The 57,671-nt window shown below is 32.2% G+C and carries 52 protein-coding genes and 2 pseudogenes (1 of these 54 running past the window's edge); 35 read left to right on the top strand and 19 right to left on the bottom strand.

Annotation, left to right across the window (positions count from 1 at the left end):
• The 9 genes and pseudogenes from RCH18_RS06150 to RCH18_RS06110 all read right to left on the bottom strand — a co-directional run.
• A protein-coding gene (locus RCH18_RS06150) for an Ig-like domain-containing protein (RefSeq protein WP_326935873.1) crosses the window boundary here: on the bottom strand, positions 1-3,468 show its 5' portion. 2,226 nt of this gene lie to the left of the window's left edge; the window shows 3,468 of its 5,694 coding nt (coding positions 1-3,468); its start codon is at positions 3,466-3,468; its stop codon lies off the left edge, out of view.
• 436 nt (positions 3,469-3,904) lie between these two features.
• A complete protein-coding gene (locus RCH18_RS06145) occupies positions 3,905-8,317 on the bottom strand; it encodes an Ig-like domain-containing protein (protein ID WP_326935872.1) in 4,413 nt (1,470 codons plus the stop codon).
• A 294-nt stretch (positions 8,318-8,611) separates the two neighbouring features.
• Complete coding sequence (locus RCH18_RS06140; protein ID WP_326935871.1) at positions 8,612-9,340, bottom strand: LytR/AlgR family response regulator transcription factor; 729 nt, start codon at positions 9,338-9,340, stop codon at positions 8,612-8,614.
• A gap of 59 nt (positions 9,341-9,399) precedes the next feature.
• Entirely contained in the window at positions 9,400-11,427 is a 2,028-nt protein-coding gene (locus RCH18_RS06135) for a histidine kinase dimerization/phosphoacceptor domain -containing protein (protein WP_326935870.1), read from the bottom strand.
• Between the two features lie 279 nt (positions 11,428-11,706).
• Positions 11,707-12,015, bottom strand: a complete 309-nt coding sequence (locus RCH18_RS06130; RefSeq protein WP_326935869.1) for a T9SS type A sorting domain-containing protein — start codon at positions 12,013-12,015, stop codon at positions 11,707-11,709.
• A 159-nt stretch (positions 12,016-12,174) separates the two neighbouring features.
• Complete coding sequence (locus RCH18_RS06125; RefSeq protein ID WP_326935868.1) at positions 12,175-12,558, bottom strand: leucine-rich repeat domain-containing protein; 384 nt, start codon at positions 12,556-12,558, stop codon at positions 12,175-12,177.
• Between the two features lie 280 nt (positions 12,559-12,838).
• Positions 12,839-13,048, bottom strand: coding sequence for a T9SS type A sorting domain-containing protein (locus RCH18_RS06120; RefSeq protein WP_326935939.1), 210 nt, complete (start codon positions 13,046-13,048; stop codon positions 12,839-12,841).
• A 189-nt stretch (positions 13,049-13,237) separates the two neighbouring features.
• Positions 13,238-13,504 (bottom strand): annotated as a pseudogene (locus tag RCH18_RS06115) (leucine-rich repeat domain-containing protein); the annotation flags it as partial.
• A gap of 12 nt (positions 13,505-13,516) precedes the next feature.
• The gene (locus RCH18_RS06110) at positions 13,517-14,317 is read right to left on the bottom strand and encodes a leucine-rich repeat domain-containing protein (RefSeq protein WP_326935867.1); all 801 of its coding nucleotides are present in this window, start codon (positions 14,315-14,317) and stop codon (positions 13,517-13,519) included.
• A 1,121-nt stretch (positions 14,318-15,438) separates the two neighbouring features.
• Between RCH18_RS06110 and RCH18_RS06105 the strand changes: the two genes are divergently transcribed.
• From RCH18_RS06105 to RCH18_RS06000, 22 genes are all read left to right on the top strand, one after another.
• Positions 15,439-15,828 carry a glyoxalase gene (locus tag RCH18_RS06105; protein ID WP_326935866.1) on the top strand — a complete coding sequence of 130 codons (390 nt, stop codon included), beginning with the start codon at positions 15,439-15,441 and terminating at the stop codon, positions 15,826-15,828.
• 308 nt (positions 15,829-16,136) lie between these two features.
• Positions 16,137-16,850: an esterase family protein gene (locus RCH18_RS06100; protein WP_326935865.1), complete on the top strand. Its 714-nt coding sequence runs from the start codon at positions 16,137-16,139 to the stop codon at positions 16,848-16,850.
• Between the two features lie 18 nt (positions 16,851-16,868).
• Positions 16,869-17,816 (top strand): ATP-grasp domain-containing protein, encoded by a 948-nt coding sequence (locus tag RCH18_RS06095; protein ID WP_326935864.1) that lies wholly within the window; start codon positions 16,869-16,871, stop codon positions 17,814-17,816.
• 158 nt (positions 17,817-17,974) lie between these two features.
• Entirely contained in the window at positions 17,975-19,081 is a 1,107-nt protein-coding gene (locus tag RCH18_RS06090) for a carboxylate-amine ligase (protein WP_326935863.1), read from the top strand.
• 43 nt (positions 19,082-19,124) lie between these two features.
• A complete protein-coding gene (locus RCH18_RS06085) occupies positions 19,125-19,955 on the top strand; it encodes a type 1 glutamine amidotransferase (RefSeq protein ID WP_326935862.1) in 831 nt (276 codons plus the stop codon).
• Positions 19,956-19,966: 11 nt separating this feature from the next.
• Positions 19,967-21,157 carry a hypothetical protein gene (locus RCH18_RS06080; RefSeq protein WP_326935861.1) on the top strand — a complete coding sequence of 397 codons (1,191 nt, stop codon included), beginning with the start codon at positions 19,967-19,969 and terminating at the stop codon, positions 21,155-21,157.
• Between the two features lie 1,112 nt (positions 21,158-22,269).
• Positions 22,270-22,881: a beta-class carbonic anhydrase gene (locus RCH18_RS06075; RefSeq protein WP_326935860.1), complete on the top strand. Its 612-nt coding sequence runs from the start codon at positions 22,270-22,272 to the stop codon at positions 22,879-22,881.
• 1,508 nt (positions 22,882-24,389) lie between these two features.
• Positions 24,390-24,950: a gluconate 2-dehydrogenase subunit 3 family protein gene (locus tag RCH18_RS06070; RefSeq protein ID WP_326935859.1), complete on the top strand. Its 561-nt coding sequence runs from the start codon at positions 24,390-24,392 to the stop codon at positions 24,948-24,950.
• 46 nt (positions 24,951-24,996) lie between these two features.
• Positions 24,997-26,700 (top strand): GMC family oxidoreductase, encoded by a 1,704-nt coding sequence (locus tag RCH18_RS06065; RefSeq protein ID WP_326935858.1) that lies wholly within the window; start codon positions 24,997-24,999, stop codon positions 26,698-26,700.
• Between the two features lie 10 nt (positions 26,701-26,710).
• Entirely contained in the window at positions 26,711-27,868 is a 1,158-nt protein-coding gene (locus tag RCH18_RS06060; protein ID WP_326935857.1) for a Gfo/Idh/MocA family protein, read from the top strand.
• A gap of 7 nt (positions 27,869-27,875) precedes the next feature.
• Positions 27,876-28,928, top strand: a complete 1,053-nt coding sequence (locus tag RCH18_RS06055; protein ID WP_326935856.1) for a sugar phosphate isomerase/epimerase family protein — start codon at positions 27,876-27,878, stop codon at positions 28,926-28,928.
• Between the two features lie 13 nt (positions 28,929-28,941).
• A complete protein-coding gene (locus RCH18_RS06050; protein WP_326935855.1) occupies positions 28,942-29,307 on the top strand; it encodes a c-type cytochrome in 366 nt (121 codons plus the stop codon).
• A gap of 49 nt (positions 29,308-29,356) precedes the next feature.
• Positions 29,357-30,814: a Gfo/Idh/MocA family protein gene (locus RCH18_RS06045; RefSeq protein WP_326935854.1), complete on the top strand. Its 1,458-nt coding sequence runs from the start codon at positions 29,357-29,359 to the stop codon at positions 30,812-30,814.
• A gap of 31 nt (positions 30,815-30,845) precedes the next feature.
• Entirely contained in the window at positions 30,846-31,577 is a 732-nt protein-coding gene (locus RCH18_RS06040; RefSeq protein ID WP_326935853.1) for a 3-keto-disaccharide hydrolase, read from the top strand.
• Positions 31,578-31,625: 48 nt separating this feature from the next.
• Positions 31,626-32,861, top strand: a complete 1,236-nt coding sequence (locus RCH18_RS06035) for a nucleoside permease (protein ID WP_326935852.1) — start codon at positions 31,626-31,628, stop codon at positions 32,859-32,861.
• A gap of 11 nt (positions 32,862-32,872) precedes the next feature.
• Entirely contained in the window at positions 32,873-33,763 is an 891-nt protein-coding gene (locus tag RCH18_RS06030) for a hydroxypyruvate isomerase family protein (RefSeq protein WP_326935851.1), read from the top strand.
• Between the two features lie 42 nt (positions 33,764-33,805).
• Positions 33,806-34,681 (top strand): sugar phosphate isomerase/epimerase family protein, encoded by an 876-nt coding sequence (locus tag RCH18_RS06025; RefSeq protein WP_326935850.1) that lies wholly within the window; start codon positions 33,806-33,808, stop codon positions 34,679-34,681.
• Positions 34,682-34,930: 249 nt separating this feature from the next.
• Positions 34,931-35,938, top strand: coding sequence for an NAD-dependent epimerase/dehydratase family protein (locus RCH18_RS06020; RefSeq protein WP_326935849.1), 1,008 nt, complete (start codon positions 34,931-34,933; stop codon positions 35,936-35,938).
• A gap of 12 nt (positions 35,939-35,950) precedes the next feature.
• Positions 35,951-36,367: a DUF2141 domain-containing protein gene (locus RCH18_RS06015; RefSeq protein ID WP_326935848.1), complete on the top strand. Its 417-nt coding sequence runs from the start codon at positions 35,951-35,953 to the stop codon at positions 36,365-36,367.
• Between the two features lie 431 nt (positions 36,368-36,798).
• A complete protein-coding gene (locus tag RCH18_RS06010) occupies positions 36,799-37,650 on the top strand; it encodes an aldose 1-epimerase family protein (RefSeq protein ID WP_326935847.1) in 852 nt (283 codons plus the stop codon).
• A 10-nt stretch (positions 37,651-37,660) separates the two neighbouring features.
• Positions 37,661-38,212: a GNAT family N-acetyltransferase gene (locus tag RCH18_RS06005; RefSeq protein WP_326935846.1), complete on the top strand. Its 552-nt coding sequence runs from the start codon at positions 37,661-37,663 to the stop codon at positions 38,210-38,212.
• Between the two features lie 98 nt (positions 38,213-38,310).
• Complete coding sequence (locus RCH18_RS06000) at positions 38,311-38,862, top strand: DUF3575 domain-containing protein (protein WP_326935845.1); 552 nt, start codon at positions 38,311-38,313, stop codon at positions 38,860-38,862.
• Positions 38,863-38,866: 4 nt separating this feature from the next.
• On the opposite strand, the gene RCH18_RS05995 is transcribed toward RCH18_RS06000, so the two are convergent.
• Entirely contained in the window at positions 38,867-39,097 is a 231-nt protein-coding gene (locus RCH18_RS05995) for a VF530 family protein (protein ID WP_326935844.1), read from the bottom strand.
• A gap of 47 nt (positions 39,098-39,144) precedes the next feature.
• Between RCH18_RS05995 and RCH18_RS05990 the strand changes: the two genes are divergently transcribed.
• Complete coding sequence (locus RCH18_RS05990; protein ID WP_326935843.1) at positions 39,145-39,624, top strand: SixA phosphatase family protein; 480 nt, start codon at positions 39,145-39,147, stop codon at positions 39,622-39,624.
• Between the two features lie 109 nt (positions 39,625-39,733).
• Complete coding sequence (smpB, locus tag RCH18_RS05985) at positions 39,734-40,186, top strand: SsrA-binding protein SmpB (protein WP_210646322.1); 453 nt, start codon at positions 39,734-39,736, stop codon at positions 40,184-40,186.
• A 93-nt stretch (positions 40,187-40,279) separates the two neighbouring features.
• Here the strand turns inward: smpB and RCH18_RS05980 are convergent, their stop codons facing one another.
• Entirely contained in the window at positions 40,280-40,921 is a 642-nt protein-coding gene (locus RCH18_RS05980; RefSeq protein ID WP_326935842.1) for a protein-L-isoaspartate(D-aspartate) O-methyltransferase, read from the bottom strand.
• A gap of 153 nt (positions 40,922-41,074) precedes the next feature.
• Here RCH18_RS05980 and RCH18_RS05975 point away from each other — a divergent pair, with 153 nt between their 5' ends.
• The 7 genes from RCH18_RS05975 (at position 41,075) to RCH18_RS05945 (ending at position 47,802) form a co-directional block, all read left to right on the top strand.
• On the top strand, positions 41,075-42,040 hold the full coding sequence (locus tag RCH18_RS05975; protein WP_326935841.1) for a Gfo/Idh/MocA family protein: 966 nt from the start codon (positions 41,075-41,077) through the stop codon (positions 42,038-42,040).
• Positions 42,041-42,116: 76 nt separating this feature from the next.
• Entirely contained in the window at positions 42,117-43,004 is an 888-nt protein-coding gene (locus tag RCH18_RS05970) for a 3-hydroxyacyl-CoA dehydrogenase family protein (protein WP_326935840.1), read from the top strand.
• 80 nt (positions 43,005-43,084) lie between these two features.
• Positions 43,085-43,765: a YggS family pyridoxal phosphate-dependent enzyme gene (locus RCH18_RS05965; RefSeq protein ID WP_326935839.1), complete on the top strand. Its 681-nt coding sequence runs from the start codon at positions 43,085-43,087 to the stop codon at positions 43,763-43,765.
• 60 nt (positions 43,766-43,825) lie between these two features.
• A complete protein-coding gene (locus tag RCH18_RS05960) occupies positions 43,826-45,187 on the top strand; it encodes an exonuclease domain-containing protein (RefSeq protein WP_326935838.1) in 1,362 nt (453 codons plus the stop codon).
• A gap of 25 nt (positions 45,188-45,212) precedes the next feature.
• Entirely contained in the window at positions 45,213-46,043 is an 831-nt protein-coding gene (locus RCH18_RS05955; protein ID WP_326935837.1) for an ion transporter, read from the top strand.
• A 58-nt stretch (positions 46,044-46,101) separates the two neighbouring features.
• On the top strand, positions 46,102-47,031 hold the full coding sequence (gene miaA, locus RCH18_RS05950; RefSeq protein WP_326935836.1) for a tRNA (adenosine(37)-N6)-dimethylallyltransferase MiaA: 930 nt from the start codon (positions 46,102-46,104) through the stop codon (positions 47,029-47,031).
• Positions 47,032-47,061: 30 nt separating this feature from the next.
• Positions 47,062-47,802, top strand: coding sequence for an acyl-[acyl-carrier-protein] thioesterase (locus RCH18_RS05945; RefSeq protein WP_326935835.1), 741 nt, complete (start codon positions 47,062-47,064; stop codon positions 47,800-47,802).
• A 272-nt stretch (positions 47,803-48,074) separates the two neighbouring features.
• Here RCH18_RS05945 and RCH18_RS05940 read toward each other — a convergent pair whose 3' ends face one another.
• From RCH18_RS05940 to RCH18_RS05920, 5 genes are all read right to left on the bottom strand, one after another.
• Positions 48,075-48,917 carry a DUF2911 domain-containing protein gene (locus RCH18_RS05940; RefSeq protein WP_326935834.1) on the bottom strand — a complete coding sequence of 281 codons (843 nt, stop codon included), beginning with the start codon at positions 48,915-48,917 and terminating at the stop codon, positions 48,075-48,077.
• Positions 48,918-48,972: 55 nt separating this feature from the next.
• Positions 48,973-49,647, bottom strand: coding sequence for an HAD family hydrolase (locus tag RCH18_RS05935; RefSeq protein WP_326935833.1), 675 nt, complete (start codon positions 49,645-49,647; stop codon positions 48,973-48,975).
• 449 nt (positions 49,648-50,096) lie between these two features.
• Positions 50,097-50,813, bottom strand: coding sequence for a tRNA threonylcarbamoyladenosine dehydratase (locus RCH18_RS05930; RefSeq protein WP_326935832.1), 717 nt, complete (start codon positions 50,811-50,813; stop codon positions 50,097-50,099).
• 43 nt (positions 50,814-50,856) lie between these two features.
• Positions 50,857-51,510 carry a TatD family hydrolase gene (locus tag RCH18_RS05925; protein ID WP_326935831.1) on the bottom strand — a complete coding sequence of 218 codons (654 nt, stop codon included), beginning with the start codon at positions 51,508-51,510 and terminating at the stop codon, positions 50,857-50,859.
• The gene (locus RCH18_RS05920) at positions 51,510-52,112 is read right to left on the bottom strand and encodes a DUF1684 domain-containing protein (protein ID WP_326935830.1); all 603 of its coding nucleotides are present in this window, start codon (positions 52,110-52,112) and stop codon (positions 51,510-51,512) included. The genes RCH18_RS05925 and RCH18_RS05920 overlap by 1 nt, the downstream gene beginning before the upstream one ends.
• 271 nt (positions 52,113-52,383) lie before the next feature.
• Here RCH18_RS05920 and RCH18_RS05915 point away from each other — a divergent pair, with 271 nt between their 5' ends.
• The 3 genes and pseudogenes from RCH18_RS05915 to RCH18_RS05905 all read left to right on the top strand — a co-directional run bounded on the left by RCH18_RS05915 (position 52,384) and on the right by RCH18_RS05905 (position 54,171).
• Positions 52,384-53,598: an MDR family MFS transporter gene (locus tag RCH18_RS05915; RefSeq protein ID WP_326935829.1), complete on the top strand. Its 1,215-nt coding sequence runs from the start codon at positions 52,384-52,386 to the stop codon at positions 53,596-53,598.
• A 308-nt stretch (positions 53,599-53,906) separates the two neighbouring features.
• Positions 53,907-54,060: pseudogene (locus tag RCH18_RS05910) on the top strand (BlaI/MecI/CopY family transcriptional regulator); the annotation flags it as partial.
• A 21-nt stretch (positions 54,061-54,081) separates the two neighbouring features.
• Positions 54,082-54,171 (top strand): ATP-binding protein, encoded by a 90-nt coding sequence (locus tag RCH18_RS05905; protein ID WP_326935938.1) that lies wholly within the window; start codon positions 54,082-54,084, stop codon positions 54,169-54,171.
• A 121-nt stretch (positions 54,172-54,292) separates the two neighbouring features.
• Here RCH18_RS05905 and RCH18_RS05900 read toward each other — a convergent pair whose 3' ends face one another.
• The 3 genes from RCH18_RS05900 to RCH18_RS16125 form a co-directional block, all read right to left on the bottom strand.
• Positions 54,293-55,624: a hypothetical protein gene (locus RCH18_RS05900; protein ID WP_326935828.1), complete on the bottom strand. Its 1,332-nt coding sequence runs from the start codon at positions 55,622-55,624 to the stop codon at positions 54,293-54,295.
• A gap of 159 nt (positions 55,625-55,783) precedes the next feature.
• Entirely contained in the window at positions 55,784-56,878 is a 1,095-nt protein-coding gene (locus RCH18_RS05895) for a carboxypeptidase-like regulatory domain-containing protein (RefSeq protein WP_326935827.1), read from the bottom strand.
• A gap of 53 nt (positions 56,879-56,931) precedes the next feature.
• Positions 56,932-57,327, bottom strand: a complete 396-nt coding sequence (locus RCH18_RS16125; protein WP_442788149.1) for a GLPGLI family protein — start codon at positions 57,325-57,327, stop codon at positions 56,932-56,934.
• A 56-nt stretch (positions 57,328-57,383) separates the two neighbouring features.
• Here RCH18_RS16125 and RCH18_RS05890 point away from each other — a divergent pair.
• Positions 57,384-57,671, top strand: a 288-nt coding sequence (locus tag RCH18_RS05890) for a transposase (RefSeq protein WP_326935826.1), incomplete at its 3' end; no start/stop codon positions are given.

The raw sequence follows: 57,671 nt of genomic DNA, 5'->3' as shown, positions 1-57,671 counted from the left end.
TGGCATTGTATTAACAATAACTGATACAGGTTTTCTAATACTTTCACAAGAGTTTATTGTTTGAGTAACATAATAGGTTTTTGTTGTTAATGGCGTAGTACTCGATAAGGCCATTCCATCAGTTAAATTCGAATACCATTTGATTGCAGTTCCAGTGGCTACTAAATTAGCTACGGTTGAACCACTACAAAGCGTTTGTACAGAAGAAGTTTGTGCATTTGCTGTATTAACTGTGACTTCTACAGCCTTTCTCGTGCTTTCACACCCATTTACCGTTTGAGAAACATAATAGGTCTTTGTTGTTAAACCAGTAACTGCCGTCAAGTGGGTTCCTCCTGTTGCTACATCATACCATTTTAAATTAGTTCCTGAAGCAGTTAAATTTTCAACAGTTGCGCTTCCGCAGAAAGTTTGATTAGATGCTGCGGTTGCTGATGGAGTTGCTATCACGTTTACTGTAGTAGTCCCCGAAGTACTACAAGTTGCACTTGTAGACGCTTTTACGGTATAGATATTGTTTCCAGCAGTTGTAGCTTTTACATACACAGTTGAGGCATGAGTGCCTAATGTATAAGCTGTCGTTGCTGCTGCATTTGTATATAAGTGAGTCGCTGGAGACCACCTTACCGCAGCTTTTCCAGAAATAGTCACTTCATCAATAACCCACCAAATACCATTACTAGCATTGTATTGAAATCTAATTTTTACATGGGGCTGGTTTATGGCTGAACTTGGTAAATTTACGTTATTAGTTGTGAATGTTTGGATGTGCTTATCAAATTTAATTATTGTCGTCCAATCAACGCCATTGTTTACTGAAAACTGAACTCTAGCTTCAGAATATTTAAGATATGGTTGTGCATATTGATGAGTTAAAGAAAGGTTTACACTCGATAAACCTAATGTGCTAAATTCAGTAGATATTAAGGCAACATCTGTTGAAGAGTCAGTTCCTTGTGAAGAGCTATGGGCCATATATATTTTAGTAGCACTAGGTGAATAGAAAAAAATATTTGCACCAAAATTGTATCCGTTGGGACGTAACGTCCAAGCAGCATTAGCTGGCGTTCCTCCCGTCGAATTATTTATAGCAGTCCAAGAATTATTTGCTTCATTAAAATTATCGTGAAAAACAATAAAATCAGAAGTGTTTAAAGTAGCTGTTAAAGGAATAATGTCATTTGCACAGACTTGAGAAGTTACAGAACTTAAAGTAATTATTGGATTGGGATTTATAGTAACAGTAACCATTTTTCGAACACTTTCACAACCATTAACGGTTTGAGAAACAAAGTAATTTCCAGAAGTTAAAATTGTGGGAGTCGCTAAAACCGTTCCGCCAGATATAGCCGTATACCACTTAATTGCAGTTCCACTTGCAGCTAAATCAGCTACAGTTGTACCGATACACAATGTTTGAGCTAATGCCACTGGTGTAGGTGTCTTAATAACTGTTACCGCTACAGCAGTTCTTTCACTTTCACATGCATTTACCGTTTGAGAAACATAATAGGTTCGTGTTGTTAATTCATTAGAAATTGCTAAAGCAGTGCCACCAGTTGAAGAATTATACCACTTTAAATTAGCTCCTAGAGCAATTAAGTTTTCAATTGTTTTAGTTCCACAAAATGTTTGATTATTAGCTATTGGTGCAATAGGAGGAAGGTTCACATTCATAGTTACAGATGCTGTAGTTGGAGTACAACCTAGATTTGTAAAAACACGTGCATTATATGTTTTATTGCCAGAAGTAGTAGGTTTGGCATATATTTGAGAAGTATAAGTGTTTGCCATATAGGGAATTGTTGCAGCAGCATCCTTGTATAGATCTGTTGTTGGTGACCATGCAACCTGCGCTTTAGCAGTAAGTTTTATATTATCTACAATCCAAAAACATTTATTTTCCACAATAAAATGTAACTTTATTTTAACATTGGACTGATTGAGCGCTTCAGTAGGTAAACTAATAGTAAGTTCTTTAAGTGTGTTAATGGACTCAAAGATAAAAGATTTATTTAGAGTTTGCATCACTGTCCAACTGTTGCCGTTGTCAATAGAATATGATACGTAACCTGTTTCATTATCGAGATGATGCCAGAACGACAATGATGCCTCACCCAGACCCGTAGTGCTAAAACTTGGAGATATCAGTGCACTATCTGTCAACAACTGTATGACACCTCTTACAATATACATTTGCGAATTATCATTAGAATAGACTGTTTTATTAAAAGCAGTAGTATACGATTGAGGACTAGCTCCTAATTGCCACGTTCTATCTAGATAATTAGTTCCAATAGAATTGTTAATTACAGTCCAATTATTAGTTGGATTATTGAAATTTTCATCTAATAACACAGAAGTTTTAGGCTTTAATAGTATGATATCATTGGTACAAACAGGCGATGATATGGGTTCCATACTAATTGCAGGAGGAGGACTTGCAACCGTAACACTTACCGCCACCCTACTTAATTTTTTAGCCTCGGTGATACGAATTATTTTATTAGTACTAAAATTAGCCACTACAATTTTTCCATCCGGTTGTATGGCAATTCCGGTAGGACTACTAATCGGTGCACCTACGGTTACTACATTGGAACCATCGGTGTTCATGCGTTTTATTAAATTGTTATTGGTATCTGTAAAATAAATAGTCCCGTCCGATTTAACGGCAACGCCTCTGGGCTGATTCAGCCCACTCGCTAAAGTGGTAACGCCAGTACCGTCAGCATTCATCCGCTTGATGGCATTATTTCCTGTATCGGCCACTAAAATTTTTCCATCCGGCTGTATCGCAATACTGAATGGTGAACTGAAATTAGTTCCGCCCAATTGTGTAGTACCATTCCCGTTCGAATCAATCGACATCACTTTACTACTGCCCGTTTCTGCATATATTATGTGACCATTTGGTTTTACGGCTACGCCACGGGGTTGATTCGCGCTTTTTAAAATGCCTAATCCAGTTCCATTCCAATTCATCCGCTTGATGGCGTTGTTTCCAAAATCAGCAATTAAAATATTCCCATCCGGTTGTACCGCCACTCCCGTAGGATTTGTAAACGAGAAGTTTACGTTGGCGACACCGGTCCCATCGGCATTCATACGTCTGATAACATTATTTTCCGTATCGGCAATCAGTATTTTTCCGTTGGATTCTATAGCAACTCCAAAAGGATTTGAAAAACCAGATCCTAAATTCTCCACACTTAATGGCATTGTTTCTTCCACATAATACGTACCTGTCGTGAGAACTGTGCTACTGGACAATGCCGTCCCTCCTGAAGCACTACTAAACCATTGTACACTTCCAGAAGCTTGTAAGTCTGCTACAGTTGCGCTGCCACAAAATGTTTGCGAGGTAGTTTGTGCATTTGTTGCCCTTACATACTGTCCGCCTTGGGCTAAAACGACAAAACTTGTAAAAAAGCTCAATACAACTGTGAATAAATAATGTTGTTTCATAATGGATGGATTTGGGCAATGAAAGTTGTTACACTTTATAAAAAAAAATAGATACTTACAAAAATAACACGCCAACCCATGCGCTGTATATTATTTGTTACGAACGCTGGTTTTTGTGGTACGAATGATATTTGAGACCCAAGCAAGGAGGTCTAATATGGGGAGGATAAGTTGTTATAAAAACTGGACATGCATGCACAGCTCCTTTTATGCATTAATTTTTAAAAACTATAATTAAGGAAAGTAGTTCAGAACAACTTTTTTGAGATTATTTCTAAAATTTTTATCTACAGAATACGAAACTTCTTCAACAAAATGTCGATATATTTTTTACTAATGAGAATTTTCGTTTTTTTAACGATTACAAATGGTATTTATAGTGCAAAAAGGGACAGTCAATTACGATTGTCCCTATTTTAATAAAAAACTAAAGTTGTTATTTCTTAATCACCTTGAATTCAGTTATAGTGTCATCTGTCAATACTTTTACGATGTAAACAGAAGCTGCCAAATCAGACATGTCTATGGTTGCTTTGCTAGAATTTACTTTATTGTTTATAACTAATCTTCCACTACTATCATAAACGTGAATAGTTGAGATAGTTTTAAGATAAGTTACTGTAAGTAAATTAGTGACAGGATTTGGATAGTAGTTTAATTGTATTAAATCAAAAGACCTACTTGATAATGTTGCTATCGCGAAACAATCACTTCTTACCGTACAACCATTTTTAGTGACAATAACTGCATAATCACCTGCAGCAGTTGCAACATAAGATTGACTATTTGCTCCAGCAATCGGAGTAAATAAACCATCACATAAAACCCATTGATAAGCAGCTCCAACTTCTGTTGTGGTTAAGGTATCACCTAAATGGGTAATAGTTGTATTAGGAGTTGTATTAACAGTCACCATTACAGTAGTTCTTGGACTTTCGCAACCATTAATGGTTTGAGAAACATAATAATTTCCAGTTGCTAATGCCGTAGAAGTTGCTAAAACCGTTCCGCCAGTTAAAGCCGAATACCATTTGATTGCAGTTCCAGTTGCTACTAAATTCGCTACTATTGAACCATTACAAAATGTTTGAGCCGATGCAATGGGTGCATTTGGCTTAGTGCCAACAACGGTTTTTGAATGCGTTGCCCCACATCCCAATACATCTGCATAAGTCAAGGTATATGTTCCGTCATTTAATCCCGTTCTGTTGAGTGTTGTAGCACCGTCCGTCCAAGCAACATCAAGTACATTGTAGGTAATACTAGATGAGGCAGGAGCGGATATATCGATTTTTTTTGAATGGATTTCAATGCCTGCCTCATTTTTAAAGATTAATTGTAAATCTCTATGACGCTCAAAGTTAGAATCGTTACGCCTAAAAATTCTGATAAAATTTAAATTATAAGCAGCACCTAAATCCACTTCTATCCATTCTGTATCGCCTGGAAGTGCGCTATGATAATAAGACAAACTCCTTCCGTCTGTAATATGAGATGGTTGGTAAGCAGGACTATTAAGCAAAGGCTTTCCAGATGCTGTTGCCGTTTTACCTTGTGCAACTTCAGCACCTGTAAAAATTTCAAATGCTTGTACTTCTGCGAGGTGCAAAAAACCATCTTGTGCCGCTGTTAAATTTTGTTTGATTCTAATATAGCGCACACCAGACAAACCACCTGAAATAGTAACAGCAGAGATAGAAGAATCGCATGTTTGGGTTTGACCTACCGTTGAAGTGATAGTTGGGATTGCATTAACAATAATTAACACAGGAGTTCTAACACTTTCACAAGAGTTTACTGTTTGCGTTACATAATAGGTTCTTGTTGTTAAACTGGTAACTGTCGCTAAGGGAGTCCCTGCTGTTGCTACATCATACCATTTTATATTAGTTCCAGTTGCAACTAAATTTGCAACGGTTGCACTTGTGCAGAAATTTTGATCAGAAGATATGGGAATTGGAGTTGAATTAACTACTACTACAACCGATTTTCGAGGACTCTCACATCCATCAAGCGTTTGAGAAGCATAATATGTTCCTGATGCTAATGCCGTTGAAAGTGCTAAAGCCGTTCCACCAGTTAAAGCCGAATACCATTTTAAGCCAGTTCCTGTTGCAGCTAAATTCGCTACTGTTGAACCACTACAAAATGTTTGAGCAGTTGCCGTTGGTGAACTTGTCGTATTAACCGTTACCGTTACAGCAGTTCTAATACTTTCACAAGAGTTTAATGTTTGCGACACATAATATGTACCTGTTGTTAAAGCCGCTGAAGTTGCTAAAGCCGTTTCGCCAGTTAAAGCCGAATACCATTTGATTGCAGTTCCTGTTGCAACTAAATTCGCTACTGTTGAACCACTACAAAATGTTTGAGCAGTTGCCGTTGGTGCAGTTGTTGTATTAACAGTTACTGTTACAGCAGTTCTTGGACTTTCACAAGAATTTATTGTTTGAGAAACATAATAGGTACCTGTCGCTAATGCCGTTGAATTTGCTAAAGCCGTTCCGCCTGTTAAAGCCGAATACCATTTAATTGCAGTTCCTGTTGCAACTAAATTTGCTACAGTTGCAATGCCACAGAAAGTTTGAGCCGATGCCACTGGTGCATTAGTGGTATTAACTGTGACTGTTATAGCTTTTCTCGCGCTTTCACATCCATTTACCGTTTGAGAAACATAAAAGGTCCCTGTTGTCAAAGCCAGATTTTCATCTAATGGAACTCCACTAGTTGCTGCATCATACCATTTTAAATTATTTCCTGTGGCGTTCAAATTAGAAACCAATGCACTTCCACAAAAAGTTTGATTAGAAGCTGTAGGTGCTGCTGGAATTGGAATAACTGTTATTGTTGTATTAGCAGTTGTAAAACAAGAAGTTGCAGTTGTTATTTTTGCTGTATAGGTGGTGGTATTTACCATAGAAGACTTGAAGTAAACTGTAGAAACTGATGCACCACTGACATAGGGCATTGTTGCAGCAGCGTCACTATACAAGTTAGTAGTAGGCGACCATTGAATCATTGGTTCCCCCGTAACTTTAAGGTTATCAATAGCCCAAAATTTATAATAACCATATACAGAGGAATTGTGATCAAATTTGATTTTGACATTAGATTTATTTAACGCAGCTGGGGGTAAATTATAACTCACATAATGTAATGTAGTGCTTTGAGGTGTATCTTCAGGTGTAGCAAAATGAATCCAATTCGCTCCATCATCAATTGTGTAAAAAAGTTTTGCAGACGCTTCATGTAAGAGTAAGCTTTGCCAAAAAGTAAGAGAGGCGTTTAATAATCCTACGGTACTAAATGCAGGGGAAACGACACTCATATTCGCATACATCCTATATGGTTCGTATTTCAGTGCAAGCATTTGAGTGTTGTCTTTTGAATTTACTCGTGAGAAACCAGAAACATAAGGACTTTGCTGTAAGTTCCATGTATAACCTCCATAAGGTCCTGAACTAGACGTCCAGGCGGTATATGGACTATTAAAATCATCTGACAAGACAGTAATTTTTGCCGGATTTGCAATAGTAGATATCGGTAGTATTTCATCGGAACATATAGAAGTAACACCTGAACTTAGCGATAAAGCTGGTGGAACAATATGAACTACGATAGGTACTGCTTTTCTTAAACTTTCACATCCATTTATCGTTTGCGAAACATAATAAGTTCTATTTTGCAGTACAAAATCTGGATTTAAATTCGTGCCACCCGTTTCATTATAGTACCATTTTAAATTAGTCCCAGTCGCGTTTAGATTAGCTACTGTAGCGCTTCCGCAAAAAGTCTGATTAGAAGCTGTCGGTAATGGAGCGACGTAAATCGTCACGGCAACCGCCACCCTACTTAATTTTTTAGCGTCGGTTATCCGAATTATTTTATTGCTACTAAAATTAGCCACTACAATTTTACCATCGGCTTGTATGGCAATTCCGGTAGGACTATTAATAGGTGCACCTACGGTTACTACATTGGAACCATCGGCGTTCATGCGTTTGATTAAATTGTTATTAGTGTCCGTAAAATAAATAGTACCATCCGATTTTACAGCAACGCCTCTCGGCTCATTTAGTCCACTTACTAATGTGGTAACGCCAGTACCGTCAGCATTCATCCGTTTTATGGCATTATTTCCTGTATCGGCAACTAAAATTTTTCCATCCGGCTGTATGGCAATACTGAATGGCGAACTAAAATTATTGGCACCTAATTCCGTAGCTCCATATCCTGTAGCACTCATTCGCATCACTTTACTGCTTCCAATTTCTGTATATATAATTTCACCATCTGGTTTAACGGCTACGCCACGAGGCTGATTCGCCCCATTTAAACGGATTAAATAAGATCCATCTGGCCTCATAAACTTAATGGCGTTGTTTCCAAAATCGGCAATATATATGAAATTGTTGCTTCGTACTGCAACGCCAGTTGGATTTGAAAATGAATTATTAACTGTACTAATGTTTGTCCCATCGGCATTCATGCGTTTAATTGCATTGTTTCCCGTATCGGCAATTAAAATTTTTCCATTGGATTCAATAGCAACTCCAAAAGGATTCGAAAAACCAGAGCCTAAATTTTCCACACTTAACGGCATTGTTTCTTCCACATAGTACGTACCTGTCGAAAGCGCCGTGCTATTCGACAAAGCAGTACCTCCAGTAGCACTAGTGAACCATTGGACGCTTTCAGAAGATTGTAAGTCTGCTACAGTTGCACTTCCACAAAATGTTTGCGAGGTAGTTTGTGTATTTGTTGCTTTTGAATACTGTCCGCCTTGTGCTAAAACTACAAAATTTGTAAAAAAGCTCACTACGAGAATGAATAAATAATGTTGTTTCATAATGGTTTGATTTGGAAATTGAAAGTTGCTAAACTTTTACCTTAAAAATAAAATAAATATTTACAAAAATAACACGTCAACCCATGCGCTGTATATTATTTGGTACGAACGCTGGGATTTTTGTTACGAATGACATTTGAGGCCCTAGTAAGGAGGTCTAATTTGGAGGATAAGCTGTTATATAAAAACGGGACAGGAATGTGCAGTGGCTTTTCTGCATTCATTTTTAAAAACTAAAATTAATGACAGTAGCTCAGAACAATACGTTTAAATTTATTTCGAAGATTTTTTAAACTATAGAATACGGAACTTCTTTAACAAGACGTCCATATATTTTCTACTAATGGGAATTTTCGTTTTTTTAACGGTAACAAATGGCATTTCTAAGTCCGTTAAATGGTCGAAATTAATGACATACGAGCGGTGGGTTTGAATAAACTGACTCTGATTAATTTTCTCGCAAAACGACTGAATCGAAGAACGAACTACGATTGGTTTTTCATTTTCCGTATAAAGTTCTAAATAATTCCTTTCCGATTTTATGTATAAAACCTCATCCAGATTGATTCGGGTATATTTTAATTTATCCTTAATAAAAATATCGTTTTTAATAAAAAATACTTGATCTTCGCCTTCATTATTTGCCTCGTCTTCATTTTGGATTTTGAAATCGGCAATTTTTATGGCGGTAAGGAGTTGTTCCTTTTGAAAAGGTTTCACCAAATAATTTGTCGGCTTCAGCTTTTTTGCTTCATTAATGGTATCGGAATCGGTGTAAGATGTTATAAAAATAAAAGGAATGGCATAGTCTTCATTAATGGTTCGCGCTAAATCTAAACCACTTTTTACCCCTTTTAAATTAATGTCTAACAAAATTAAATCTATCTTATTATTTTTGATTGCTTCGATGCCTTCGCCATAATCCATCACCATAGCAACCACATTATAGCCCGCATTTTTTAAAGTTATTGCGATGTCTTGCGCAATTATTAATTCATCTTCTACAATTAAAATGTTGACCATAGTTCAAAAATGCAATTTATAGAAGCAAATTTAATGATTAAAAAACGAGTATCAAAATACTATTTTTGGCGTGTATTATAGGTTTCAAGTTGTTTAAAACTAATTTCAAACCTAGTGCCATTATTGTAGTGATAGCTTACCGATCCTTTGAGTTGTCTGCTTAAAATAGATACTAAATTCAACCCCATTGATTTAGAATTTTCGATGGTAAAATCTTCAGGCATACCTATTCCATTGTCAGAAACGGATAATTGATGTTCAGTGTTGTTTTTGGATTCAATACGTATCGTGATTTTTTTATCATTTTTATCCGAAAACGCATATTTAAAAGCATTAGAAACCAATTCGTTTACAATTAACCCAAGCGGAATAGCAGTATCAATGTCAAAGTAAATTTGAGGTGCTTGAACTTCTATTGCAATTTTTTCGGAAGCATTATGATACATTTCGTTCAAATAAATGGTGAGCTGTCTCAGGTAATCTTCCATGTTTATGGCATCTAATTCTTGCGATTGATACAAGTTTTGATGAATCAAACTCATGGCTTGAACCCGTGACTGTCCTTCTTTTATTGAATCTAAAACATTTTTATCGGTGATGTTTTGTGCTTGAATATTCAATAAGCTAGAAATAATTTGAAGATTATTTTTAACCCGATGGTGTATTTCTTTTAATAAAACTTCTTTTTCAAATAAGGATGCTTGAATCCGATCGTTCTGCAACTTAAGTTCATCTTGTTGCAAATCAATTACTTTTCGTTGCTTTTTTACTTTTAAAAAATTAAATAAAATAACACCAAACATAGTGAGGAATAAACCGGCCAAAATCACAGCACTGTTCCTTATAAAACGCAAACGGCTGGCTTCATTATTAAGGTTCAAAATTTTCTGAAACTGTACGATTTTAGTCTTTTCTTGCTCTTTATCAAAGGTGTATTGCATCTGTAACTCCGTAATCTTTTTCTCTTGGTTGGCATTAAACATAGAATCGTTAATAACTTTGAATAAAGCCTGATTCTTGTAAGCCTCTTTATAGTTATTATTCTGAAATAACATGTCTGCGCGATCTTTATATCCGTCTCGTTGCCACTCCAAATGATTGATTTTTTTCGCCAACTCCAATCCTTCTTGATTGAATTGAAGCCCTTTGTTCCTCTGATTTTGTAAAAAATAAGTGCGTCCCAATCGAACTTTCGCTTTTGCAACGCCCGATTTATCATTCATTACATTATAACCCTTTAAAGCATTTAGAAATTGCATTTCAGCTGATTTATAATTTTTTAAATTGAAATAAATCATTCCCAAAGCATAATTGTTTTCAGCATTTAAGTACGTATCATTTATTTTAGCTGCATAGTCTTGAGATTGATTTAAAGCTTTAATACTGGCGTCAATATGTCCTGCTTTTAAATGCGCTTGGGCGCTATTACTGTAAGTGGCTGCAATTGAAAAGGTCGCATTTTCTCCCTCCAACTTTTGGTATGCTTGAATTGCCTTTTCATAGTACGTTAGCGCTAATTCAATTTTGTTTTGGTGCTTATAAAGTAAGCCTAAATTGACTAAACTATTGCCGTATAATTGCATATTATCCGATTTTTCATAATAGCGCAAAGCCAATAACGCATTTCTAACCGCTTCAGAATAATTACTCATTTTAGAATATACGATGCCTCTTTCATTATAAACAGACGCCATTTTTGATGGACTGTTTAACTTTTTTGCCGCTTCTGCCGCTTGGCTTAAATAATTTAAAGACAAAAGATAATCTCCAGAAAAAGAATAATTGGAACCTAAATTATACGTATTGGTATAAACGCCATTGTAGAATTTAATTTTGGCAGCTAATGCCGCAGCATTCTTAGAATAATTGATGGAGGTTCCACGCTGATTGTTATAAGTGTAATCGCTTAAAAGTTCTAAGAGTTTTACCTTTACAGAATCTTTTAAAGTGTACTGCTTTCCATTGTTTTTTAGCTCGTATGCCTTTACCAATTGCTGAACACTGTCCACACGATTGTTTTGTGAAAAGGCACACGTAAATCCTAATAGAAAAATAGTAACAAGACAACTTTTGGTATACTTCATCATTTTACTCGAACATTTTATGAAACTGGACTGCTGTGCAAATTAATACCCTTTTAAAATAGTTAGTAGTGGTTAAAAGTCAATTAAAGCATTTGGCTTAGATTAGTTATTTATTAAAATAACTAAATTTTACGATGATTGCTAAGAGAATCAAATCTTTTTTATAACTCTTTCTAAAAAATTCAGCACTTCATCAATTAACCATCTACTGTTTAAGTAGGTGTGTAATCAAGTTAAAAATGGAAAAAAAAAATTGTTTTTGATTTTGATCCTTTTATTTTATTAATTGATAACAATTGTTTTTGTTGCCTTTCCTTGATTAGTAATGACTTCTACGAAATAACTTGCCTTAGGTAAATCTGAAACGATTATAGTATTTGATTTGGACGTTTTTACCAATTGTCCTAATGTGTTGTAAACGTTTATATTTTCAAGCGCAACATTGTTTTCAAATGCAACAGTTAGATTTTCAGAAGTTGGGTTGGGATAGATTACAAAATTAATTGTATCAAAACCATTAATTCCTAACAAAACACTTTTAAAATTTTGCCACACAGGTGCAGCTTGATACAAGGCTTGGCTAGAAGGCAAAACATATAAATCGCAGTTAGCTTGGTTTGTTGTTCCTCCAAAAGTAATTGTAGTAATTGCTAAAGGCGTTGCTACTAAACAAGTAACCGATGTTAAAAAAGGACAATTTCTAAAAGCACCATAACCAATAGAAGTTACCCCATTTCCAATTGTGACTGATCATAATCCAATACAATATTGAAAAGCATAATTTCCAATTGAAGTCACAGCATTTCCAATAGTAACAGATGATAAATTACCACAATGACCAAAAGCATAATTTCCAATAATAGTCACTGAATTTCCGGTATTAACCGATGTTAAACCTGCACAGTTTTCAAAAGCATCATTTTCAATAGATGTTACTGCATAACTTATAGCCTCGTTTGTAACAGTTTCAGGCACTACTAAAGCTCCTGTATAATTAATATTATTAGCCACTTTTACAGTAAATGGTGCTGTTGCAGAGGTAACCGTATAATTTACGCCGCCTGCTGTGAAATTTTGTGCCAATAGAGTGTTAAAACCATATAAGAATACGAAATAAAGTAGTGTTTTTTTCATGTGTTTAAATAGATAAGAGTTAATTATAAATATAAGTTTTTAAAAGTTAATTCATTTTTTTAATTGATTTTTAATGAGTTTGGTTTATTTATTGTTAAAAAAACTTTCTACTATTGCAATTATCATGGTACTCAAACCCTGTGGTGCAAACTCCATCAAATCAATTTCTCGTTGTAAAGTGATGGGTTATCTCACAGCTATTCAAAGGCAGGGATTAAAATCATTGCTAGCGGTTTTATATAAAAATCCCCGATAAATATCGGGGATTCAAGTCCAATCATTACTTTATAACAATTGTTTTTGTCGCTTTACCTTGTTTGGTAATTACTTCAACGAAATAGTTTCCTTTTGCTAGTTCAGAAATGTTTGTAGTTGTTGTATTTGACGTTTTAACCAATTGGCCTAATGTATTGTAAAAGTTTACATTTTCAAGCGCTACATTGTTTTCAAGTGTAATAGTTAGGTTTTCAGAAGTTGGGTTAGGATACATTATAAAGCTAACTTTATCAAAGTTATTCGTACTTAAAGTAGTTCCAAAATCTTGCCAAACGGGTGCTGCTTCATATAAAGCTTGGCTACTAGCATCTGTTGTATATAAATCACACGCTGCTTGGTTGGTTGTTCCTCCAAAAACATTAGCATTAATAACTAAAGGTATTGGAACCAAACAAGTAAGCGATATTAAAGCAGGACAATCTTTAAACGCGGTTGTTCCAATAGCAGTAACAGAAGCAGGAATTGAAATCGATGTTAAATTATCACAAGTCTCAAAAGCACCATTCCCACTAGTAGTTAAAGCACTAGGAAGCATAACTGATAGTAAACCCATACAATTATAAAAAGCAGAATTTCCAATAGTTGTAACAGCATTAGGAATTGTAACCGATGTTAAACCAAGACAATTTCTAAAAGCAGAACTTCCAATAGTAGTTAAAGTACTAGGAAGCGTAACCGATGTTTAACCTTCACAACTTCTAAAAACAGAATCTTCTATAGAAGTAACACCACTAGGAATGGTAATCGAAGTTAAACCATCACAACTTCTAAAGGCAGATTCACCAATTGATGTTACAGTGCTAGGAATAGTAAACGATGTTAAAGAAGAACAATTTCTAAAAGCAGAGGCTCCAATAGAAGTTAACGCATTTCCCATCGTAACCGTTGCTAAATTAGCACTGTTAGAAAAAGCGCGGACTCCAATAGAAGTTAACGCATTTCCAAGAGTTACTGATGCTAAACTAGTACATTCAAAAAAAGCTTCTTGTCCAATAGAAGTTACCCCGTTTCCAATAATTACTGATGTTAGACCAGAACATGCATAAAAGACAGAATCTCCCATAGAAGTCACAGTATCAGGAATTGTTATAGATGTCAAACTGATACATTTATTAAAAGCAGCATCTCCAATAGTAATAACAGTAGCAGGAATCGTAATCGATGTTAAACTAGAACAAACTGAAAAAGCGCCATCTCCAATAGAAGTTACCTTATTTCCAATAGTTACTGATGTTAATCCAGAACAGTCAAAAAAGGCACGATTTCCAATAGACGTTACTGTAAACGTAATAGATGTAGCTGGGTTTGTTACCATTTCAGGTATAATTACAGCCCCTGAATAATTAGGATTTTCGCCCACCTCAACCGTAAGCGGTGCTGTTGCAGAGGTAACGTTATAATTTATGCCACCTGTTGTAAAGTTTTGTGCTAATGCGGCGCTAAAACTGCATAAGAATACTAAATAAAGTAATGTTTTTTTCATTTTGTATTTTTTATAATGATTTACAAATATAAATATTTTCTAACTAATTTTAACTGTCGTTGTAAAATTCCATAATTATTTAAACTTGAACCATTACCAAAGATTAGCATAATTAATAAGATCGCATTGCATCCCTTTAACATTAGAGTCACTTAAATTGTCATTTTTAAATGATTCAATAATAATTTAATTTTTCTTGATCCTACATTTTTGTCCTTAAATTCTTTAAATATTTCTATTCGCTGAGCATTTGATCCCTATCGTATTAACTCGATAGTAATGTTCCTTATAAAACTACTATAGAACATTTTTTTATTCTACAATACTTAATTTATCTTTGGATGTATACAAAAAACTACTTTTGATGCTCCGTTAAACTTTTTTTCGCTACAACCATTTGGCTTTACTAATTTAAGAAAAAAAGACAATTTCCATATAAAGATAACTGAAACTTAAAATTAAAATATTGACATAAGCGCCACTGTAGCATTAATTTGGGAGCTTATTCTATGGCATTCTTGAACAAATTGATAGAGGATTTAAATTGATGTTATGCCTATAACCAGTTATAAGCGTTCAGAGTTTTACCTGTGCATAATCTTTTAAAGTTTGCTGCTTTGCATGCTTTCTTAGCTCGTATGCTTTTACCAAATGTTGTCCACTGTCAGCAGACTCGTTTTACAAAAAGGCACAAGTGTATCTTATCAGATAAGCAGTTACAAATAATTTCTAAATTACTTTTTCATATTACCCGTATGGTATGCGAGAATATCGAGCTATAAAAATTGAATGCGCATTTAATAAAAATACTACCATTCAAAACGCTAACATAAATATTGTATGCGATTCCCTTATTTTGCTTTAGCACAAAATAAAATAATTTATTAGAAATCTTTAACTAAATTAAAAATAATAAAGATCATTTTTTACATATATTGTTATTTACTGCATGTAGTTAAATATCAATTTGTATAGCTGTTTTTATTTAACGAAAATTGGCTTAATCTGCAATTTGCTATTGTTACAAGATTATAATTAAAATGAATATTTACATACTGAATTATTTTTGAAGATCGTTTCAAGTAATTTCAATTCTTTTTCTCTACATTTAAAGAAAAAACATGCAAACACGTGATACATTTATTTTACAACTTAGAGGAGAAACCATCGGATCGGTATCTTCAACCTCTTCAATGGAAGAATCATTTCAAAATGAAACCCTTCGACCTATCTTAAAATTACAAAATGATTTGTTTATCGCTTCCTTTACAAGTTATATAAAAAGGAATAAAGTTGATTTTCAGTCCAAAACTCTTGAAGCCAAGTTATTAGTTATCGATAATGCGGTGCAAAAAGATATAAAATTCAGCAATACTATGAAAGGATTTATTATCGGTTTATTTACATCCAATGAATATTTAAAGTATTCAGAAAATTCATCTAACATTAATAAAAGAATGATGAGTATGCTAATAGAGCGATTAAAAAGTCAAATACAACTTTTTGACTAAATTTTCAAATTAATCTTAAAAATATCAGATTGTTTTAAACGCATTTATCAAAATAGTTGTGTATTGCGTCTTTGTCCTATTGGTTAAACTGATTAAAAAGAATGTCGTCAATTGATAGTAATAGAATGGCGTAGAATAATTTTAACTTCAATTATACATTTGCTAAGAAAAGACAAATTGATCTCCATTAATCTATCAATTATTTAAAATTTAATATAGTTTATCATTCAAATCATAATTATTTCATTCTTTAATTTATTTATGCCTGAACTATATTTATTTTCATTATAATTGTTAAAATTTAATATATGAAGGAAGAATATTTTAAATGGCACTCTCCTAATTTAAATCGAGAAATAGAGATGCTAGTTTATGGACATAGTGGCTATCCGGTGGTATTATTCCCCACTTCCATGGGATCGTACCATGAGAATAAAGATATGGGATTGATAGAATCCGCAAGATGGTATATAGAACAAGGATTAATTCAAATTTTTTGTCCCGATAGCGTTGATAAAGATAGTTTTTATAACAAGCAAATTCATCCTGTACATCGCATAGAAAATCATGTGCGTTATGATAAAATGATTTGTCATGAAATAGTTGAAAGAGTAAAAAACAACACGCCATCTGGTAAAGTTGTAGTAGCTGGTTGTAGTTTTGGCGGTTATCACGCTGCCAATTTTGCTTTTAAACATCCTGGTTATGTTAGCCATTTATTTTCTTTGAGTGGCGCCTTTACAATTAAAAACTTTATGGACGGTTTTCACAATGACGATGTATTTTACAATAGTCCAGAGGATTATTTATATGGTTTAAACGATCATGAATTGTGGAATATGGATATCGTTCTAGGGACTTCAAATTGGGATATTTGTTTTGATGCCAATCTAAAATTAAGTAAAATTTTAAGCGATAAGAATGTTCACCACTGGTTAGATATTCGTCAGGATCAAAAACATGATTGGCCATTATGGATAGAAATGTTTCCGCATTATTTATCAAGAATTAATTTTTTTTAAAAATATAAATAGACAAAAATGAAAAAAATAGGAATTTTATTTGGAATGGAAGACACTTTTCCACAGGCGTTTATAGACAGAGTAAACTCAAAAAATGAAAAGGGAATTATAGCTGAAGCTGTTTCTATTGATAAGGTAGTGCAAAACAAGGGTGGAGAATATGCGGTTATCATTGATCGTATTTCGCAAGATGTTCCCTTTTATCGTGCTTACTTAAAAAACGCCGCTCTAACAGGCACTAATGTTATAAACAACCCTTTTTGGTGGAGTGCTGACGACAAGTTTTTTAATAACGCATTAGCAGATACTTTAGGAGTGCCATTGCCTAACACGGTAATTTTACCATCAGCTGAACATCCTACTGATACTACAGGAAAGTCTTTCAGAAATCTAAAATACCCAATGGACTGGGAAGGAATTTTTGATTATATAGGTTTTCCAGCGTATATGAAACCGTATGCTGGTGGTGGCTGGAAAAATGTTTACCGATTAGAAAACAAAGAAGAGTTTTGGGAAAAGCATCAAGAAACAGGACAATTAGTAATGATGTTACAAGAAGAAATCGTTTTTACTGAATATTTTAGAGTGTATTGTTTAGGCGGTAAAGCAGTTCGTATTATGCAATATGAACCTAGAAATCCACATCACTTGCGATATGTAATTGATGGACCAGCTACTGATAAAAAATTATTGGCCACGGTAAAAGATTACACTTTAAGACTTTGTAAGGGATTGGGTTATGATTTTAATACAGTTGAATTTGCGGTGAGAGATGGGATTCCCTATGCAATTGATTTCGGTAATCCAGCTCCCGATGCAGAATTGACCTCTGTTGGTGCTGACAATTTTGAATGGGTTGTTGAGGAGGCTGCTAAAATGGCAATCGCTGCTGCAAAAAAACAAAAAGCAGGAAAAATGAATTTGACTTGGGGAACTTTTATAAAAGATGCTGCTGGTGAAAAATAATGTGGATTTAGTATCCTAATATCCCAGCTCCGATTGTCCCGATGCTTCGGGAGAAATTCTTTTTTAGTTGTTTTGAATTTGCCTTCAAAGCAAATTTTAAAACAGTTAAAAAAAAATGAAACGCAAAGCGGGATAAAGCTTCCAAAAAAAATATGCAAATGAAGAAACTACCAATATTTACACTAGGTGTAGAAGAAGAATATCAAATTATAGATCCTGAGACAAGAGATTTGCGTTCGCATTTGTCAAAAATCGTCGACGGGGCCAAGATCATTTTAAATGAGCAAGTAAAAGCTGAAATGCATCAATCGGTGGTGGAAGTAGGTACTAATATTTGTAATAATATAATAGATGCTCGAAATGAAATTCGGTTTTTGCGTTGCAAAATAGTTGAATTAGCTAATAAGCAAGATTTAATTGTAGGTGGCGCAGGTACACATCCATTTTCTAAATGGCAAGATCAGCCTATCACTGATGATCCGCGTTATCACGATATTGTGAACGAACTGCAAGACGCTGCCCGTTCTAATTTAATTTTTGGAATGCACTGTCATGTGGGTATCGAAAATAGAGAAATAGGCTTGCAACTAATGAATCAAGCTACTTATTTTCTACCGCATATATTCGCTCTTTCTACCAATTCACCATTTTGGGAAGGAAGACAAACAGGCTATAAATCTTTTAGAACTAAAGTATTTGACAAATTTCCTAGAACAGGATTGCCAGAATATTTTGACTCAGTAGCGTCTTATCAAAATTTTTTGGATACTCTTGTGAAAACAAAATGTATCGATAATCCCAAGAAGATATGGTGGGATTTACGTTTGCATCCTTTTTACAATACAATCGAATTTAGAATTTGTGATATGTGTTTAACGGTGGATGAAACGATTTGTATAGTAGCTATAATTCAGGCAATTGTAGCTAAACTTTACAAATTAAACATGAATAACACCAGTTTTAATGTTTATAGAATTGCGTTGATTAAAGAAAATAAATTTCGTGCCGCGCGATATGGAATTGAGAATAATATGATCGATTTTGGATTACAAAAAGAAGTTGAAACTAAGATGCTAATTCTTGAACTACTCGATTTTATTGATGATGTTGTTGATGAATTAGGCAGTCGAGACGAAATAAACTTTGTACATGAAATTTTAAAAAACGGAACTGGTGCTGACAAGCAATTGGCCGTTTTTAATGAAACAGGAGAACTCTCAAGTGTGGTCGATTTTATTACTGGAGAATTTACAAAAGGATTGTAAAATAAAAAAATTAACTTTGCATATCCCTAATTAATAAATCTTTATGTTAAATAAAATTTTTAAAATAGCGCTGTTAGATATGTATAACGGCGAACCAAATCAAGGAATGCGCTGTATTATTGACGTTATCAATCGGTTTAGTCCTGTAGTTAGTTTTGAAATATTTAATGTTCGACAAAAATGCGAATTTCCAGATATTGAGAAATTTGATATTTATATTTCTACTGGTGGTCCAGGAAATCCATTAATTGGCGATGGAAATTGGGATACTAAATATTACGAATTTATAGATCTACTCACAAAATGGAATAATGAAAATGCAGTGAAAAAGCATGTTTTATTTATTTGTCACTCTTTCCAAATGGCTTGTTTGCATTTTGGTTTAGCTACCGTTACAAAAAGAAATGATACTTCTTTTGGAGTTATGACTATTCATAAAACTAAAGAAGGATTGACTGATTCCTTATTTGAAGGACTTGCAGATCCATTTTATGGAATTGATTCTCGTGATTATCAAGTAGTACAGCCAAAATTGAGTGTTTTTACTAAAAAAGGTGCGAAAATAATATCACTAGAAAAAATTAGAGATCATGTGCAGTATGAGCGTGCAATTATGGCAGTGCGCTTCACTAATTATTTTGTGGGAACACAATTTCATCCTGAAGCTGATCCAATAAGTTTTGTAGCACACTTGCGAAATAAAACAGCAAAAGAAAAAATCAAAAGCATCAAGGGTGAGAAAAAGTTTCGTGATATGCTCGAAGATTTGATGGATGATGATAAAATTTATAAAACTAATGAAACCTTAATTCCTAATTTTCTGAGAACGGCGATTAACGACTTGATGAAAACAAAAAAAATATTATCAAATTAATTTAAAAGTTTATGATTGCGAAATATCGGGAGTTGTTTAATGCTCAATTTACAGATCAAAAATACCAAGATTTCAAAGATGACATCGCTTCCGATTTTAAATATCTACCAACTTTTAGAGTGGGCGAAACTCCGTTTTTTATTTCAAATGAGTTAAAGCAACAGTTAATTGAAGGTTGTAATGAAGTTATTTCTTTTATAAAAAAAGATAATTTTAAACAATTAACCGATAAATCATTAGAACTTAATCATAAAGTTCCAAATGAAGATGAGCATACTACATTTTTAGCAATTGATTTTGGTATTTGCGAAGAAGACGGTTTGGTTGTTCCTAAATTAATTGAAGTTCAAGGATTTCCTTCGCTTTATAATTATCAATCAAAACTTTACGAAAAATTTAAAAATCAGTATCCATTTCTGGAAGAACTAACTCCTTTTTTTGATGGAATAGACAGTCAAAGTTATCATGATATCATAGAAGAGGTTATTTGTAATCATCATATAAAGGAAAATGTTATTCTGCTTGAAATTGAACCTGAAAAGCAAAACACAAAAATTGACTTTTATTATTGTAAAAGAGATATTGGAATTCCAATAGTTTGCGTCACTGAATTAATTAAAAAAGGAAAACAGCTTTTTTATAAAAATAACCACGGTGAAGAGATTCTTGTAAAACGAATTTATAATCGTGTTATATTCGATGAACTGGATTTGCGCGCTGATTTAAAAATGAATTTTCATTTCTCAGATGATTTAGATGTAGAATGGGCAGGACATCCCAATTGGTTTTTTAGAATTAGCAAATTTATTTTGCCTTTCTTAAAAGGTAAATACTTTATAGAAACTACTTTATTAAGTGAGTTGACAGAAATTCCAGAAGATTTAGAAAATTACGTCTTAAAACCAATTTTTTCCTTTTCAGGAACTGGTGTTATTTTTCATGTCAAAAAAGAAGATATTTATGCCGTTGTTGAAAAAGAACTTTATATACTTCAGAAAAAAGTTCATTATAAACCAATAGTACAATCGCCTGATGGAAAAGTAAAAGCCGAAGTCCGTGTTCTTTGTGCCTGGAAAAAAGAAGATGAATCTCCTACCCTACTTTGTAATTTAGTTCGCCTGAGTCGTGGCGAGATGATTGGAGTAAAATTTAATAAAGACAAAGACTGGGTTGGTGGAACATTAGGTTTGTTTGAGAGGTAGAGTTCGCATTTTATAAAATGAAAAGACTAGGTTTTAATATCTTTTCAAAAATTATCGAAGAACAAGGATTCTTCAAATAATTGCTATTCAGTATTTATAATTGCGAATTACTTTTAAGTCAAATAAGTAATAGAGCGCGCATCATAAACGAAAGATGCTATTATTAAATTAATCCGTAATAATTAATTTTTATTATGTTATATAGAAATCATTGTTGTCCGATTAAAGTTAAACAGACTTTAATTTTACTATAAAATATGGTGCTCCCGAAATATATACGATTTTTTGCTTTAAATTTGAGCAGGAAAAAAAATCTAAATTAGCAGATTTATTTCAACAACAAGAAAAGGATTTTTAAAGGATTTTAAAGTACAAGTTGTTTAAAAGCCTTCATAGAAAGAAACATTGGAATTTTAGAGATAAAACAATGGTATAACCTAGTGCTACCAATAAAACATATTTCCTTATAATTAATGATTTTATATATTTATATACAATAATTGATTTGCATATATACAATGTTATAAGTTGATATTTAAGCAATATTTAAAAACAAATGATGCACAGAGATACTTCAAGAGGCTAGAGATAAACATGGTTAACCAGAAATATGTAATAAAGATCAAAGTAGTAACCACACATACTTAGTGCATGCTGCATTATTGACAAACAATGATACAAAAATATTAATAGATGGAAAAGAACTTGCTATTGATTATGTTTTCATTGAAAGGATGTGCAGCACAATATAATAAGGAATGTATATTTTCAGTCCTACGGCAATAGTTTAAAATGATACAATGGATTAAATAAACATTTTTTGTTTTGTAATAATCAGTGTTTTTATAGTTGATTAGATTATAAAACACCAAGTGAAATGTGTCATAAATTATAAGTAGCGTAAATTCAGAATTACTTTTTCTAACCTTTTTAATGGATCAAAATTTATCTCAGATTGGAACCAAGTAACTGGGAAATTAAGCCATAAAATTATCTTGAGTTTTAGAGAAATTTGTATCATTAATGGGTCGTAGTATAGATATTAAAATAAATTATTAAGCAACATATAAAATAAGTACAAAAATTAATAAAAACCGTAAGATTAAAATAGCATGAAAGAAAATAATTTATTACAGAAAGAAACCAGTAAAGTACACCAGGAGGTACTCGACGCCAATAAAAATTATTCTGCCAGTTTTGGAGAAAAAAAAGATTTGGGATTGCCTCCTGCTAGAAAATTTGCAATTCTTACTTGCATGGATGCCCGTCTTGATCCTGCAAAATATGCTGGTTTATCTGAGGGTGACGCCCATGTGATCAGAAATGCGGGCGGGCGGGCAAGTGATGACGCTATCCGGTCCTTAGTAATTTCACACAAACTTTTAGGAACAGATGAGTGGTTTGTCATTCATCATACGGACTGTGGTATGGAATATTTCACCGATGAAATTATACGCAGTTTACTTTCTAAAAGTCTCTCTACCGCATCAATTGATCAAGACGGATGGAAAAATGTGACCGAGAAAGGCGGCTCTAACGAAGCAAATAATATTTCTTTTCTAACCATTGCCAACCAAACAGAAAGTATAATTGAAGATGTCAAACGAATTAAAAACCATCAATTGGTACCGTCTTATATTCCAGTTTACGGATATATTTACGATGTTAAGTCAGGAAAATTAATAGAAATTCCTGAGGCGACAATTTTAGGGAAAGCAACATAAAAAATTATATATTTTAATAGCACATAGCTAATCAGTTGTCCACGCACTTAAAGTAAGTTGATGAGCAACAATTTTTAAAAACAGATTATAAAAAATCATTCTAGTTGTCAACATTATCGTTATAAATAATAAAAAATGATTTATTGTGTCATTTTGTCTCGCTATGTGGAGTCGAAGCGTTTACCCTAGTAAGCTTTTTACTCCGCTCAAGATGACAAAAATTAGGATTTCAGGATCACTTTGAATACGAGAAACCCCCTAATTTGTGATCTAACATTAAGACAATAATTTGTTCCTGTAATAATTCTGTATTACTTCTTAATACGTACTGTGTTTATTTCTTTTGATTTATTTGATTTACTCTTGAAATTATTTAAAATAAAACACATTTTTCAACAATTTAACCTAGCACAGAATCACTATTAGAAGCCATAGCAAAACAAGCTTTGCAGATCAAAGCGCTTAGAAAATAACTAAATAGTTCAAACTTGAACTTGCGTTTATAAAAGTAAAAAAAATAATAACAGCTGTTTTTAAACCATATAGAATTGAAAATCATATAAAAATTAATTATTTCGTGCACAAGTAAACAAGTTAAAAACTGAAAGGGCAACCAAGACATCAGCCAAAAACATTTTAGTTTTCATTAGATATAAGTTAGATTGATCAAGAATTGCAACATCTGTCAGATTATTACAATTCTCCTGGCATAAGTTTCGTGAGTGCTGAAAAAATATCAGTAGATAAACGCAGATAGTTAATACGCCACTCGTTAAACCCATACTAATTGAATATCAAATTTTCAATATAAACTGTACTTATTTTAATGTGTAGAGTAACAAATTTATACAAAATATACCTTTAAAACTTCTATACGGGGAATAGCGTACATTTTAAAGTGATTTACTCAAAAATCAAAAAAAATGTTTTATTTATTGATTAAGTACAGTATTTGACGCAACGCTTATTCCAGAAAAGATAAAACAATAGTTATTGTAATTGAGCCAAAATATTCGGGAACGTACTGGCAACATTTGCGCTTTACCTGCAGTATTGTCAGTTATAATACAGGATATAAAGAGAATAAATAATTACAAATATTTTTTGTTTTTTTTAAATTTAGAAAAATACTCATTGCAATGTATATCCTTGAGGATAGTTCAAGATAATAGTATAAAACTCTCAATGGTTAAATCACGAAATGTACACATACTATCATTGTCCATATAACTTCTTCCTAAATCGTTTTTTGATACTAAAATACTTACCTAAGATACATTTACTTGGTATTATTTATTTCAAAATATTACATTTTTAATTATTTTTTCAAAGATACGCTATCACTTAATGGCTTTTTGAGACGAAATAGGCGAAACTATTATTAAATAATGAATTATTGCAACAATTTAGTATTTTAAAAACATATATAACTTTTTTTTCGTTATAATTGTATTGATTAAATAACTATATATTCTTCAGTATTAATTAATAGTTTTAATAATTAAATAATGGATAGACGTAAAGCACTAAAAAATGTAGCTTTTTTATTGGGAGCTGCTATATCATCAAATACAATTTCTGTTTTGTTTGAAGGAATGGGATTCAATGATGATTCTAAATTGAAATTATTTTTTTCAGCAAGCGATGAGGAAATTTTAGGTGAATATGCAGAGATTATTATACCTACTACTGCCTCTTCAGGCGGCGCAAAAGCTGCCGGATTAGGTGCTTTTATTCCTATGATATTAAGAGATTGCTATCCTTCAAATATGCAAGAACTTTTTGCAACAGGAATGAAGGAAATGCTCGTTAAATGCCAAAAAGAGTACAATAAAGATTTTTTATCAATGAATGTTGCTGAACGTAATAAGTTGATGACTGATTTAACGGCTGAGGCAATTGCCAATAAAAAGAAACCTTCCTTTTTTATGATCGCTCGGGATTTGACCTTATTGGGTTATTTTTCATCCGAGATAGGTTGTACACAACTTCGAGAATATGTTTCTATTCCTGGCAGATATGATGGAAGCGCTGATTATAAACCGGGTCAGAAAGCTTGGGCAACCTAAAAAAATATCTAAATACAATTTATTACAAACTTTAAACTTCTTAAAAGTGAATATAAATACTAATTTAAAAAAAGAAAATACATACGACGCTATAGTCGTAGGATCAGGAATAAGCGGTGGTTGGGCTGCAAAAGAACTCACTGAAAAAGGACTTAAAGTGTTGATGCTGGAACGCGGAATGAATATTGAACATATCAAGGATTATGATTCCGCTATGAAAGCCCCATGGGAATTTGAACGCGCGGGCAGACTTACGCAAGAGCAAAAACGAACACATCCTGTTCAAACAAGAGATTATCCCTATAATGAAGCTACCGAAAAATGGTGGGTTAATGATTTAGATTGTCCATACACGGAGGACAAGCGATTTGACTGGTATAGAGGATTTCATGTGGGTGGAAAATCACTTATGTGGGGACGACAAAGCTATCGTTTTAGCGAACATAATTTTGAAGATAATGCAAAAGATGGTCATGGAAATGACTGGCCTATTCGTTATAAAGATATAACAAAATGGTATGATTATGTAGAGAAATTTGCTGGAATCAGCGGTCAAAAAGAGAATTGGCCTTTATTACCTGATAGTAAGTTTTTACCGCCAATGGATCTAAACTGTGTTGAAAAATCAGTGAAGGAAAGATTAGAAAAACATTATAACTATACCAGATTGTTAACTATCGGTAGAACGGCTAATTTAACCGTTCCTCACAAAGGACGCGGAAGCTGCCAATATAGAAATTTATGTAGTCGTGGTTGCCCATTTGGAGCCTATTTCAGTACGCAATCTTCTACTTTACCAGCTGCAATGGCAACTAATAGGTTAACAGTTCGTCCTTACTCTATTGTCAATCATATCATTTATGATAAAGACACTAAAAAAGCTAAGGGTGTTATGGTCATTGATGCAGAAACAAACGAAACTATGGAGTTTTACGCCAAAATTGTATTTGTAAATGCTTCAACGTTAGGTTCCACTTTCTTATTATTAAATTCAACTTCAGAGGCGCATCCTAACGGAATGGGTAATGCAAGCGGTCAATTAGGTCATAATTTAATGGATCATCATTTCCGTTGTGGTGCTGAAGGTACTGCAGAAGGTTTTGAAGATAAATACACTTATGGACGAAGAGCAAATGGAATTTATATTCCACGATACCAAAATGTGGGCAGCGATAAAAGAGATTACTTAAGAGGTTTTGGTTATCAAGGTGGAGCTAGTCGAGGATCTTGGCATAAAGAAGTAGCCGAATTAGCTTTTGGTGAAAACTTTAAGGAAACAATGGCACTGCCAGCTGATTCATGGAGTATGGGACTAGGTGGTTTTGGTGAAATGTTACCGTATTACGAAAATAAAGTATATATCGATCATTCGAAAAAAGATAAATGGGGCCAACCCGTTCTTGCTATTGATTGTGAATATAAAGAAAATGAAGCAAAAATGCGGGAAGATATGATGAATGACGCAGCAGAAATGCTGGAAGCGTCAGGAATCAAAAACGTACGAACCTATGATAATAATTGTTTTCCAGGAATGGCAATTCATGAAATGGGAACAGCTAGAATGGGTAATGATCCCAAAGATTCTGTGTTGAATAAATATAATCAGCTGCATGAAGTGAATAATGTTTTTGTCACTGATGGTGCTTGTATGCCATCTGTTGCTTGTCAAAATCCTTCTTTGACCTTTATGGCTTTGACAGCTCGTGCCTGTGATCATGCTGTGAAAGAGTTGAAAAAAGGAAATATTTAAACCCATAATAATGATTAGAAAATTAAAAATGGGTATGATAGGTGGCGGTAAAAACGCATTTATTGGAGCCGTTCATCGCATCGCTGCAAATATTGACGGCTTAGTTGAATTGCATTGTGGTGCCTTTAGTTCAAATTCAGCAGTTTCTAAAGAGTCAGGAAAAGATTTGTTTCTTAACGAAGAAAAATGTTATAATTCTTATGAAGAAATGATTGTTGCAGAAAGTAAACTACCATTATTAGAACGAATGGATTTTGTGACTATTGTAACACCTAATTTTGCTCATTTCAAACCCGCTATGATGGCTTTAGATCATGGTTTTCATGTTGTAATAGACAAACCAATCACTTTAAGTCTTGACGAAGCTAAACAACTACAGCAAAAAGTTCAGGAAACTGGATTATTGTTGTGCTTAACTCACACTTATTCAGGTTATCCTATGGTTAAGCAAGCTCGAAAAATGGTGTCTGACGATAAACTTGGGAATATTCGAAAAATAATGGTCGAATACAATCAAGGTTGGTTAAGTTCCTCGTTTGAAAGTGAAGGGAATAAACAGGCATTGTGGAGAACAGATCCTGCGTTGAGCGGTATTAGTGGCTGCATGGGAGATATTGGCACGCACGCTGCTCAATTAGCAGAATACATTTCTGGTTTAAAAATAACTCAGTTGTGCGCGGATATTAATATTGTTGTAGATGGTCGTCAATTAGATGATGATGGAAATGTGCTTTTAAAATTTGACAATGGAGCCAATGGTATTTTAGTAGCTACACAAATAGCTGCGGGAGAAGAAAATAATTTAAATATTAAGATTTACGGTGAAAAAGGCGGTTTAGAATGGCATCAAATGGAGCCTAATTCATTAATAATAAAGTGGACAGATGCACCAATGCAAATTTATCGCACTGGAAATGATTATTTATCAGATGAAGCTAAAGCAAATTCAAGAATACCTAGTGGCCATCCAGAAGGCTATTTAGAAGCATTTGCTAATATCTATCGAAACTTTGCTTTGACTTTATCAGCACTATTAGAGGGAAATGAGCCGAGTGCTACAATGTTAGATTTTCCAACAGTTAAGGATGGCGTGCGAGGAATGGCTTTTATCGAAAGTGTAATAGCCTCTGGCCAATCAGATCAGAAGTGGTTTGATTTTAAAATTTAAATAGATAATGACAACTATACAAGGACCAGCAGTTTTCTTAGCACAGTTTATCAGCAATGAAGCACCATTTAATTCCTTAGACGGAATTTGTAAATGGGCTGCTGATTTAGGTTTTCATGGCTTACAGATGCCCACTTTAGACAATCGCTTTATCGATTTGCGCAAGGCAGCCGAAAGCAAAACCTATGCTGATGAGCTAAAAGGTAAAATTGCTTCTTACGGATTAGAAATAACAGAATTATCAACTCATTTACAAGGACAATTAGTAGCTGTTCATCCTGCTTATGATGATTTTTTTGATGCATTTGCACCTAAGGAAGTGCACGGAAAATCTAAAGCACGCCAAGAATGGGCGGTACAACAATTAGAATATGCAGCAAAAGCATCTCAAAATTTGGGTTTGAATGCGCATGCTACCTTTAGTGGTTCGCTGCTTTGGCAATATTTTCATCCTTGGCCGCAACGACCAGCTGGATTAGTCGAAGATGGTTTTAAAGAATTGGCTAAAAGATGGCTCCCTATCTTAAACCAATTTGATCAAGCAGGTATTGACTTATGTTATGAAATTCATCCAGGAGAAGATTTATTTGATGGAGAAACGTATGAAATGTTTTTAAAGGCAGTAAATAATCATTCCAGAGCTTGTATTTTATATGATCCCTCCCATTTTGTACTACAACAATTAGATTATATCCAATATATTGATTTTTACCACGAGCGAATAAAAGCTTTTCATGTAAAGGATGCTGAATTTAATCCTACGGGTAAGCAAGGAACTTTTGGAGGTTATCAAAGCTGGATTAATCGTGCAGGTCGCTATCGTTCTCCAGGAGACGGCCAAGTTGATTTTAAAACAATTTTTAGCAAATTAGCCCAATATGATTTCACAGGATGGGCAGTAATGGAATGGGAATGCTGTATTAAAAATCAAGAAGATGGAGCCAGAGAAGGGGCAGAATTTATCAAAAAACATATCATAAAAGTTACTGATAAAGCTTTTGATGATTTTGCAGCTGTAGAAACTAACCAAGCTTTTAATAGAAAAAATTTAGGATTATAAATATTGTAATAAGATGAAATATAACTATTTAATATTAGGAATTGCATTGATAACTTTAACCTCCTTTGATCGTAAATTAGATAAAAATAACTATGTCAATAAGTTTGAAATAATCTATCAAAATTCTGAAGGAGAAAAATTAATAGCTAAATCGGACTGTATAGGTTGCCATAAAATTGATAAAAAATTAATTGGTCCCTCCTATCTTGATGTTGCCAACAAATATCCTAACAATGATAAAAGCATTAATTATTTAGCTGGTAAAATTATTAAAGGCGGATCTGGGGTTTGGGGAGCAATTCCCATGGCTGCTCATGGTTCAATGAAAAAGGAAGAAGCGAAAACAATAGCGAAATATATTTTATCGTTAAAAAAATAGTAACGTAATGCTAAAGAATTAATTAACCAACCGAACTTTTAAATTTTAGATGGAAAAAGAAGAAAAAAACAATAACTTAATTAATAACCGTCGTGATTTTATAAAATCTACTGCAATCGCTGCGGCAGCCTTTATGATTGTGCCACGCCATGTTTTAGGCCGGGGATTTGTGGCTCCAAGTGATCGATTGTTGATTGCTGGAATTGGTGTTGGAGGAAAAGGGCAATCTGATATTGCCATGTTTGCCAAAAGTGGAAAAGCTGATATTGCTTTTTTATGTGACGTAGATACCCGAAGAGCTGCTAAAAGTGTAGAAGCATTTCCAAAAGCTAAATTTTATAAAGATTGGCGCGAAATGTTAGATAAAGAACACAAAAACTTTGACGCGGTTTCTGTTTCAACGCCAGATCATAACCATGCCATTCAAACTTTGGCAGCCATGCAATTAGGAAAACATGTTTATGTTCAAAAACCACTCACACACGATATTTATGAAGCTAGAATATTAACTCAAGCTGCTAAAAAATATAAAGTTGTCACTCAAATGGGCAATCAAGGTTCTTCAAATGATGGTACTAGAATAATGCGAGAATGGTACGAGGCCGGTTTAATAGGTGATGTTCACACAGTAAAAGCTTGGACGGATCGCCCAGTTTGGCCACAAGGAATTCCATGGCCTAACACAAGCTCTGAAATTCCAAAAGAACTAGACTGGGATTTATGGTTAGGAACAGCACCACAAAAAAATTATGTGGACAAATTAGTTCCATTTAATTGGCGCGGCTGGTGGGATTATGGAACTGGAGCACTAGGTGATATGGGATGCCACTTAATCGATTCTCCGTTTAGTATTTTAAATTTAAAATATGCCAAGGATGTTCAATGTAGTGTGGGTTCGGTATATGTTGATGAATTTAAAAGAGGTTATTTCCCTGACAGTTGCCCTCCTTCTAGTTATGTTACGTTAACTTTTCCAAAGACGGATAAAACAAAAGGCGATGTAAAATTACATTGGATGGATGGAGGCATTCAACCCGAAAGACCAGCTGAATTAGAACCAAATGAAATTTTTGGAGATGGGGGAAATGGTACATTGTTTATAGGGACGAAAGGAAAAATGATGTGCGATACCTATGGGTTAAATCCACGTTTATTACCGCTAAGCCGTAATGAAAACATTAAGGTTGCTCAAAAATATGCTCGTGTAACTGATGGATCGAATGGACATTACAAGCAATGGGTTGAAGCTTCAATTGCAGGTTATGGAAAGCACGAATTAAGTTCGCCATTTGAAATTGCAGGCCCTTTAACTGAGGCACTATTAATGGCAAACTTAGCCATTAGAGGATATGATTTAAAGCGTGATGAACTAGGTGAAGATGTGTATCCAGGACGCTCGGTAAAGTTATTATGGGACAATAACAATATGAAAATAACAAACTTCGATGAAGTTAATCAGTTTGTAAAGCGAGATTACCGAGAAGGGTGGAAAGATTTAATATTGTAAATATTTTAAACAAAACTTAAATAGAAATAAAATGAAAAAAAATATCGGTATTTCAATAGTACTTATGCTATTGTTTCAAACAATACACGCACAAATGATTCCAAAAGGATTTAAATCAATATTTGATGGAAAAACAACCGATGGATGGCATACGTATGGTAAAGAAAAAGCAACTGCAGGCTGGAAAGCAGAAAATGGAGTTTTACATTTTGATCCTACTGTAGCTAAGAATGGACAAGGCGGTGATCTTGTTACTGATAAAGAATATGAAAATTTCCATTTGAAATTGGAATGGAAAGTGGCGCCAAACGCCAATAGCGGTATTATCTTTTATGTGAATGAGGATTTAGCAAAATTCAAAAATACTTACGAAACAGGATTAGAAATGCAAGTGCTCGATAATGATGGTCATCCTGATGGCAAAATTGAAAAGCATAGAGCTGGTAATTTATATGATTTAATAAAAAGTACTTCTGAGCCTGTTAAACCTGTTGGAGAATGGAATTCAGTTGATATTGTTTGTAAATTTGGAAAGCTAACCATGCAATTAAACGGTGTAAAAGTAGTAGAAACAATGCTTTGGGATGATAATTTTAATACTTTAATCGCTGGCAGTAAATTTGCAACTTGGCCAGGTTTTGCTAAATATAAAAAAGGTAAAATCGCATTGCAAGATCACGGAGATAATGTATGGTATAGAAATATTATGATAAAAGAGTGGAATACAATGGAAATTACTACCGGGTGTGAAAACGGCTTGTAGTAATTAAAGAATTAGAAAACAACCAAAATAATTAACCAAAATTATAGAATGAATACCACCACTCGATTAAAATTATCCCTAATGATGTTTTTAGAATTTTTCATTTGGGGAGCTTGGTTTGTAACTTTAGGAACATTTTTAGGTAGCAATCTTAAAGCTTCAGGATCAGAATCAGCTGCTGTTTTTTCAACACAATCTTGGGGTGCTATAATTGCTCCTTTTATTATTGGATTGATTGCAGATCGCTACTTTAATGCTGAAAAAATTCTAGGGATTCTGCATTTAGTAGGTGCTTTTTTAATGTATCAAATGTATCAATCAGATGATATTGGATCATTTTATATTTACGTTTTAAGTTATATGATTTTATATATGCCCACTTTAGCATTGGTAAATTCAGTTGCTTTTAACCAAATGAAAAATCCAGAAAAAGAATTTCCAAATATTCGAGTTTGGGGAACAATTGGTTGGATTTTAGCTGGTTTATCTATTAGCTTTTTATTTCATTGGGATTCTGCTGAAGCTATCACACAAGGACTGTTGAAGAACACGTTTATATTAGCAGGAATCGCTGCTTTGATTCTAGGTATTTTTAGTTTTTCTTTACCTAAAACACCACCAAAAGTGGCTAATACTGACAAAGTAAAGATTGGTGATTTACTAGGTTTTGATGCTTTACGATTACTAAAAGATAGAAACTTTGCTATATTTTTTGTCTCTTCCATTTTAATCTGTATTCCGTTAGCTTTTTATTATCAAAATGCCCATCCTTTTTTGACAGATGTAGGAATGGAAAATCCTACTGGTAAAATGGCCATTGGACAAGTTTCAGAAGCTTTATTTTTACTATTGATTCCTGTTTTCTTTGTTCGTTTTGGATTTAAAGTGACTATTTTAGTTGGAATGTTTGCTTGGGCGGTTCGTTATGCGCTGTTTGCTTATGGAAATGCTAATGATCTTAGCTTTATGTTGATCATTGGTATTGCTTTACATGGTATTTGCTATGACTTCTTTTTTGTGGCTGGTCAAATTTATACCAATTCAAAGGCGGGTGAAAAATATAAAAGTGCAGCTCAAGGTTTAATAACACTTGCCACTTATGGTGTGGGAATGTTAATAGGGTTTATGGTTGCAGGATGGATCACCGATAATTACAAAACATTTGAAGGGAAAATTAATTGGGAAATGGTTTGGATTATCCCAGCGGGAATCGCTTTAATCGTTTTTACACTTTTTGCTATTTTTTTCAACGAAAAAAATAAGACAGACATTAAACCAATCTAAATGTAATTAAAATGAATTCAAATATAAGCAGACGATCTGTGATTAAAAATATTGTTGCTGGCGCAGTTGCACTTAATATCCCGACGGGTTTATCGGCTGCAGAAAAATCACTGAACACAACAATAAAACATCAAAAGATGAAAGGTAACATAAATCACTCGGTCGCTCGATGGTGCTTTAGTAGTATAGATTTAGAAACGCTTTGCATAGAATCTAAAAAAATAGGAATAACTGCCATCGATTTACTAGGACCAGCGGAATGGCCTATTGCGAAAAAACACGGACTTGATTCAGCAATGTGTAATGGTGCTGAAATTAACTTAGTGGACGGATTTAATGATCCTAAATTTCATGAGATCCTGATAAAAAAATATACCGAAATGATTCCCATGGTCGCTAAGGCGGGTTATAAAAATCTCATTTGCTTTAGTGGTAATAAAAGAGGAAAAACAGATGAAGAAGGATGGACAAATTGCGTCAAAGGATTACAAGCATTAATACCTTTAGCTGAAAAACATAACGTAGTTTTAATAATGGAATTATTAAATAGTAAAATAGACCATAAGGATTATCAATGTGACACTACAAAATGGGGTGTTGAACTCGCCAAACGTTTAGGCTCAGAAAATTTTAAATTATTATACGACATTTATCACATGCAAATAGATGAAGGTGATGTCATTCGAACCATAAGGGATAATCATAAATATATAGGTCATTATCACACTGCAGGTGTGCCTGGTAGAAATGAAATTGATGAAACACAGGAGTTGAACTATGGGGCAATTATGAAAGCAATTGTTAACACCGGATTTAAAGGATATGTAGCACAAGAGTTTATTCCTAAAAATCCAAACAAGATAGACTCACTTAGAAAAGCGATTGAAATTTGCGATATTTAAAATAAAATATTTTCTTTTGGTAACAACAAAAATTTAGAATCAATGATAAAAAGACGAGATTTTTTAATAAATAGCAGTTTAGCATTAGGTGCTTTAGCCATTGCTCCTTCCTTTGCTTTAAATGCAAAAAAGATAAATATAGGACTCCAACTTTATTCGCTAAGAGAATCTTTTTCAAAGGATGTAAAAGGAGTTTTAGAACAAGTTGCTAAAGCAGGATTTAAGGAAGTAGAGACTTATGGTTATTCATCTGCAAAAAATGGATTTTTTGGAACTTCGGCTAAGGAATTTAAGTCTGTTATGTCTAACAACGGATTAAAAAACCCAAGCGGACATTATGATTTAGGCTCATTATTGAAAGATGGAAATTTAGAGACTTTAAAGAAAACAGTTGAAGCTGCAACATTTTTTGGCAACAAATATATTACAATACCATGGATAGATGAAACGATACGAAAAAGTGCAGATGATTACAAGAGAATTGCTGAAAGTATGAATAAAGCGGCAGTTATTTGTAGCAGTGCCAATTTAAAACTTGCTTATCATAATCATGCTTTCGAATTTACAACTTTTGGAAATACAAGTGGATACCAAATTTTATTAGATGAAACCGATAAAAATTTAGTTGATTTTGAACTTGATTTATACTGGGTAGAACGATCAGGAAATGATTCTTTGCAGTTATTCAAGGATAATCCTGGACGTTTCAGTATGTGGCATGTCAAAGATATGGATAAAGATAATCAAGATTTCAATACTGAGATTGGAAAAGGAACAATTGATTTTAAGGCTATTTTTGCTGAAGCCAAGCTTTCAGGAATGAAGCATTTTTTTATAGAACACGAAACAAATTATTACCCTAATCCTATTGAATCAGTAAAAGCAAGTTGTACTTATGTTGATAAAAATTTAATATAAATAGTATCTATTATTTCTAAAAGGAGTTTTTTTTATTTAAACTTTAAAAAAATATTTTTTAATGGTAAGTATTTAAAATTCAGCATTTTTGTATTAACGCAAATTTATAATTTCTCAATTAAAATTTTATAATCAAGAATTAAGTAGTTGTTAGAGTTGTTTTAGTAATCTTTTTATAGCCATTATGTTTTATTGGATCAAAAATTGTGTGGCGTAGTTTAAATTATAATAAACAGAAAAACGAAAGACATGATTAAGAAAAATATATTAATTACTGGCGCTTCTGGAACTGTAGGATTTGAAGTTTTAAAACAACTCATAGAAATTAATTCCTACTCACTACTAGTTTTTGATAAAAAAACCAAAAATTCAGTTCGAAAGTTCAAGCCATATCACAATAAAATCCAAATAATTTACGGTGATATTACAAACATAGAAGATTTAGCTTTTATAAAAAATATAGATGTAGTTATTCATTTGGCGGCTGTGATTCCACCTTTTGCAGATGATTTTCCAGAAATAGCTCAGAAAGTTAATTTGCGAGGAACTCGAAATCTATTGTCACAATTAGAAAATTATTCGCCTAATGCTTTTATGATGTATAGTTCTAGTATCTCTGTTTATGGAGATAGAGTTTTAAACCCATATATAAAAGTTGATGATCTATTAGAGCCTAGTGATGGAGATCATTATGGGATCACTAAAATGGCTGCTGAAAAAACTATAAAAGATAGTAATTTAAACTATACCATATTTAGATTAGCGGCCATCATGGGCAATCATAAAATTTCAAAATTGATGTTTCATCAGCCTTTGAATACCGCTTTAGAAATTGCAACTCCTCACGATGCAGCACGAGCGTTTGTAAATGGAATTGAAAAGCAGAAAGAACTGTCACGAAAGATTTTCAATTTAGGTGGCGGTATTGATTGTCGCATTATTTACAAAGACTTTCTTGAACAATCTTTTGCTATTTTTGGAATGGGAAAAGTTAATTTTCCAAATCATACATTTGCTGAAAAAAATTTCCATTGTGGTTATTATGCTGATGGCGATGATTTAGAGCATATTGTACATTTTAGAAAAGACACTTTAAATGATTATTTTAAAATGGAAAAACAAAAAGTACACTTTGCCAATAAAATTGTAACGACACTTTTTAAAGATCCAATTAAATGGTTTTTGTTAAAAAAGTCAGAACCATATCAAGCCTATAAGAGTCAGGATCTTTTAAAAATGAATCATTATTTTAACTAAAGAACAAGCAGTATGAGCAATTTTATTTTACTATTATCCATCCTATCAACATTTTTTGCAACTGAAAATCCAGAGCTGACGATCAAAATAAGCAATATCAACAAATTAAAAGGTGAGATTAAAGTTGGAATTTTTAATAAAGAACTGAATTTTTTAAAAGAAAATGCTACTTTAAAAAACTATTCCATAAAGGTCAAAGATAATTCGGTAATCTTGATTATAAATGATTTACCGAAAGGAGAATATGCTGTGACCATTTATCACGATGAAAATTCAGATAATCAATGTAATAGAAATTTTATAGGACTTCCAACGGAAGGTTATGGTTTTTCAAATAATTTTAAACCCAAATTTGGACCTCCAAAATTCAAAGATTGTAAATTTACACTAACTGAAAACAAGAGCCTAAATATTAAAATGATTAATTAAATATTAGTTGTTAATGAATTCGTAAAACAAAGTAATAAAACCTTACTGTTGTAAAGTAAATATAGCTTGTCCTTTGTTTTTTAGCTATAAAATTAAGTGGTTAAAAACTAAAAAAATAATGATTTTAAAATCCTAAATTTTCATCCAGGATTTTTTATAGTTATGCCTCTGATAACAGGGTTTATTTTAAAATATTTTAGAATATTTCAATTTATAAAGCATCATAACTATTTATTATTGCATCTAATTGTCATCGTGCAAGTACTAACATGTCCGTAATTTGAAAATAACTGATATCACTTTAAACTTGATTAAGCATTATTGTTAAAAACGTACATGACTTATACGGTTAAAACAAACCACATTATTTTATTCTAATTATTTAAAATATATTTACAATTATTATAACGCTTTAATTATCCGTCTATACTTTGATAACAACAATTCAGAATTCTAAAATCACAGCACAAATTAAACATCTTGGAGCGGAATTATGTTCACTTCAAAACAATCATGGTAAAGAGTATATGTGGGATGGAAAACCGCAATTCTGGGCTAAGCACTCCCCTATTTTATTTCCTATTGTTGGTACTTTAAAAAATGATTCTTATCATTATAACGATCAAAAATACACACTATCTCGACACGGTTTTGCTCGTGATATGGAATTTAGATTAAGTGATAAACAGGAAAACAGAGTTGTTTTTACTTTACACCATTCTGATAAGACTTTGATTATATATCCTTTTGAATTTGAATTACACCTTATTTATACAGTAATTGACAGCACTTTAACTATAGAATATGTAGTAATAAATGGTGGAAATTCAAAAATGCCATTTTCAATTGGCGGACATCCTGCCTTTTCTTTACCAAAAAATTTTGAAACCTATTCAATTATTTTTGAAAAAGAAGAAGCCTTAGAGTATCATATTTTAACGGATAATTTAATTATTAATGATAAAAAAGTCTTAGTATTGGAAAATAATTATCTTCCATTAAGCTATGAATTATTCAAAAATGATGCGTTAATATTTAAAAAAATAGAATCGAATTCTTTAATTATTCTTGAAAATAACCAACCATACTTAAAAGTTAGTTTTGAAGATTTTCCTAATCTTGGTATTTGGACGCTAGATAATGCTCCTTTTATTTGTATTGAACCTTGGTTTGGTTATTCTGATACTAATAATGGCATTAGTAATTTATTCGAAAAGGAAGGAATTCAAATTTTGAATCCAGCTGAAGTTTTCACTTCAAAATTTAGTATCGAAACCTATTAAAAACAATGGAATGTTATCTGTAAATTTTAGCCCTTTTCACAATTTAGAAACAAAACGTTTACTATTGAGAAGAGTAAATAATAATGATGTTAAAGAAGTATTAGCACTGCGATCTAATCCAGAAACAATGAAGTTTATTCCAAGACCTTTATTAATTAATGATCAAGATGCATTAGCACATATAGCCATGATCGACTTTAAAATTGATAATAATGAGGGGATTAATTGGGCTATAACATTAAAAGGCAGTGATAAATTAATAGGATTGATTGGTCATTATAGAATTAAAGAACAACATTATAGAGCAGAAATCGGCTATATGATACTTCCAGAATATAATGGCAAAGGTATTGTAACAGAAGCGGTAAATGCAGCAGTGATTTACGGATTTGATGTGATGCATTTACATTCTATTGAAGCTATAATACAACCTGCTAATTTAGCTTCTGCCAAAGTGTTGGAAAAAAGTGGATTTGTTAAAGAAGCTCATCTTAAAGAAAATGAATATTATGATGGTCGGTTTATTGATAGTGTGATCTATTCGATTGTAAATATTAAATAGCACTAATTATTTCTACGGGTATAAAAAACAAACTTAATCTTTACATTTGCAGCCGCTGCTTAATGAAATTATTTTTAAATTTTCACAGTTTATTTATTATGAAAAGATCATTACTTCTTTTTTTTACCTTTTTTACTATTTTTGTTCAAAGTCAAACTTATGTTAAAGTGAATGCATTAACTACTTTACTTACTATTCCAAATGTTGGTATAGAAACAAGCTTAGGAGCTAAGTCAACATTTAACTTCGATATATTAGCATCGCCATGGCGCTCTGTAAATGGAAAACCTAAAGAGTTTTATACTTTAATTCCAGAATATCGATATCATTTTCAAGAGAAATACAATGGTTTTTATGCTGGAGCTCATATAGGTATGACTTTATTTAATTTACAAAAATGGAATTATCTAAATAGTGATCGCTATGAAAAAGGATTTGGTTACGTTATAGGCGCAACTATTGGTTATCAACATAAAATTAATGATCGCTTTATGCTTGATTGTTTTTTAGGAGGTGGAAATCAACAAGGATTTTATCATGGCTATGAATTAACTACAGGTGAACGTTTTGATGGAGCGCAAAATTGGAATAAAAGTGGCGAATGGTTGCCTTACCGTGGTGGTGTTATGGTGTCCTACAAATTAAATTAGAACATTATTGTTTTAATTTAGACAAAGATTTTAAATATAATTCTTCTATTCTTTTTCTAGCCCAGTCTGTTTTTCTTAAAAAAGTCAGTGAAGATTTAAGACTTGGATTGTCAGTAAAGCATTTAATTTTAATAAGTTTACCTAACGTATCAAATCCATAATAATCTACTAATTGCTCTAAAATTGTTGCTAAAGTAATACCGTGAAGAGGGTCTTTTGATTTTGGATTTTCCATAACGCAAATATATAAAATCGAATTTATTATTCTTCAAATTTAAATACATGAAAAAAATTTTTATAATTCTGACCTTTTTTATTTTTCAACTAAGTATTGGACAGAATATAACTACCTATTATTTTATTCGTCATGCGGAGAAAATAGATGATTCTAAAAATCCAGATTTATCTAATACTGGTTTAGAACGAGCAAAATCATGGAATCAATTGTTTTCTCAGATAAAATTTGATGTAATATATTCTACAGATTACAATAGGACATTACAAACTGTAGAACCAATCGCAATTAGTCAAAATATAAAGACAACCATATACGATCCTAAAACCGTTGATATTAATAAATTTATAAAAAAAAATCTAGGTAAAAAAGTATTGATTGTAGGTCACAGCAACACGATTCCTAAATTTATAAACCAAATTATTGATCAAGAGGTTTATAAAGATATAGAGGATAATACCTTTGGAAATCTTTATATTGTTCATATTTTTCAAAACGAGATAAGTCACCAACTATTAAAATTATAAAATTTCATAAAATAAGAGAGTATAATGTATTCAAGATTTTATTTTCCGATTTAGATTATCAAAAAAGATTCATAAGTACTATTTTTATATTTTTATATACCTTTGCCGAATGCTAAAAACAATAAACATATTTAATAAAAGAGCCAAATTCGATTACGAAATAATTGAAACCTTTACTGCTGGAATTGTCTTAGCAGGTACCGAAATTAAATCTATTCGATTAGGTAAAGCAAATATCACAGAAAGTTTTTGCGAATTTAGTAATAATGAACTTTTTGCTATCAATACCTATATAGAAGAGTACACTTTTGGTAATCAATTTAACCACAAAGCACGAAGTGAACGCAAATTACTTTTAAAGAAAAAAGAATTAAAAGGTTTATTAAAAAGCGTTCAAGCAAAAGGATTAACCATTGTTCCTCTTAAATTATTTACCAATGAAAAAGGATTGGCTAAATTACAGATTGGTTTATGTAAAGGAAAGAAAACCTATGATAAACGAGAATCTTTAAAAGAACAAGATACTAAAAGAGATCTTGATAGGATAAAAAAGGCTTTTTAATGCAATAATCAATTAATTACCATATAAACTGAAATATAATTAAAAAAGTCAGGCAAAAAATTTTGATCTTTTACGGTCATCACAATATATATTCTAATTCTTATTTTCCAGTAAAGGAACAAATCGGAATTCTCCAAATTCATGTTTTTCAAACTGTGTGTCATTCACTCTAATGAGCAATGTCATAATTTGAACTTCTTCCCCTAACGGAATTACAAGCCTACCTCCTACTTTTAGTTGCGCCATCAAAGGCTGTGGAATAAATGGAGCTCCTGCCGTAACAATAATACTATCAAATGGTGCATAACTTGGTAACCCTTTATATCCATCTCCAAAAGATAAATGCTTTGGTCGAATATTTATTTTTGGAAACAAATTAGCCGCTTCTTTGAACAATTCTTTTTGTCTTTCTATACTAAAAACTTTGGCACCCATAGTACACAAAACAGCAGTTTGATAACCGGAACCTGTTCCTATTTCTAATATTTTATGATCTTTTTTAACTTCTAATAACTGCGATTGAAAAGCAACGGTATAAGGTTGTGAAATAGTTTGTCCTGCTTTTATAGGAAAAGCTTTATCTTCATAGGCGTGTCCCTGAAACCCGGACTGCAAGAATAAGTGTCTTGGTATTTTTTTTATTGCTTCCAAAACACTTTTATCAGTAATCCCTTTTTGTTTTAGAATGCTTACTAACTGATTCCGAAGTCCTTGATGTTTTGCTGTATCTTCCAAAATTGAATATTGTTTTTGGGCAAAAATAGCGGTAAAAACGGCAATAAACAAGTATCAAATTCTGGATCTTTTTATTACCAATATTATAGAATTAGGTATTTTAAAAAATTGATTTTTAATTTTTATTCCTATTTTTGTATAAAGAACATTATTATGCTGAAAATTGGAGTTTTGGGTGCTGGTCACTTAGGAAAAATACATTTACGTTTATTACAACAGTCCGATAAATACGAATTAGTGGGCTTTTACGATCCAAATCAAGAAAATGCAGAGAAAATTGCTAAAGAATTTGGATATAAACATTTTAACACCATTGCTACTCTTATCCATGCTGTTGATGTAATTGATATTGTCACCCCAACGCTTTCACATTATAAATGTGCAAAAGTGGCTATCAAATCAGGCAAACATGTATTTATAGAAAAGCCAATTTCAAATACAATTGAAGAAGCAGATGAAATCATTGCTTTGGCCAAAGAATATAATGTAAAAGGTCAAGTAGGTCATGTTGAAAGATTTAATCCTGCCTTTATCGCTACCAAAGATATGATTGAAAACCCTATGTTTATTGAAGCGCATCGACTTGCTGAATTTAATCCTCGTGGTACTGATGTTCCTGTAGTGTTAGACTTGATGATTCATGACATTGATGCTATCTTAAGTGTCGTAAATTCAAAAGTAAAGAATATTAGCGCCAGTGGTGTTTCTGTTATTAGCGACACTCCAGATATTGCAAATGCGCGGATTGAATTTGAAAATGGTTGTGTTGCAAATCTAACAGCGAGTAGAATTTCAATGAAAAATATGCGTAAGTCTCGTTTTTTCCAAAAAGATGCTTATATATCGGTTGATTTCTTAGAAAAAAGATGTGAAGTAGTTAAGATGAAAGATGCGCCTGAAATTCCCGGCGATTTTGATATGATCTTGCAAAATGCAGAAGGTGTGAAAAAGCAAATCTACTTTTCAAATCCTGATGTTGAACAAAACAATGCCATTCTTGATGAATTGGAATCATTTGCGAATGCGATAAATACTAATACCACTCCTGTGGTAACATTAGAAAACGCTACAGAAGCGTTACGAGTAGCCTACCAAATTATAGATTGTTTCAAGAAATAAAAAAGTCCAATACTATATTTGATGTATTAGGAAACTAAAACTTGAAACAATAAACTTTAAACAGAAAAAAAACAGAATGAAAACAATAGCTGTAATTGGAGCGGGAACAATGGGTAATGGGATCGCTCATACTTTTGCGCAAAGCGGTTTTACCGTAAAATTAATTGATGTATCTGAAAAATCTTTGGATAAAGGGATGAACACTATCGCTGCTAATCTTGATCGAATGGTCTCTAAAGGAACAATAACTCAAGAAGATAAAGCAAAAACGATAACTAATATAATCACCTACACCGATATAAAAGATGGAGTTGTGGGAGCAGATTTAGTGGTTGAAGCCGCTACCGAAAATGTCGAACTTAAACTTAACATATTTAAGCAATTAAATGAGGCTTGTTCTGATAACACTATTTTAGCGACTAATACTTCTTCCATTTCAATAACTCAAATTGGAGCTACAGTATCGCATCCGGAACGAGTTATTGGAATGCATTTTATGAATCCAGTTCCTATTATGAAACTCGTTGAAATCATTCGTGGTTATAACACATCGGATGAAGTGACTAAAATAATTATGGACTTATCTGAAAAGTTAGGAAAAACTCCAGTTGAAGTAAATGATTATCCAGGATTTGTTGCTAATAGAATTTTGATGCCCATGATCAATGAAGCCATAGAAACCTTATACAATAAAGTTGCTGGTGTTTATGAAATTGACACGGTAATGAAATTGGGGATGGGACATCCTATGGGACCGTTGCAATTAGCTGATTTTATAGGATTAGACGTATGTTTAGCCATTTTGAATGTGATGTATGATGGCTATAAAAATCCAAAATATGCACCTTGTCCATTATTAGTCAATATGGTTCGAGCAGGAAAAATGGGTGTAAAATCAGGTGAAGGTTTTTATGATTACTCCGAAAATAAAAAGGCTGAAAAGATTTCAAAACAGTTTTCTTAAAAATTAAGGCTATAAAAAATCTAAGTCAAATATTGAATATGAACTATTTACAATATCACAAAATAAATTAAAAAACAACAATGTCTATTCAAACCAAACTAGAATCCATTAAATCATCATTACCTTCAAAGATAACATTAGTTGCAGTATCTAAAACGAAACCTGTCTCTGATTTGATGCAAGCCTATGAAATAGGTCAACGTATTTTTGGTGAAAATAAAATCCAAGAAATGGCTGAAAAATGGGAGACTATGCCTAAAGATATACAATGGCACATGATAGGTCATGTACAAACTAATAAAGTGAAGTTTATGGCTCCATTTGTGAGCTTAGTTCACGGCGTGGACAGTTTAAAACTATTGCAAGAAATTAATAAGCAAGCTAAAAAAAACAATCGTGTCATTGATTGTTTGTTGCAAATTCATATTGCAGAAGAGGAGACTAAATTTGGTCTTGATGATGATGAATTAAATTCGCTTCTTTCTTCGGATGATTTGGTTCAAATGGAGAATATTAGAATTACTGGACTAATGGGAATGGCTACTTTCACAGAAAACCAAAACCAAGTAGAAAAAGAATTTCAACATTTGAAATCTATTTATGATAGGATAAAGTTATCAAATAACGCAAATTGCCAAATAGATACATTATCGATGGGAATGTCTGGGGATTACCAACTTGCAATTGACTGTGGAAGTACTATGATTCGAATAGGAAGTAGTATCTTTAGCGCACGAACTCCTGAAGGAGAAACAAAATAATATGAAAAAAAATATTTTTATTAACAATTACAATTTTCCCCTTTTGGGGCATGGGGGCTTATGTACGCAATACTTGACATAGAAACCACTGGAGGTCAATTTAACGAAGAAGGAATTACTGAGATCGCAATTTATAAATTTGATGGGCATGAAATAGTGGATCAATTTATTAGTTTAGTGAATCCTGAAATTCCTATTCAGCCATTTGTTGTAAAACTTACTGGAATAAATAATGAAATGTTACGCTCGGCACCAAAGTTTTTTGAAGTAGCTAAGCGTATTATTGAAATAACTAATGATTGTATTGTGGTTGCTCACAACGCCTCTTTTGATTATAGAATATTAAGAACTGAATTTCGTAGATTAGGTTATACTTTTCAAGCTAAGACGTTATGTACAGTTGAATTATCAAAGAAATTACTACCAGAACAACCCTCACACAGTTTAGGGAAATTAGTACGAGCTCTTGGAATTCCTATGTCTGATAGACACAGAGCTAGTGGAGATGCGCTAGCTACAATTAAACTTTTTAAAATACTATTAGAAAAAGATTTAGAAAAATCAATAGTAAAAGATCTGATTAAACTTGAAATAGAAAAAGGAATCACACCTAAATTATTAGATATAATTTCACATTTGCCCTCTACAACAGGAGTTTATTATATTCATAACGAAAAAGGTAATCTAATATACATTGGCAAAAGCCGAAATATTAGAAAACGCTTAAATCAACATTTTACAGGTACATCAGCTAAATGTAAAAAAATTCAGTCACAAGTTTTTGCGGTGACTTATGAAGAAACGGGAAGTGAATTGATCGCACTTTTAAAAGAAAGTCAAGAAATAAAAATTAATAAACCTATTCTGAATAGAGCACAGCGTAAAAGCATTTTTCAGCTAGCATTGTATGCTGAAAAGGATGATAAAGGATATATAAATCTTAAACTACAAAAAGCAGACGGTAGAAAAAGAGAAATAACATCTTTTACTTCTATCCAAGAAGGCAAAAACGCTTTGTTTAATATAACAGCTCATTATAATTTATGCCAAAGATTGAATGGTTTATACCAAAGTAAGACCAATTGTTTTCAATACTCTATCAAGGAATGCGATGGTGCTTGTATGGGTTTAGAGTCTCCAGAAGTATATAATGCAAGGGTAAATGAGTTTATCGAAAAAAACAGCTTTGAAAACCAAAGTATGATTTTACTAGATAGAGGTAGAAATATTAGTGAACGATCAGCTGTTTTAATAGAAAATGGGATTTATAAAGGCTACGCTTTTTATGATTTGAATTACCAAGTCAATAATATTGATATTCTACGAAATATAATTATTCCAATGCAAAACAATCGAGATACTAAAAATATTATAAAGGGACAATTGAGGAAAAGTAAAACAATAAAAACTTTAAATTTTTAATAGAATAGGATCAAATCACTGATTAATGGAAAAAATAAAGTCGAAATTTGACATATTTAGACAAAAAGTAAATATCATTATCTACGGGACAAATACCGTCTCCGGAAGATTATTTGATTTGGTTTTGTTGGGTGTAATATTGACTAGCGTCATAGCTGTGATGCTTGAAACAGTTCAAGGATTTGATGTAAAATACCACAAGGAACTTATAATAATTGAATGGATAATCACCATTTTTTTTACAATCGAATATATCCTTCGGATCATATCAATTAAGAAACCCATTAAATACATTTTTAGTTTTTATGGAATTGTGGATTTATTGGCTACGCTACCCATGTATTTATCACTGTTTTATTTGGGTACGAGTGTATTGACCGTTTTAAGAGCAGTTCGACTACTTCGATTATTCAAAATTTTAAAGTATAAACAATTTACAAATCAGTCTATTAATTTAAAGGAAGCTTTAGCGGCTAGTAAAGGGAAAATCCTAATATTTATGTATTTTATGCTTGTTAGTAGTGTAATAATTGGCTCGTTGATGTATGTAGTGGAAGGAAAAGCAGGCGGATTTACAAGTATTCCTATTAGCATTTACTGGACAATTGTAACTTTAACAACGGTAGGCTATGGCGATATTTCGCCTATTACACCATTAGGTCAAGCCATTGCATCATTTGTAATGATTATGGGTTATGGAATTATTGCCGTTCCTACTGGCATTGTCTCTGCAGAGTTTGCAAGTTATACAGGAAATAAAACACCTCCTAAAAATAGTAACACATGTCCCCATTGCGGTGCAGAAGGACATGAATCAAATGCAAAATTTTGCTATCGTTGTGGCGGACAACTTTAAATAGAACAAATAGGTGTATTCAGCCAATTTAAATTTACCATCATACGTTAATACCACTATGAAATATTTAATTACCATTGTTGGACCGACTGCTATAGGAAAAACATCTTTGAGTGTAGAACTCGCTAATTATTTTAATTGTGAAATCATATCTTGCGATAGCAGACAGTTTTACAAAGAAATGAAAATTGGTACTGCCACTCCTTCTGATTCTGAATTAGAGGCAGCAACACATCATTTTGTTCAAAATAAATCTATTTTTGAAAACTATACAGTAGGAGATTTTGAGAAAGAAGCCATCACTAAATTAGAAGAATTATTTTTAAAAAATGATTTTGCAATAGTCGTGGGTGGATCAGGGTTATATGTTGATGCTATATTAAAAGGATTTGATGAATTTCCTGAAGTTAATCCTATAATTCGTCAGCAGATAAATTCTAATTATGAGAAATTAGGTATTGAGTATTTACAACAGCAACTAAAAGTATTAGATCCAAGTTATTTCGAAGCTTTAGCTGTTAATAATCCGCAAACATTACAAAATCCGCAGCGTATGATGCGATTTGTAGAGGTTTGTACAGGTTGTGGAAAACCCTATTCGTCGTTTTTAAACCAGAAACAAAACAGTCGAAACTTTATTCCTATTTTAATAGGCTTAGATGCTGAAAGAGAAATAATATACAATCGAATTAATAGTCGTGTAGATAGTATGATAAACGAGGGTTTACTGGAAGAGGCAAGAAATCTTTTTCAATATAAGGATCTTAACGCGTTGCAAACAGTAGGCTATAGAGAATTGTTTCGCTTTATGGATGGAGAAATTTCATTAGATTTTGCAATTGACGAAATTAAGAAAAATACAAGACGTTTTTCTAAACGACAGTTAACTTGGTTTAAACGAAATCACAATATTAGATGGTTTGATTATAAAACTGCTGTAGATGGCATTATCTCTTATGTCAATTTAAAAAAACAAAGTGCTGTCTAAATTTTTATAAAATAATAATACTCGTAATCTATGTCAATAGCTTCAAATTTCACGTCAATTTTAAGTAAAGACTGGGAAATCAATTTTACGCAATGTGCGCCAAATGGTTATTTAAAATATACTGAATTATGCAATATGCTTCAGCTAACGGCCGCTGCTCATTCAGAAACTGGTGGTATCAGTTTTACTGACATGCAGGAATTTGATCAAGCATGGGTATTGAGTCGAATACGGGTTGAAATTCAGCAATTACCACAATCAGGTGATACTGTAACCGTAAAAACATGGATTAATTCTTTAGAAAATTCTCGCTCCATTCGTGCATTAGAAATGTATTTGAATGGTAAAAAAATAGTGGGTTCTGAAACTTTTTGGGCTGTATTTAATACTAAAAGACGGCGACCAGAAGCTTTGGCTTTGCCCTTTTCACATTTTGAATTATATCCCGAAAATAGAGCAACCGCTATTGCCATGTCAAAAATTGATGTCAAGCATGATAAAGAAATTAAATTTGAAAAAACGATCTCTTTATCAGATTTAGATATTGTAAATCATGTCAATAATGTTAAGTATCTAGAATGGTGTATCGATTTAATTGATGTCAATTTAATTCTAAAACAACAATTAGAAAGTTTTGAGATGAATTTTTTAAAAGAATTATCATTAAGAGATACAGTATCAATTCATGAAAATATATCAAAAAGTAAAACTGTTTTTTCCATAACGAAGGAAGATAAAAATTGCTTTGCTTTACTATTGAATTGGAAATAAATCAGCATACATGATAATATTATTTTTCAAATAATGTAACTCTAATATAAATGCCCTTAAAAAGTTTTAAACTTTCTAAGGGCATTTTTTTTGATAAAATGGTATTTTCTAACTTTTTAAAATATGTGAATTTGTCATATTTAAAGCTATAAGGATATTGAATACATTTTAGTTTTTGATAAAAAAATACTCAATTAAAAGTCAATAATCGTTAAGTCAATATCATAATTTTAATGATGATGACTAATTGAGAATTATTTGTAAATAATTTATTATTTTGACCACTCAGCAATACTATCTTTATTCATCTTAACGTAATCTTGATTTTTAGCTGTTTCTGCTGCTGCAAGTGAAGCTTTAGCAGTATCGATTGCTCCTTTTTTATCACCTAATTTTGCCTGAATTAAAGATTTTAATCTGTTATACCAAAAAGGTTTATCTTTTGACATATCCAGTGACTTATTGATGTATTCTAATGCTTTTGCATTATCACCATTAGATTGAAATAAAAATTGCGAAGCAGCAAAATAATCACCTGCCGCAGGACCTGCTAATCCTCTTTCAATATTTGCAGTTGCTTTCTTTTGAGTTGGAACTTCAAATTTTACAGCAGCGTAGGAATTTTCCCAATAAATTTCTAAATAAGCAAAATTGTTATCTACATTGCTTAGTCCAATTGTAAAAGTCTCTACACTTTTATTTGAAGTTTCAGGTTTTACAGTTGTTTTAAGGGCAATATTTTCCTCTTTCCATTCTTCTGGATTACCCCAGTTATCAGTGGTTTTGTAAAAAATGATTTCCCAACTTTCAATTTTAGGAATAGTGTATAAAGAATATTTTCCTTTTTTTAAAGTTTTCCCATCAATAATCACATCATCACTAAAAGATACTGTTGTGTTTTCATTGGCGCCAGTTCTCCATAATTTCCCAAACGGAATTAAATTGCCAAAAACGACTCTTCCTCTCGCACTTGGTCTTGAATAATTAATCTCAACATCAGTTAACCCAACAGGCTGCATGATTGTTGCTTTAGGACTTGATTGAGGCGTTTTAATTTGTGCTTCAATAGTAAAATTTGCTAGCATGATCGCTAATACAATTATTATTTTTCTCATTTTTAGTTGGTTTTTTTATGATCGTCAAAAATACTGATTCGCTATTTTATTATTGTTAATTACTTCTTAAATTAGAATGCATAAACTTGACCTTATTACAATCTAATTCATTAAAGTGATTGATAACAATATCAGCTTCTGATAAGTCTTGTGCTTCTGAATGAATACTATTATACCCCACACAAAAAATTCCTGCAGCTTTTGCCGCTTTTATACCATTTGTACTGTCTTCAATGACAATACAATTTTGCTTAGGAGCAATTGATAAGCTGGCAGCATAATTAAATATGGCAGGATCTGGTTTTGACTTTGGAAAATCTTCACCGCTTATCAAATGAGTAAAATATTGATGTAAATTAAACCTAGTAAAAACACGTTCTATCGTTACTTTTGATGCCGACGAAGCAAGTATTAACTGAATTTTGTTTTCATATAAATCTTTAATTAGTTTTTCTACACCATCGAGTAATTTTAAGTCAGCTTTGCTATCGAAAGCCTCATTAAATATCGTTCTTTTCCTCCGTATTAAATCTTCTACATCATGCTCAATAGTAAACAGTTCTTTTAATTTCTGAAAAGTATTGCGAGTAGAAAAACCGGTGAAAGAAGTGTATATTTCCTCAGTGACATGAATATCTAACTCTTTAAATTGTTTAAAATAAGCGTAGCGATGCACTGGTTCTGTATCCACAATGACGCCATCCATGTCAAAAATTACTGTTTGTATCATTTTTTTTTGTTAGAGGGTTATTTGTTTAATTGTTTAATTGCTTGATTGTTTAATTGTTTAATTGCTTAATTGTTTAATTGTTTAATTGTTTAATTGGTTAATCCTTTGTAGGGTTTAATGTTCAAATAATTTAACGATAATTTACCGATAATGTACTTAAGGGTTTACTTGCAAATAGGTTAGTTATAAATTTGTGAATATTGAAAATTCACTTTAAACCATCAATCATTGACCATTCACCACTACAAGCTAATCACTAATGACCATTCACTAACCACGAATCAAGAATCACCAATCACCAATCACGAATCACCAATCACCAATCACGAATCACGAATCACGAATCACCAATCACCAATCACCAATCACCAATCACCAATCACCAATCACCAATCACCAATCACCAATCACGAATCACGAATCACCAATCACCAATCACCAATCACGAATCACTCTTTCCTTACCAAATAGCGAATCACTGTCTCCGCTGCATAAAGCCCGAACAAGCAAGGCATATAACTATTTGTCCCATAAAATGACTTTTTATAATTAGAACCATCCGTCATTTTTAAACTCGCTTCATCTTGAATTTCCGATGAGAAAACGACTTTTAGTTTATCAATTTTCACCTCTTTTAAACGTTTACGAATTGTTTTTGCCAAAAAGCAGTTCTGCGTATTTCCAATATCAGCTACCTTGACTTTTGAAGCATCAACTTTGCCGCCAGCTCCCATACAACTAATGATTTTTACTCTTTTTCGCTTTGCCCCAATAATCAAATTCAATTTTGGCGTTACGCTGTCAATGCAATCTAAAACATAATCAAAATCCTCTGAAACAATTTCAAAAGCACGCTCTGGTGAAAGAAATTCAGTTATCCGAGTTAGATTTAATTCTGGATTGATATCCATTATTCGATCGCCAACTAAAGTAACTTTAGATAAACCTACGGTAGAATGTAAAGCTATTAATTGCCTGTTTATATTGGTAATATCAACAACATCGCCATCTACAATTGTCATATTGCCTATTCCAGCTCTTACTAAAAATTCCGCTGCAAATGAACCCACTCCTCCCAGTCCTACAACTAAAACATTCGCATTTTTTAAATTATCTATTCCTTCTTTTTTGAAAAGAAGTTCACTTCTCTCTAACCACTTTGTCATTAATATTATTTTAAATTTAAAAGATTATTAAATAAATTATTATTTAGTATTCCTTTTTAAATACATCTACAAAATTTCTATTTATTAACTGCTTCATTTCCTTAACTGATATTCCTTTGTATTTTGCCGCTAATTGATAAACGGTTTCAATTCCCTCTTCAGCTATATCCGTTTCTAAAAAAATTCTATTGGCAGGAACCCTTTTAAAAACCTCCTCCAATTCTGGATTTCGCAATAAGTATTTCCCAAACGAAATATAAAAACCATTTGAAATTAACTGATTTGCCACTTGGCTATTTTTAGAGAATCCATGAATGATCATTGGAACTGAAATATTTAATCTTTTTTTAGTTTCAATAACTTCTTGAAAAGCTGCTACACAATGAATGACGACTGGCTTGTTGTGTTTTTGAGCTAAAAGCAATTGTCTTTCAAAAACAATTTGCTGTAACTCCATATCAACTTCAATCCTTTTATCGAGTCCACACTCACCTATTGCTAAACAATTAGGCTCTAATAATTTAGATTCGATTATAGCAAGATCAGCATTGACCCTATCTTTGACAATATACCAGGGATGAATCCCAATGGAATAACAGGGAAATGCAACATCAAAATCCTGAGGATATTGATTGACTAAATCTAAAACATTAGCTTGATTTGTAGATTTGTGTGTATGTACATTAAAGAATTCCATTATTCGTGAAATTTTTTAACACCTGCTTTTATTTCAATATTCAAATCATTTTCTAGCGGAACAATAGGGCAGGAATATTTATAATTGTAAGCGCAATACGGATTGTATGAAGTATTAAAGTCAATGGCAAGGGTATCTCCTTTTGGTATTTCTAAATCAATATACTTCCCTCCTATATAACTTTCTTTGCCAGATGTCAAATCAAAGAAAGGTAAGAACAAATGATTCTTATATTTCTTTTGTTTTGAAAGCGCAATATTTCGATATACATTCAATTTAAAATCTGATTCATTGATTGTAAAATAAACTTCGCCGTATTTGACATACATTGGTTTTCTATCAGTGGTCGTTTTCATTTCAAAAGGTTTCTCCTTTTTTGTACGCACAAATTTAGCAACCACAAAAAAAGTTTCATCAGCGGGATAAAAATCTAAACTTTTAAAATTAGCTAAATCTTCGGCTAGTAGCGGACTTGTTTTAGCATTAGCATATTCTGCGTTTAAGTCGTTTTGGAATTTAGTAACCGCAACCGAATCAAATTGCTGTTGGCCAAAACAGAAGGTTAAAGGTGTAAAAAAAATAAAAAGCAGTAGCATTCTCATTTTGAAATTTTTATGCAAAAATAGTTTAAAGTTTACAAGGGCACAAAATTATGACGGCAAACTTAGGTTGAAAAACTGCTTGACAACGTCATCATTTTTTTTACAAATTTAAAAAAAATCAGGATGAAAGTTCTAATCCTAAGCCCAGATCGTTCCAAAATGTCGGGAGATATCCTTTTATTTTTTTTCAAAAAAAAATAAAAGATTGTAGCGAATAGCTGGAAATTGCTCCTAAAAAACGTTGTAAATTTGCAGCACAGAAATACAACTTATGTTCAAAACCGCTTTTCAACGTTACATCAATAATTACCGAGGATTTACCAGAGAAATCTGGATTTTAACTTTAATTACGTTTATCAACAGGGCGGGAACGATGGTTTTACCGTTTTTATCAAAATATTTAAAAGAAGATTTGAATTTTTCATACGAACAAGTGGGCTGGATCATGGTTTGTTTTGGTTTTGGCTCCATGTTAGGTTCGTGGCTAGGCGGTAAACTTTCGGACAAAATAGGATTTTACAAAATAATGGTTTTCAGTCTATTTACCAGCGGATTGCTATTGTTTGCCGTACAATATGTACGTACTTTCTGGGGATTATGTTTTGCCATGTTTGCCATTATGACTGTTGCTGATATGTTTCGCCCGGCCATGTATGTGTCGTTAGGCACTTATGCCAAACCTGAAAACCGCACTAGAGCGCTTACTCTCGTTAGACTTGCTGTAAATTTAGGATTTACCGCTGGACCCGCTTTAGGAGGATTAATCATTATGAATTTAGGATATAGCGGACTCTTTTGGGTCGATGGCGCTTCTTGTATTGTATCAATTTTAATTTTTACATTACTTGTAAAAGAGCGAAAAAAACCAGCGGATTTGACTGTTTCAGAGACTGTGACCGAAATTCCAGCTTCCGTTTTCACCGATAAAGTATTCTGGATTTTTCTATTTGTATGTTTTATCACGGCCGTGCTTTTCTTTCAGCTTTTTACTACATTGCCGTTGTACCACAACGAAAAATTTGGTCTGACTGAATTGCAAAGTGGTCTTTTATTATCACTAAACGGCCTGCTAATTTTCTTTTTTGAAATGCCAATTGTAAGCATTAGCCAGCGCAAAAACATCGACAAACTTAAAATTATTCTTTGGGGTTGTTTGCTAATGTCTATCAGTTTCTATGTTCTATTAATCAATGTTTGGGCAGGAATGCTAATTGTAAGTATCCTTTTTATCACTTTTGGAGAAATGTTTATCTTCCCATTCTCCAATTCTTTTGCATTAAGTAGAGCACCAAAAGGTCATGAAGGACGTTATATGGCTTTGTTCACAATGAGTTTCAGTTTAGCGCATATCGCCAGTTCAAAAACGGGACTGGAAATTATAGCCAACTTTGGGTACCAAACCAACTGGTTCGTGATGGGAACACTGGGAATACTCTCGGTTGCGGGTTGTATTTGGTTACAGAAACTCGTTAAAGCCGAACAATAATAATTATTATTTGGGCGTGACCCCATTGAAAAAAGGGGCTAAGCAACTAGTAAGTTACTTAGCCCCTTTTTTCAGTGCAGTCGGGCTATACGTTACAATCTTTTTATTGCTCACGCAAAAAAAGGATTTTCACTGCTATCCCTCACGCGCTCAAATTTTCATAAGAACTTTTACGTTCTTTACTGACTAATAATTTCTAAATACTCAATCTTTTTTGTAAGGATATAATTGTGAGTTTGTCCTTCGTCTACTTTCAGGATGACAAAATAAATAGCTTTAGAAAATTAACTAACAAAGAACAGGAAATTATGCACATATTATGGAAGATCAAAAAAGCTTTTGTAAAAAGAAATACTTGCATAAATCCGTGAGGATGAACCACATTATAATACCTTGTTAACTATCGTTCAAAATCTAGGAGAAAAAGGATTCGGTGACCATAATGCTTTTGGAAATACTTATTAATACTTACCTGTTGTTACTATTGAATCCTACTTAGATCGAATTATCCACTCGGCAATCTGCTTTGAACTCAAGGGAGAATCCATGAGAAAAAAAATGAAAAAACAGTAAAAATTTTCGTCTAATTTTAACTCAAGAAATGATCATCAAAACTACTATACACTCTGCTTCGGAATGAGGTGCACAGTTTCATCGGAATAATTAGTAGGGACTTCATAATTAACTGTTACATTTATTTAAATTTATATTCGATTCCAAAATTGATAAATCTACTAAAAACCGCGTTTTTATTCTCTGTAAAAATTACTTGATTAAAATCTTTTGTAATAAACTGATTCGCATTAAATAAATTTGAAAATGTTAAGCTGATGTTGATTTTATTAGTTCTTTTATTAATCGAAATATCTAAATTAGAAAAATTGTCTTTATTGATAAAGAAGTATACATTTCTATAAGTACTCATTACGATCAGAGATTTATTTAAAAAATTAGACTTCAAGGTTATACTATTACTAATAAACTCTAAGTTATTTTTAAAATCGCTTAAGTCGTTTTTAAAGATAAAATGGGAGTATTTTGAAAAATAATTAAAGTCAAAATTTCCTTTAAGTTTACTGTCGATTTTTAAACCTAACAAATATCGTTCAGAAAAATTTTCTCTGATTATATTTTCAAATATAAAGTTAGATTTATTGCTTAATAGTTCTGGTTCAAAAGTGATTTTAAACGGAAGTTTTTTAAAATTTTTTACAAAAGTTGTAGAAAATGCTGTGTAGCTATTATCTAATTGATTTGCTTGCTGTAATATAATATCATTTAAAAAAGATTGATTGTCAAGATTTCTCGCTTTTCCATGTAATATTGCAGAAGTTATTTCTACTTTAAATTCTTTAAAAATTTTGAAGTAAGCAATTGAATAAGTTTCATTATTTGTTGGTGTTAAACCCAAAGATTGCTTAAAAATGGTTTGAAAATTTGATAAATATAGACCGTTCAACGTTTTTTCTAATGGAAATTTACCAATATTATTTGATGCAATCAAGGTGAAATTTGATGTTTCATTTGATGAAAAAACAATGTTTACATTGTATTGAAAATAAGATGGTTTTGTAATGACATTTGGAATCTCAATTTTTGATAGTTCCATATTTGCGTTAAGTATAAACAACCCAATTGAATTTTGATAATTATACAATAATGAATTTGTGTTGTATGACAATTTTTGTCTGGGGTTCAAAAAATCAAAATTTGAATCTGTTGAATTACTTGATTTTTTTTCGTTTTGCAATGAATTCGACATATATTTATAACCAAAAAAGTGATTTCCGAAGTTGCTCTTTTGATTTATCTTTAACTCTGACACAAAATTACGTTCTGTATTACTATTTATTTGATTAAATGAAAATAGCGATTGTAATATTGATGAGCCAAAAAAATTGGCTACATTAAGATTGTCGGTTTGCAAATTATTATTCAATACATAATTCTCATCAGAAAAAGAAATGTTAGAAATTAAACCTGTTTTCTTGCTAAAAACGTACTCAAGTGAATTGTTAAAAAACATACTATTTGAATTATGTTTATTTTTAAAATCGTTTTGATTTTGTGAACGATTTAAATTGTCCAAATTATTTTCAAACCAAATATAATTTAGATCGGTTTTTAATTTTATTTTGTCCGATGTATGTTTAAGTTGTATTTTATTTTTTGAATTGTACTCCTTTTAAGTATTATTTAAATCTATATTGTTTATCAAATCATTGATATAGAATTGGTTTGTAAAACTTTGGTTTTTCATAAAATGATAGTTATTGAAACTACCAATAAACAAATCTGTTTTTTCGTCAATAACATAGTTTATTGAAATTCCTAAGATAGAATTATCGTTTTGAGTAAAATTATTAAATCCATATAACTCGTCACTTAAACCTTTCCGTTTTTTAACTTCATTGTAATCAATGGGTAAGGACATTATTTTTGCATTTGCTTCCTCGCCAATGTTCCGAATTTGCGCTAATGAAATTTTGTTATTTCCAAAATTTGTGTTTTCGCCAAAAGCCTGAATGTTTACTTTTTTATTAAGGGAAAATAAATTGGAATATCCCCCAAATTTCTCATTGTTTTGGTAACCAAAGTTTCCTTGAATATTCCCAAAAAATGATTTGTTTAAATCTTCCTTTAATTTTATGTCTAAAACTGCAAATTTGCCATCGTCTAGTAAACTTTCTTTTAGTTTGTTATTTTTTTCATCAAATCGAACCTCTATTTCTTTTATATCATTTGGCGATAAAGTTTGCGTTAATAATGCGCTTCCTAAATCCGAAACTTCTTTGCCATCAATAATTACTTTTCTGATAATTTTACCGTTAACTTCAATTTCGCCGTTGGCTTGAATTTTAAAGCCTTGAATTTTTGCTAGAACCTGTTCTAAATTGTTGTCGTAAACATCTTTCAGCTTGTCAATGTTATAAATTATGGTGTCTTTCTTTACAATTATTGGCGGTTTTGACACTATTTGTACTTCTTTGAGTTCAATAATTTCTGAACCGTTAAGCACAATTTCTAAACTAATTAGTTGCTTGGTATCTGTTCCAACAACAATGTTTTGATTGAACTTTTTATAACCAAATTTTCTGCCTTCTACTAAATAAATTCCCTCTAACAATTGTTTTTCCAGTTGAAAATTCCCGATACTATCTGATTTTGTGTACTCTATTATTTTGCTATTTTCGTATAAAATTACGTTAACACCAGCTAAAGATGAATTGTTTTCATCTTTAGCTGTACCTTTAATTGTGGTTTGACTATATGTATCCAATGATATTAGAGTGAAAACAATCAAAAAGAATATTTTGTTGCTATTCATTTTAATTAATTTTCTCTTGAATATAAAATTTCAAATTTATCAACTTTTGTTCCTTTTGTAATATCTTTTAGTAGTTCTTTGTTTTTAAAATCTATACTTTTTAATTTATATTTTGAATTAGAATTTTCATATTCAATTTCTAAAATTAGTCCCGGTAATCCAGCGTATCTTTCCGGACCAGCTGATAAAGGGATTTCGGTTGTAAACCAAGCAAATACTTTCCCGAAATAATAAGGGTCATTTTTATCAACCTCATAAGAATCAGAGCTTGCTTTTATAGCCTTATATCCATTAATTATTTTAGTTTCTTTTGTAATTACCCATTTAAAATCATTTTTCCATTCAGCCGTTATTAACTTTTTATTAATATTACGTTGTTCTCTAAATACAGCAGTATCCAGATTATAATTATTTTGAGGTGTGCTGATACTTACTTATCTTTTATTATATTTACGGTATGGAAAAGTTTACAGGAGAAAGTATTTTAGAATTCACAGATAAGTTTAAAACTGACTTAGATTGTTTGGAATATTTAGCTGAAATAAAGTGGCGAGAGGGTTTTAAATGTGTAAAATGTAACCATACAAAATTCACAATTAGGAAAAAGAATTTTGCAAGAGATTGTAATGCTTGCCACCATATTGAAAGTTCAATTGTGTCGACTATTTTTCATCGCGTTCGCTTTGGTTTACGTAAAGCCTTTGTAATTGTTTTTGAAATGAGTGCCACAACAAAAAGTTTATCA

It is taken from the genome of Flavobacterium sp. PL11 (assembly GCF_035985025.1).
Lineage (GTDB): Bacteria > Bacteroidota > Bacteroidia > Flavobacteriales > Flavobacteriaceae > Flavobacterium.
This window is presented reverse-complemented; position numbering and strand designations above follow the sequence as displayed.

Coding starts and splice junctions, on each gene's coding strand:
- RCH18_RS05990 (WP_326935843.1), top strand. CDS start 39,145: ATGAAAAAAATTTTTATAATTCTGACCTTTTTTATTTTTCAACTAAGT.
- RCH18_RS06135 (WP_326935870.1), bottom strand. CDS start 11,427: ATGATGAAGTATACCAAAAGTTGTCTTGTTACTATTTTTCTATTAGGA.
- RCH18_RS06060 (WP_326935857.1), top strand. CDS start 26,711: ATGATTAGAAAATTAAAAATGGGTATGATAGGTGGCGGTAAAAACGCA.
- RCH18_RS05995 (WP_326935844.1), bottom strand. CDS start 39,097: ATGGAAAATCCAAAATCAAAAGACCCTCTTCACGGTATTACTTTAGCA.
- RCH18_RS05955 (WP_326935837.1), top strand. CDS start 45,213: ATGGAAAAAATAAAGTCGAAATTTGACATATTTAGACAAAAAGTAAAT.
- RCH18_RS06120 (WP_326935939.1), bottom strand. CDS start 13,048: ATGTATCCTAACCCAACTTCTGAAAACCTAACTATTACACTTGAAAAC.
- RCH18_RS06125 (WP_326935868.1), bottom strand. CDS start 12,558: ATGAAAAAAACACTACTTTATTTCGTATTCTTATATGGTTTTAACACT.
- RCH18_RS06000 (WP_326935845.1), top strand. CDS start 38,311: ATGAAAAGATCATTACTTCTTTTTTTTACCTTTTTTACTATTTTTGTT.
- RCH18_RS06085 (WP_326935862.1), top strand. CDS start 19,125: ATGTTAAATAAAATTTTTAAAATAGCGCTGTTAGATATGTATAACGGC.
- RCH18_RS06095 (WP_326935864.1), top strand. CDS start 16,869: ATGAAAAAAATAGGAATTTTATTTGGAATGGAAGACACTTTTCCACAG.
- RCH18_RS05945 (WP_326935835.1), top strand. CDS start 47,062: ATGTCAATAGCTTCAAATTTCACGTCAATTTTAAGTAAAGACTGGGAA.
- RCH18_RS05920 (WP_326935830.1), bottom strand. CDS start 52,112: ATGAGAATGCTACTGCTTTTTATTTTTTTTACACCTTTAACCTTCTGT.
- RCH18_RS05925 (WP_326935831.1), bottom strand. CDS start 51,510: ATGGAATTCTTTAATGTACATACACACAAATCTACAAATCAAGCTAAT.
- RCH18_RS06070 (WP_326935859.1), top strand. CDS start 24,390: ATGGATAGACGTAAAGCACTAAAAAATGTAGCTTTTTTATTGGGAGCT.
- RCH18_RS06040 (WP_326935853.1), top strand. CDS start 30,846: ATGAAAAAAAATATCGGTATTTCAATAGTACTTATGCTATTGTTTCAA.
- miaA (WP_326935836.1), top strand. CDS start 46,102: ATGAAATATTTAATTACCATTGTTGGACCGACTGCTATAGGAAAAACA.
- RCH18_RS06020 (WP_326935849.1), top strand. CDS start 34,931: ATGATTAAGAAAAATATATTAATTACTGGCGCTTCTGGAACTGTAGGA.
- RCH18_RS06100 (WP_326935865.1), top strand. CDS start 16,137: ATGAAGGAAGAATATTTTAAATGGCACTCTCCTAATTTAAATCGAGAA.
- RCH18_RS05915 (WP_326935829.1), top strand. CDS start 52,384: ATGTTCAAAACCGCTTTTCAACGTTACATCAATAATTACCGAGGATTT.
- RCH18_RS05960 (WP_326935838.1), top strand. CDS start 43,826: ATGTACGCAATACTTGACATAGAAACCACTGGAGGTCAATTTAACGAA.
- RCH18_RS05935 (WP_326935833.1), bottom strand. CDS start 49,647: ATGATACAAACAGTAATTTTTGACATGGATGGCGTCATTGTGGATACA.
- RCH18_RS05930 (WP_326935832.1), bottom strand. CDS start 50,813: ATGACAAAGTGGTTAGAGAGAAGTGAACTTCTTTTCAAAAAAGAAGGA.
- RCH18_RS05970 (WP_326935840.1), top strand. CDS start 42,117: ATGAAAACAATAGCTGTAATTGGAGCGGGAACAATGGGTAATGGGATC.
- RCH18_RS06105 (WP_326935866.1), top strand. CDS start 15,439: ATGCAAACACGTGATACATTTATTTTACAACTTAGAGGAGAAACCATC.
- RCH18_RS06140 (WP_326935871.1), bottom strand. CDS start 9,340: ATGGTCAACATTTTAATTGTAGAAGATGAATTAATAATTGCGCAAGAC.
- RCH18_RS06030 (WP_326935851.1), top strand. CDS start 32,873: ATGAATTCAAATATAAGCAGACGATCTGTGATTAAAAATATTGTTGCT.
- RCH18_RS05975 (WP_326935841.1), top strand. CDS start 41,075: ATGCTGAAAATTGGAGTTTTGGGTGCTGGTCACTTAGGAAAAATACAT.
- RCH18_RS06035 (WP_326935852.1), top strand. CDS start 31,626: ATGAATACCACCACTCGATTAAAATTATCCCTAATGATGTTTTTAGAA.
- RCH18_RS06055 (WP_326935856.1), top strand. CDS start 27,876: ATGACAACTATACAAGGACCAGCAGTTTTCTTAGCACAGTTTATCAGC.
- RCH18_RS05940 (WP_326935834.1), bottom strand. CDS start 48,917: ATGAGAAAAATAATAATTGTATTAGCGATCATGCTAGCAAATTTTACT.
- RCH18_RS06075 (WP_326935860.1), top strand. CDS start 22,270: ATGAAAGAAAATAATTTATTACAGAAAGAAACCAGTAAAGTACACCAG.
- RCH18_RS06015 (WP_326935848.1), top strand. CDS start 35,951: ATGAGCAATTTTATTTTACTATTATCCATCCTATCAACATTTTTTGCA.
- RCH18_RS05900 (WP_326935828.1), bottom strand. CDS start 55,624: ATGTTTTTTAACAATTCACTTGAGTACGTTTTTAGCAAGAAAACAGGT.
- RCH18_RS05965 (WP_326935839.1), top strand. CDS start 43,085: ATGTCTATTCAAACCAAACTAGAATCCATTAAATCATCATTACCTTCA.
- smpB (WP_210646322.1), top strand. CDS start 39,734: ATGCTAAAAACAATAAACATATTTAATAAAAGAGCCAAATTCGATTAC.
- RCH18_RS06045 (WP_326935854.1), top strand. CDS start 29,357: ATGGAAAAAGAAGAAAAAAACAATAACTTAATTAATAACCGTCGTGAT.
- RCH18_RS06145 (WP_326935872.1), bottom strand. CDS start 8,317: ATGAAACAACATTATTTATTCATTCTCGTAGTGAGCTTTTTTACAAAT.
- RCH18_RS06090 (WP_326935863.1), top strand. CDS start 17,975: ATGAAGAAACTACCAATATTTACACTAGGTGTAGAAGAAGAATATCAA.
- RCH18_RS06025 (WP_326935850.1), top strand. CDS start 33,806: ATGATAAAAAGACGAGATTTTTTAATAAATAGCAGTTTAGCATTAGGT.
- RCH18_RS06050 (WP_326935855.1), top strand. CDS start 28,942: ATGAAATATAACTATTTAATATTAGGAATTGCATTGATAACTTTAACC.
- RCH18_RS06110 (WP_326935867.1), bottom strand. CDS start 14,317: ATGAAAAAAACATTACTTTATTTAGTATTCTTATGCAGTTTTAGCGCC.
- RCH18_RS06005 (WP_326935846.1), top strand. CDS start 37,661: ATGTTATCTGTAAATTTTAGCCCTTTTCACAATTTAGAAACAAAACGT.
- RCH18_RS06080 (WP_326935861.1), top strand. CDS start 19,967: ATGATTGCGAAATATCGGGAGTTGTTTAATGCTCAATTTACAGATCAA.